General features: G+C 59.2%; 52 protein-coding genes and 1 pseudogene (2 of these 53 only partly in view). 17 read left to right on the forward strand and 36 right to left on the reverse strand.

The window, feature by feature from the left end:
* Positions 1 to 573 carry the 3' portion of a polyamine ABC transporter substrate-binding protein gene (locus ACF8O8_RS14185; protein ID WP_003253292.1) on the forward strand. The gene continues 531 nt to the left of window position 1, outside the view, so the window shows 573 of its 1,104 coding nt (coding positions 532-1,104); its start codon lies beyond the left edge, outside the window; its stop codon occupies positions 571 to 573.
* Positions 574 to 604: 31 nt separating this feature from the next.
* Here ACF8O8_RS14185 and ACF8O8_RS14190 read toward each other — a convergent pair whose 3' ends face one another.
* The gene (locus ACF8O8_RS14190; RefSeq protein ID WP_392509875.1) at positions 605 to 2,134 is read right to left on the reverse strand and encodes a PLP-dependent aminotransferase family protein; all 1,530 of its coding nucleotides are present in this window, start codon (positions 2,132 to 2,134) and stop codon (positions 605 to 607) included.
* An 89-nt stretch (positions 2,135 to 2,223) separates the two neighbouring features.
* Here ACF8O8_RS14190 and ACF8O8_RS14195 point away from each other — a divergent pair, with 89 nt between their 5' ends.
* Genes ACF8O8_RS14195 through ACF8O8_RS14205 form a run of 3 tightly spaced genes read left to right on the forward strand, consistent with a single transcriptional unit; the run spans position 2,224 to position 3,990 of the window.
* Positions 2,224 to 2,853: an FMN-binding negative transcriptional regulator gene (locus ACF8O8_RS14195; protein WP_392509876.1), complete on the forward strand. Its 630-nt coding sequence runs from the start codon at positions 2,224 to 2,226 to the stop codon at positions 2,851 to 2,853.
* 11 nt (positions 2,854 to 2,864) lie between these two features.
* A complete protein-coding gene (locus tag ACF8O8_RS14200) occupies positions 2,865 to 3,311 on the forward strand; it encodes a GNAT family N-acetyltransferase (protein ID WP_392509877.1) in 447 nt (148 codons plus the stop codon).
* Between the two features lie 7 nt (positions 3,312 to 3,318).
* Positions 3,319 to 3,990, forward strand: coding sequence for a GNAT family N-acetyltransferase (locus ACF8O8_RS14205; RefSeq protein ID WP_392509878.1), 672 nt, complete (start codon positions 3,319 to 3,321; stop codon positions 3,988 to 3,990).
* A 119-nt stretch (positions 3,991 to 4,109) separates the two neighbouring features.
* Here the strand turns inward: ACF8O8_RS14205 and oadA are convergent, their stop codons facing one another.
* Both oadA and ACF8O8_RS14215 read right to left on the reverse strand, forming a co-directional pair.
* Positions 4,110 to 5,918: a sodium-extruding oxaloacetate decarboxylase subunit alpha gene (gene oadA, locus ACF8O8_RS14210; protein ID WP_003253282.1), complete on the reverse strand. Its 1,809-nt coding sequence runs from the start codon at positions 5,916 to 5,918 to the stop codon at positions 4,110 to 4,112.
* 11 nt (positions 5,919 to 5,929) lie between these two features.
* A complete protein-coding gene (locus ACF8O8_RS14215; protein ID WP_003253279.1) occupies positions 5,930 to 7,345 on the reverse strand; it encodes an acetyl-CoA carboxylase biotin carboxylase subunit in 1,416 nt (471 codons plus the stop codon).
* Between the two features lie 189 nt (positions 7,346 to 7,534).
* Between ACF8O8_RS14215 and ACF8O8_RS14220 the strand changes: the two genes are divergently transcribed.
* Positions 7,535 to 8,497 (forward strand): LysR family transcriptional regulator, encoded by a 963-nt coding sequence (locus ACF8O8_RS14220; RefSeq protein WP_010955834.1) that lies wholly within the window; start codon positions 7,535 to 7,537, stop codon positions 8,495 to 8,497.
* Here the strand turns inward: ACF8O8_RS14220 and ACF8O8_RS14225 are convergent.
* On the reverse strand, positions 8,439 to 8,657 hold the full coding sequence (locus tag ACF8O8_RS14225; RefSeq protein WP_061405728.1) for a PA3496 family putative envelope integrity protein: 219 nt from the start codon (positions 8,655 to 8,657) through the stop codon (positions 8,439 to 8,441). The genes ACF8O8_RS14220 and ACF8O8_RS14225 overlap by 59 nt on opposite strands.
* A 212-nt stretch (positions 8,658 to 8,869) precedes the next feature.
* Complete coding sequence (hexR, locus tag ACF8O8_RS14230) at positions 8,870 to 9,736, reverse strand: transcriptional regulator HexR (protein WP_003253273.1); 867 nt, start codon at positions 9,734 to 9,736, stop codon at positions 8,870 to 8,872.
* A 103-nt stretch (positions 9,737 to 9,839) separates the two neighbouring features.
* On the opposite strand from hexR, the gene zwf reads away from it, so the two are divergent.
* The 4 genes from zwf (at position 9,840) to ACF8O8_RS14250 (ending at position 15,191) form a co-directional block, all read left to right on the forward strand.
* The gene (zwf, locus tag ACF8O8_RS14235; RefSeq protein ID WP_003253271.1) at positions 9,840 to 11,282 is read left to right on the forward strand and encodes a glucose-6-phosphate dehydrogenase; all 1,443 of its coding nucleotides are present in this window, start codon (positions 9,840 to 9,842) and stop codon (positions 11,280 to 11,282) included.
* A gap of 214 nt (positions 11,283 to 11,496) precedes the next feature.
* Positions 11,497 to 13,683, forward strand: coding sequence for a DNA helicase II (gene uvrD, locus ACF8O8_RS14240; protein WP_010955837.1), 2,187 nt, complete (start codon positions 11,497 to 11,499; stop codon positions 13,681 to 13,683).
* Between the two features lie 132 nt (positions 13,684 to 13,815).
* The gene (locus ACF8O8_RS14245; protein WP_010955838.1) at positions 13,816 to 14,670 is read left to right on the forward strand and encodes a Tim44 domain-containing protein; all 855 of its coding nucleotides are present in this window, start codon (positions 13,816 to 13,818) and stop codon (positions 14,668 to 14,670) included.
* Positions 14,671 to 14,783: 113 nt separating this feature from the next.
* Positions 14,784 to 15,191, forward strand: a complete 408-nt coding sequence (locus ACF8O8_RS14250; RefSeq protein WP_010955839.1) for an SMI1/KNR4 family protein — start codon at positions 14,784 to 14,786, stop codon at positions 15,189 to 15,191.
* A 154-nt stretch (positions 15,192 to 15,345) separates the two neighbouring features.
* On the opposite strand, the gene ACF8O8_RS14255 is transcribed toward ACF8O8_RS14250, so the two are convergent.
* Complete coding sequence (locus ACF8O8_RS14255) at positions 15,346 to 17,106, reverse strand: cation:proton antiporter (RefSeq protein WP_010955840.1); 1,761 nt, start codon at positions 17,104 to 17,106, stop codon at positions 15,346 to 15,348.
* Positions 17,107 to 17,445: 339 nt separating this feature from the next.
* On the opposite strand from ACF8O8_RS14255, the gene ACF8O8_RS14260 reads away from it, so the two are divergent.
* Positions 17,446 to 17,931, forward strand: a complete 486-nt coding sequence (locus ACF8O8_RS14260) for an acyl-CoA thioesterase (RefSeq protein ID WP_003253263.1) — start codon at positions 17,446 to 17,448, stop codon at positions 17,929 to 17,931.
* Here ACF8O8_RS14260 and pdxY read toward each other — a convergent pair.
* The gene (gene pdxY / locus ACF8O8_RS14265) at positions 17,928 to 18,800 is read right to left on the reverse strand and encodes a pyridoxal kinase PdxY (RefSeq protein WP_003253261.1); all 873 of its coding nucleotides are present in this window, start codon (positions 18,798 to 18,800) and stop codon (positions 17,928 to 17,930) included. The genes ACF8O8_RS14260 and pdxY overlap by 4 nt on opposite strands.
* Before the next feature lie 120 nt (positions 18,801 to 18,920).
* Here pdxY and ACF8O8_RS14270 point away from each other — a divergent pair, with 120 nt between their 5' ends.
* On the forward strand, positions 18,921 to 19,313 hold the full coding sequence (locus ACF8O8_RS14270) for a DUF3301 domain-containing protein (protein WP_003253259.1): 393 nt from the start codon (positions 18,921 to 18,923) through the stop codon (positions 19,311 to 19,313).
* On the opposite strand, the gene ACF8O8_RS14275 is transcribed toward ACF8O8_RS14270, so the two are convergent.
* Genes ACF8O8_RS14275 through zigA form a run of 3 tightly spaced genes read right to left on the reverse strand, consistent with a single transcriptional unit; the run spans position 19,314 to position 22,157 of the window.
* On the reverse strand, positions 19,314 to 20,285 hold the full coding sequence (locus ACF8O8_RS14275) for a GTP-binding protein (RefSeq protein WP_010955842.1): 972 nt from the start codon (positions 20,283 to 20,285) through the stop codon (positions 19,314 to 19,316).
* A gap of 40 nt (positions 20,286 to 20,325) precedes the next feature.
* Entirely contained in the window at positions 20,326 to 20,952 is a 627-nt protein-coding gene (locus ACF8O8_RS14280) for a DUF1826 domain-containing protein (protein ID WP_392509879.1), read from the reverse strand.
* Positions 20,949 to 22,157 (reverse strand): zinc metallochaperone GTPase ZigA, encoded by a 1,209-nt coding sequence (gene zigA, locus ACF8O8_RS14285; protein WP_392509880.1) that lies wholly within the window; start codon positions 22,155 to 22,157, stop codon positions 20,949 to 20,951. The genes ACF8O8_RS14280 and zigA overlap by 4 nt, the downstream gene beginning before the upstream one ends.
* A 114-nt stretch (positions 22,158 to 22,271) precedes the next feature.
* Here zigA and ACF8O8_RS14290 point away from each other — a divergent pair, with 114 nt between their 5' ends.
* Positions 22,272 to 22,652, forward strand: coding sequence for a hypothetical protein (locus ACF8O8_RS14290; RefSeq protein ID WP_010955845.1), 381 nt, complete (start codon positions 22,272 to 22,274; stop codon positions 22,650 to 22,652).
* 269 nt (positions 22,653 to 22,921) lie between these two features.
* Here the strand turns inward: ACF8O8_RS14290 and ACF8O8_RS14295 are convergent, their stop codons facing one another.
* A complete protein-coding gene (locus ACF8O8_RS14295; protein ID WP_003253248.1) occupies positions 22,922 to 23,449 on the reverse strand; it encodes a DUF3617 domain-containing protein in 528 nt (175 codons plus the stop codon).
* Positions 23,450 to 23,581: 132 nt separating this feature from the next.
* On the opposite strand from ACF8O8_RS14295, the gene cls reads away from it, so the two are divergent.
* A complete protein-coding gene (gene cls, locus ACF8O8_RS14300; RefSeq protein ID WP_392509881.1) occupies positions 23,582 to 25,021 on the forward strand; it encodes a cardiolipin synthase in 1,440 nt (479 codons plus the stop codon).
* Between the two features lie 83 nt (positions 25,022 to 25,104).
* Here the strand turns inward: cls and cfaB are convergent, their stop codons facing one another.
* Positions 25,105 to 26,289, reverse strand: coding sequence for a C17 cyclopropane fatty acid synthase CfaB (gene cfaB / locus ACF8O8_RS14305; RefSeq protein WP_049588386.1), 1,185 nt, complete (start codon positions 26,287 to 26,289; stop codon positions 25,105 to 25,107).
* Positions 26,290 to 26,496: 207 nt separating this feature from the next.
* On the opposite strand from cfaB, the gene lpdA reads away from it, so the two are divergent.
* On the forward strand, positions 26,497 to 27,897 hold the full coding sequence (gene lpdA / locus ACF8O8_RS14310) for a dihydrolipoyl dehydrogenase (RefSeq protein WP_010955849.1): 1,401 nt from the start codon (positions 26,497 to 26,499) through the stop codon (positions 27,895 to 27,897).
* A gap of 70 nt (positions 27,898 to 27,967) precedes the next feature.
* Here lpdA and ACF8O8_RS14315 read toward each other — a convergent pair whose 3' ends face one another.
* The 4 genes from ACF8O8_RS14315 to ACF8O8_RS14330 all read right to left on the reverse strand — a co-directional run bounded on the left by ACF8O8_RS14315 (position 27,968) and on the right by ACF8O8_RS14330 (position 31,957).
* Positions 27,968 to 28,975: a transketolase family protein gene (locus tag ACF8O8_RS14315; RefSeq protein WP_012054134.1), complete on the reverse strand. Its 1,008-nt coding sequence runs from the start codon at positions 28,973 to 28,975 to the stop codon at positions 27,968 to 27,970.
* Entirely contained in the window at positions 28,972 to 29,820 is an 849-nt protein-coding gene (locus tag ACF8O8_RS14320; RefSeq protein ID WP_392509882.1) for a transketolase, read from the reverse strand. The genes ACF8O8_RS14315 and ACF8O8_RS14320 overlap by 4 nt, the downstream gene beginning before the upstream one ends.
* A gap of 18 nt (positions 29,821 to 29,838) precedes the next feature.
* Positions 29,839 to 31,140: an MFS transporter gene (locus ACF8O8_RS14325; protein ID WP_392509883.1), complete on the reverse strand. Its 1,302-nt coding sequence runs from the start codon at positions 31,138 to 31,140 to the stop codon at positions 29,839 to 29,841.
* Positions 31,141 to 31,207: 67 nt separating this feature from the next.
* Complete coding sequence (locus tag ACF8O8_RS14330) at positions 31,208 to 31,957, reverse strand: SDR family NAD(P)-dependent oxidoreductase (protein WP_014754902.1); 750 nt, start codon at positions 31,955 to 31,957, stop codon at positions 31,208 to 31,210.
* Between the two features lie 195 nt (positions 31,958 to 32,152).
* On the opposite strand from ACF8O8_RS14330, the gene ACF8O8_RS14335 reads away from it, so the two are divergent.
* Complete coding sequence (locus ACF8O8_RS14335) at positions 32,153 to 33,070, forward strand: LysR substrate-binding domain-containing protein (protein ID WP_029380745.1); 918 nt, start codon at positions 32,153 to 32,155, stop codon at positions 33,068 to 33,070.
* Positions 33,071 to 33,316: 246 nt separating this feature from the next.
* A complete protein-coding gene (locus ACF8O8_RS14340; RefSeq protein ID WP_392509884.1) occupies positions 33,317 to 33,940 on the forward strand; it encodes a class I SAM-dependent methyltransferase in 624 nt (207 codons plus the stop codon).
* A gap of 935 nt (positions 33,941 to 34,875) precedes the next feature.
* Here ACF8O8_RS14340 and ACF8O8_RS14345 read toward each other — a convergent pair.
* Both ACF8O8_RS14345 and ACF8O8_RS14350 read right to left on the reverse strand, forming a co-directional pair.
* Positions 34,876 to 35,151 carry a DUF6966 domain-containing protein gene (locus ACF8O8_RS14345; RefSeq protein WP_392509885.1) on the reverse strand — a complete coding sequence of 92 codons (276 nt, stop codon included), beginning with the start codon at positions 35,149 to 35,151 and terminating at the stop codon, positions 34,876 to 34,878.
* Positions 35,148 to 36,503, reverse strand: a complete 1,356-nt coding sequence (locus ACF8O8_RS14350; protein WP_392509886.1) for a DUF6861 domain-containing protein — start codon at positions 36,501 to 36,503, stop codon at positions 35,148 to 35,150. Before ACF8O8_RS14350 ends, ACF8O8_RS14345 begins: the two co-directional genes overlap by 4 nt.
* A 297-nt stretch (positions 36,504 to 36,800) precedes the next feature.
* On the opposite strand from ACF8O8_RS14350, the pseudogene ACF8O8_RS14355 reads away from it, so the two are divergent.
* Positions 36,801 to 36,992, forward strand: a pseudogene (locus tag ACF8O8_RS14355) (transposase); the annotation flags it as partial.
* A 370-nt stretch (positions 36,993 to 37,362) separates the two neighbouring features.
* Here the strand turns inward: ACF8O8_RS14355 and glmS are convergent.
* From glmS to yidC, 18 genes are all read right to left on the reverse strand, one after another.
* Entirely contained in the window at positions 37,363 to 39,198 is a 1,836-nt protein-coding gene (gene glmS / locus ACF8O8_RS14360) for a glutamine--fructose-6-phosphate transaminase (isomerizing) (protein ID WP_010955884.1), read from the reverse strand.
* 3 nt (positions 39,199 to 39,201) lie between these two features.
* Positions 39,202 to 39,978: a DeoR/GlpR family DNA-binding transcription regulator gene (locus tag ACF8O8_RS14365; RefSeq protein WP_003253204.1), complete on the reverse strand. Its 777-nt coding sequence runs from the start codon at positions 39,976 to 39,978 to the stop codon at positions 39,202 to 39,204.
* A gap of 189 nt (positions 39,979 to 40,167) precedes the next feature.
* Positions 40,168 to 41,535, reverse strand: a complete 1,368-nt coding sequence (gene glmU / locus ACF8O8_RS14370) for a bifunctional UDP-N-acetylglucosamine diphosphorylase/glucosamine-1-phosphate N-acetyltransferase GlmU (protein WP_047603748.1) — start codon at positions 41,533 to 41,535, stop codon at positions 40,168 to 40,170.
* A 118-nt stretch (positions 41,536 to 41,653) separates the two neighbouring features.
* On the reverse strand, positions 41,654 to 42,073 hold the full coding sequence (locus ACF8O8_RS14375; protein WP_010955886.1) for a F0F1 ATP synthase subunit epsilon: 420 nt from the start codon (positions 42,071 to 42,073) through the stop codon (positions 41,654 to 41,656).
* 43 nt (positions 42,074 to 42,116) lie between these two features.
* A complete protein-coding gene (gene atpD / locus ACF8O8_RS14380) occupies positions 42,117 to 43,493 on the reverse strand; it encodes a F0F1 ATP synthase subunit beta (protein WP_003253197.1) in 1,377 nt (458 codons plus the stop codon).
* A gap of 27 nt (positions 43,494 to 43,520) precedes the next feature.
* Positions 43,521 to 44,381, reverse strand: a complete 861-nt coding sequence (gene atpG / locus ACF8O8_RS14385) for a F0F1 ATP synthase subunit gamma (RefSeq protein WP_003253195.1) — start codon at positions 44,379 to 44,381, stop codon at positions 43,521 to 43,523.
* 48 nt (positions 44,382 to 44,429) lie between these two features.
* A complete protein-coding gene (atpA, locus tag ACF8O8_RS14390) occupies positions 44,430 to 45,974 on the reverse strand; it encodes a F0F1 ATP synthase subunit alpha (RefSeq protein WP_010955887.1) in 1,545 nt (514 codons plus the stop codon).
* Between the two features lie 21 nt (positions 45,975 to 45,995).
* On the reverse strand, positions 45,996 to 46,532 hold the full coding sequence (locus ACF8O8_RS14395; RefSeq protein ID WP_003253191.1) for a F0F1 ATP synthase subunit delta: 537 nt from the start codon (positions 46,530 to 46,532) through the stop codon (positions 45,996 to 45,998).
* Between the two features lie 12 nt (positions 46,533 to 46,544).
* The gene (locus tag ACF8O8_RS14400; protein ID WP_010955888.1) at positions 46,545 to 47,015 is read right to left on the reverse strand and encodes a F0F1 ATP synthase subunit B; all 471 of its coding nucleotides are present in this window, start codon (positions 47,013 to 47,015) and stop codon (positions 46,545 to 46,547) included.
* 56 nt (positions 47,016 to 47,071) lie between these two features.
* Positions 47,072 to 47,329: a F0F1 ATP synthase subunit C gene (atpE, locus tag ACF8O8_RS14405; protein ID WP_003097235.1), complete on the reverse strand. Its 258-nt coding sequence runs from the start codon at positions 47,327 to 47,329 to the stop codon at positions 47,072 to 47,074.
* 144 nt (positions 47,330 to 47,473) lie between these two features.
* On the reverse strand, positions 47,474 to 48,343 hold the full coding sequence (atpB, locus tag ACF8O8_RS14410) for a F0F1 ATP synthase subunit A (protein WP_010955889.1): 870 nt from the start codon (positions 48,341 to 48,343) through the stop codon (positions 47,474 to 47,476).
* A 16-nt stretch (positions 48,344 to 48,359) separates the two neighbouring features.
* Positions 48,360 to 48,767, reverse strand: a complete 408-nt coding sequence (locus tag ACF8O8_RS14415; protein WP_010955890.1) for a F0F1 ATP synthase subunit I — start codon at positions 48,765 to 48,767, stop codon at positions 48,360 to 48,362.
* Between the two features lie 149 nt (positions 48,768 to 48,916).
* Positions 48,917 to 49,789, reverse strand: coding sequence for a ParB/RepB/Spo0J family partition protein (locus tag ACF8O8_RS14420; RefSeq protein WP_003253185.1), 873 nt, complete (start codon positions 49,787 to 49,789; stop codon positions 48,917 to 48,919).
* 9 nt (positions 49,790 to 49,798) lie between these two features.
* Positions 49,799 to 50,590, reverse strand: coding sequence for a ParA family protein (locus tag ACF8O8_RS14425; protein ID WP_003253182.1), 792 nt, complete (start codon positions 50,588 to 50,590; stop codon positions 49,799 to 49,801).
* An 18-nt stretch (positions 50,591 to 50,608) separates the two neighbouring features.
* On the reverse strand, positions 50,609 to 51,259 hold the full coding sequence (gene rsmG / locus ACF8O8_RS14430) for a 16S rRNA (guanine(527)-N(7))-methyltransferase RsmG (protein ID WP_020192710.1): 651 nt from the start codon (positions 51,257 to 51,259) through the stop codon (positions 50,609 to 50,611).
* Complete coding sequence (gene mnmG, locus ACF8O8_RS14435; RefSeq protein WP_014589199.1) at positions 51,256 to 53,148, reverse strand: tRNA uridine-5-carboxymethylaminomethyl(34) synthesis enzyme MnmG; 1,893 nt, start codon at positions 53,146 to 53,148, stop codon at positions 51,256 to 51,258. The genes rsmG and mnmG overlap by 4 nt, the downstream gene beginning before the upstream one ends.
* Before the next feature lie 635 nt (positions 53,149 to 53,783).
* Positions 53,784 to 55,154: a tRNA uridine-5-carboxymethylaminomethyl(34) synthesis GTPase MnmE gene (gene mnmE, locus ACF8O8_RS14440; protein WP_010951424.1), complete on the reverse strand. Its 1,371-nt coding sequence runs from the start codon at positions 55,152 to 55,154 to the stop codon at positions 53,784 to 53,786.
* A gap of 88 nt (positions 55,155 to 55,242) precedes the next feature.
* On the reverse strand, positions 55,243 to 56,242 hold the 3' portion of the coding sequence (yidC, locus tag ACF8O8_RS14445; protein ID WP_010951425.1) for a membrane protein insertase YidC. The gene runs 683 nt beyond the window's last position; only the last 1,000 of its 1,683 coding nucleotides appear in the window; the start codon falls outside the window, past its right edge; its stop codon occupies positions 55,243 to 55,245.

The following is a 56,242-nucleotide window of genomic DNA, read 5'->3' on the forward strand; positions in this document are numbered from 1 at the left end:
CTCGACTCGCCGTCGGAGATTCTACCGCTGGCCCTGCAGTACCTGGGCTTGCCGCCGAACAGCGACAAACCGGCTGACTATAAGAAGGCCGAGGAGCTGATGCTGAAGATTCGTCCGCATATCACCTACTTCCACTCCTCGAAGTACATGGCAGACATCGCCAATGGCGACATCTGTGTGGCAGTGGGCTACAGCGGCAGCTTCTCGCAGGCAGCCAACCGCGCACGTGAGGCGAACAACGGCGTGGTGGTGGACATGCGCCTGCCCAAGGAAGGCGCGCCGATCTGGTTCGACATGCTGGCGATTCCAAAGGGCGCAGCAAACCCGGAGGATGCGCATACGTTCATCAATTACCTGCTGCGGCCAGAGGTGATTGCGCCGATCAGCGACTTCGTGGGGTATCCGAACCCGAACAAGGATGCGACCGACAAGGTGAATCCGACGATTCGCAACAACCCCAACCTGTATCCAACGGCAGAGGCGATGGCCAAGCTGTATACCCTCAAGCCTTTGACGCGAGATGCCGAACGGGCCAGAACCCGCGCCTGGACGCGGATAAAGTCCGGTACCTGATGTTGAACCGGGGGCTGCTTTGCAGCCCCACTCATTTTTTCCAGACTTTGCGTAGTTTCATCAAGGCCTCGGCAATCTCGCCCTCTGGCACTGCCGCAAAGCCCAGCACCAGCCCTGCCCGCTTATCCACAGGCACCTCGCAGTCCGCCAACCAGTAATTGCTCAGTGGTGTCACTTCCACCCCCACCGCCTCAGCCTTGGCCACCAACTCCTGCTCCCGAGCAAAGTTATCCACATCGACCTTCACATGCAGCCCAGCCGCCACTTCCGGCATTGCGCCCAACCCCGGAATATCCACAGGCCAACCGGCCTTGAGCACATCGCGCCGCTTCAATGCCGCCTTGCGCATACGGCGGATATGCCGCTGAAAATGGCCACGGGCCATGAACTCGGCCATCACGCACTGGCTGCTGACCTCCGAATGGCGCACCGCCAACGCTTTGCCTTGGCTGAAAGCCTGCACCAGCTTCGACGGAAGCACCAGGTAGCCCAGGCGTAACGCCGGGAAGGCGATCTTGCCGAAGGTACCGACATACAGCACCCGCCCGTGCCGGTCGAGCGCTGCCAGCGGGGCCAGCGGTGCACCGCTGTAGCGATACTCGCCGTCGTAGTCGTCCTCGATGATCCAGCCGTCACTGCGTTCAGCCCAGGCCAGCAATGCCAGGCGACGTGCAAGGCTCATGGTCACCCCGGTCGGGTATTGGTGCGCAGGCGTGACATAGGCCAGTCGGCAATCCATCAACTGCTCCAGCCGGCTGCAGTCCAGCCCGTCTTCATCCACAGGCACGCCACACACCCGGCCGCCCGTGAGCGTGAAGGCATGAGCGGCCGCCCGATAGCCTGGGTTTTCCACAGCCACACCGTCGCCCGGTTGCAGCAGCAACTGTGCACAAAGGCTGATGGCCTGCTGCGCACCGCTTGTGATCACAATTTGTTCAGCCGTACAGCTCAGCCCCCGCGAGCGGCGTAGATAGGCCGCTATCAGATCGCGCAAAGCCGGCTCGCCAGCGGGGTCACCATAGCCCAGTTGTGCAGGCGATGGGTTGCGCCAGAAACCCGCCTGTAGCTTGGCCCAGACGTCAAACGGGAACAGGTCGAATGCTGGAATACCAACGCGAAAAGCACGCGGCGCACCGCTTCTGGGGGGTGGCAAATGATTGTTTTTCAGGCGCTGCAGAGGCGCGCTGATAAGCCTCCCGCTGGATAAATCCTCAGTATTTTCTTCACGAAATGTGGATAAACCTGTTGATAAGCCCAGGGATAACCCTGTGGATACTTTTGTGGACAGTTTTGGCAGCCGGCTGACGTAGGTGCCATCACCGACCCGGCTTTCGATGAAGCCCTCGGCATACAGTTGATCGTACGCGCGCACCACGCTATTGCGTGAAAGCGCCAACATGGCAGCCAGGTCGCGCGTAGCCGGCAGACGAGTACCACTGCTCAGGCGCCCATCCAGCACCCGCGCTCGCAACGCCTGATATAGCTGCTGGCTAAGCCCGCGACTGCGGTCGAGCGCGATCCCGGCAGGGTCGAAAGGCAAGATGAGGGACGACTCGCGCATGATATTGGACCTATGAAAACAGGCATTAATGGATCTTACCCAGAACCAATAGCCTGCCTAGGATGGAACCATTCGACAAGGATCCCGCCATGTACAACAGTAAGCCGCACCAGGAACACGACCTCACCCGCTTACACCAGCACATGCTAGACACCCGCCTGGCCGTTCTGGTCAGTCAGGGCGAACAGGGCCTTCTGGCCACGCACCTACCGGTGCTGGTCAATACCGCCGAGGGCGATTTCGGCACTGTGTATGCCCACCTGGCCCGGGCCAACCGCCAATGGCAAGACCTGCAGCACGGTGGCGAAGCACTGCTGGTATTCCCTGGCGCCGATGCCTATGTCAGCCCCGGCTATTACCCAAGCAAGGCCGAAAACCCCAAGGTGGTGCCGACCTGGAACTACCTGGCGGTGCACGCTTATGGCACGGCCGAAGTTATCCATGAGGCCGAGCCGCTACTGGCTATCGTAAGCCGCCTGACCGACCGCCACGAACAGGGTCGCAGCGAACCATGGAAAGTCACCGACGCCCCTGCCGACTACATCGAGGGCATGCTCCGCGCCATCGTCGGTATCCGTCTGCCCATCGCGCGCCTGCAAGGTGCGCGCAAGCTCAGCCAGAACCGCTCCGGGCAAGACATCGCTGGTGTGCGCGAAGGCCTGAGCGCCAGTCCCGATCAACTGGACAATCAACTCGCGGCGCACATGCGCCAACTCTGAAGGAATAGCCCATGCCCAACCTTACCCTGCGCCCTGTCACGGCCCAAGATCACGCAGCCTGGCTCGCCCTGTGGCAGGCCTACCTGCACTTCTACGAGACCGAGTTGGCCGATGCCGTCAGCCTGAGCACCTGGCAACGCCTGCTCGACCCCAGCGAGCCAACCCACTCGGCACTGGCCTGGGTCGACGGCAAGGCGGTGGGGATGGTCAACTTCATCTACCATCGTTCCAACTGGAGTATCGAGAATTCCTGCTACCTGCAGGACCTGTATGTGGACAGCACGCAACGTGGCCTGGGCATTGGTCGACAGTTGATCGAGCACGTCTACACCACTGCCAAGGCCGACAACTGCATCAAGGTGCACTGGCTGACCCACGAAACCAACGCCACCGCCATCAGCCTGTACCAGCAGGTTGCCGAGCGCTCGGGCTTCATCCAATTCCGTAAAGGCTTGTAGGCCGCACATGACAGACGCATTGAACTGGAAACCCGCCGCAACCCCCCAGGCCGAGCCCATTGAAGGCCGCTTCATCCGCCTGGAGAAGCTCGATCCAGGGCGCCATGGCGAAGATCTCTGGGAGGCACTGCAGGGTCCGGCCTCCGATCCGGTGCTGTGGGACTACCTGCCCTACGGCCCGTTCGCCGAACGCGTCGCCTTCGACCGCTGGCTGGAAGGCAACGCTGCTGGCGGCGACCCGCTTTTCTACACCGTCATAGACCGCGCCAGTGGCCAGGCCCAAGGCATCCTCAGCCTGATGTCGATCGTGCCTGAACACGGCCGGATCGAGATCGGCCACATTGCCTTCGGCGCCGCTATGCAGCGTACGCCCAAGGGTACCGAGGCGGTGTATCTGCTGGGCAAGCTGGGCTTCGCGCTGGGTAATCGACGGCTGGAGTGGAAGTGCAATAACGCCAATGCCCGCTCCAAACGTGCGGCAGAGCGATTCGGCTTCGTCTACGAAGGGGTGTTCCGCAAGCACCTGGTGGTGAAGGACCATAACCGCGATACGGCGTGGTATTCGATTACCGATGATGAATGGCCGGCGGTGGCTGCCGGGTTTGAGCGGTGGTTGAGTGAAGAGAACCAGCAGCCTGGTGGCCAGGTGGAAAGCCTTGAGATGTGCCGCAAAGGTTGAGCGGTGTGCTGAATCAGCTCCTACAAGGGATGCGCGTTGTGAGGTGCGGGTGAGTCCGGCACAAAAAAAGGGGAGCATCCGCTCCCCAGAGGTTAACCACTTGTAGATGAGGGCTTAAATCAGCCCTCGATCTCGATCAGGATCTCACCCGGCGTCACGCGATCACCCTTGGCCACATGGATGGCCACGACCTTACCGGCGATGGCCGCCTGCACTTCGGTTTCCATCTTCATGGCTTCGGTGATCAGGACCGCCTGGCCGGCCTTGACCATGTCACCTTCCTTGACCAGCACATCAACGATGTTCCCTGGCATGGTGGTGCTCACGTGGCCAGGGTCGGTCGCTTGCTTGCGCTTGCTGCCGCCACCGCTGACGAACTCGTTGAGTGGCTCGAATACCACTTCCTCCGGCATGCCGTCGATCGACAGATAGAAGTGACGCTTGCCTTCGGCCTTCACGCCCACACCGGTGATGTCGACGCGGTAGGTTTCGCCGTGTACGTCGATGACGAACTCGGTCGGCACGCCTTCACCGCCTGGGGCAGCCACGGCACCGGCTTCCGGAATCGGCAGCAGAACTTCAGGCGTCAAGGTGCCAGCTTCGCGTTCTTCGAGGAACTTGCGGCCAATGTCCGGGAACATGGCAAAGGTCAGCACGTCTTCTTCGCAACGGGCCAGGGCACCGATGTCGCTACGCAACTTGGCCATTTCCGGCTTCAGCAGGTCAGCCGGGCGCACATCGATCACTTCTTCGCTGCCGATAGCCTGGCGACGCAGTTGCTCGTTGACCACACCCGGGGCCTTGCCATAGCCACCTTGCAGGTACAGCTTCACCTCATTGGTGATGGTTTTGTAGCGCTCACCCGCCAGCACGTTGAAGAACGCCTGGGTGCCGACGATCTGCGAGGTCGGGGTGACCAGTGGCGGGAAGCCGAGGTCTTCACGCACACGCGGGATTTCGGCCAGCACTTCGTTCATGCGGTTGAGGGCGCCCTGCTCCTTGAGCTGGTTGGCCAGGTTGGAAATCATGCCGCCCGGTACCTGGTTGACCTGCACCCGGGTGTCTACCGCGGTGAACTCGCTTTCGAACTGGTGGTACTTCTTGCGCACGGCGTAGAAGTACAAGCCGATCTCCTGCAGAAGCTCCAGGTCCAGGCCGGTGTCGAACTCGCTGCCCTTGAGTGCAGCAACCATCGACTCGGTACCCGGATGGCTGGTGCCCCAGGCGAAGCTGGAGATGGCGGTGTCGATGTGGTCCGCGCCATTTTCCACGGCCTTCAGCTGGCACATGGCTGCCAGGCCGGCGGTATCGTGGGAGTGAATGAACACCGGCAGCGACTGTTCTGCCTTCAGCGCCTTGACCAGCTCGCCAGTGGCGAACGGGGTCAGCAGGCCGGCCATGTCCTTGATCGCCACCGAGTCGCAACCCATGGCTTCCATCTGCTTGGCCTGGTTCACGAAGGCTTCGATGGTGTGTACCGGGCTGGTGGTGTAAGCGATGGTGCCCTGGGCGTGCTTGCCGGCGGCCTTGACCGCTTCGATGGCCACGCGCAGGTTACGCACGTCGTTCATGGCGTCGAAAATGCGGAACACATCGATGCCGTTGACCGCCGCCTTGGCGACGAAGGCCTTGACCACGTCGTCGCTGTAATGACGGTAGCCCAACAGGTTCTGGCCGCGCAGCAGCATTTGCAGGCGGGTGTTTGGCAGCGCTGCGCGCAGCTTGCGCAGGCGCTCCCACGGGTCTTCCTTGAGGAAGCGCACGCAGGCGTCGAAGGTGGCACCACCCCAGACTTCCAGCGACCAGTAGCCAACCTTGTCGAGCTTGTCGCAGATCGGCAGCATGTCTTCGGTACGCATGCGGGTAGCCAGCAGGGACTGGTGAGCGTCGCGCAGGATCGTGTCGGTTACGTGAATTTTCTTGGACATTATAGGGTTCCTCACAGTCCTGCGTGGGCGGCGATGGCGGCGGCGATGGCCAGGGCCAGCTCTTCGGGTTTGCGCTTGATCGAGTAGTTGGTCAATTCAGGGTGGCTTTCGACAAAGCTGGTATTGAACTGGCCGCTACGGAATTCCGGATTGCGCAGGATTTCCTGGTAGTACGCGGCGGTGGTCTTCACCCCTTGCACGCGCATGTCGTCCAGGGCCCGCAGGCCGCGGTCCATGGCTTCTTCCCAGGTCAACGCCCACACCACCAGTTTCAGGCACATGGAGTCGTAGAACGGTGGAATGGTATAGCCGGTGTAGATCGCCGTGTCGGTGCGCACGCCCGGGCCGCCGGGGGCGTAGTAACGGGTGATCTTGCCGAAGCTGGGCAGGAAGTTGTTTTTCGGGTCTTCAGCATTGATACGGAACTGCAGGGCGTAGCCGCGGTGCTGAATGTCTTCCTGCTTGACCGACAGTGGCAGCCCCGAGGCGATGCGGATCTGCTCACGAACGATGTCGATACCGGTGATTTCTTCGGTAATGGTGTGTTCCACCTGCACCCGGGTGTTCATTTCCATGAAGTACACTTCGCCATCGGCGAGCAGGAACTCCACGGTACCGGCGTTCTCGTAATTCACCGCTTTGGCAGCACGCACCGCCAGGTCGCCGATGTAGGCGCGCTGCTCGGGAGTGAGCTGTGGGCTGGGGGCAATTTCGATGAGCTTCTGGTTACGGCGCTGGATAGAGCAGTCGCGCTCGAACAGGTGCACTACGTTACCGAAGCTGTCACCGAGAATTTGCGCCTCGATGTGCTTAGGGTTGACGATGCATTTCTCCAGGAACACTTCGGCCGAACCGAATGCCTTGGTCGCCTCGGAAATGACCCGTGGGAAGTTCTGTTCCAGTTCTTCGCGGCTATTGCAACGGCGAATACCACGGCCGCCACCACCGGAGGTGGCCTTGAGCATCACCGGATAACCGATGCGATCACCTTCGCTCAGGGCTTCATGAATATCGGCAACGTTGCCTTCGGTGCCCGGGGTTACCGGCACACCGGCGGCGATCATGGTGCGGCGCGCTTCGGTCTTGTCGCCCATACGGCGAATCACGTCGGCGGCCGGGCCGATGAACTTGATCCCGCGCTCGGCGCAAATTTCTGCCAGTTCAGCGTTTTCCGAAAGGAAACCGTAGCCTGGGTGCAGGGCATCACAGCCGGTTTCCACAGCCAGATTCACCAGCTTGCGCGGGTTGAGGTAACCGGCCAGCGGCTCGGCACCGATGCTGTGTGCTTCGTCAGCGCGCTTGACGTGCAAGGCATGCCGGTCGGCGTCGGAAAAGATCGCTACCGAGCGAATGCCCATCTCGGCGCAAGCACGCACGATCCGAACTGCGATTTCACCTCGGTTGGCGATCAGGATTTTTTTTATCACTGGAGTCTTCCCAAAGCCGTAGGAACAGTCGAGCCGGTTCTACCGGTCGGCGCGTGACCAGACGTTGCTGGCCAGTCGCGTATTCACCCTAGCGCTGTAGGTCGATAAACAAAAATCAATATTTGTTAGAGGCTGTATTAGCAAAAGCTTATAGTTGGGTAACAAGGTGTTGCCGAAGAGCTGATTAAAATGCGTAAGTCCTTGATGCGTATGACATTGCGTCAACTCCAGATCTTTAACGAGGTGTGCGATTTGCGGTCGTACAGCCGTGCTGCGGAGGAGATGGCGCTGACGCAACCCGCCGTTAGTCTACAGATCCGTCAGCTTGAAGAGCTGATTGGCCAGCCATTGTTCGAGTACGTGGGCAAGAAGCTCTACCTGACCGAGGCGGCCGAGGCCCTGCAGCGCGCCAGCCACGATATCTTCGGGCGCCTGGAGAGCCTGGACATGCAGCTGTCGGACATGCAGGGCTCACTGCAGGGTCAGTTGAAACTGGCGATCGAGTCCAGTGCCAAGTACTTCGTGCCACACCTGTTCGCCGCCTTTAAGCAGCGTCACCCGGAAGTCAACCTGACCCTGACGGTAGTCAATCGTGCCCAAGCCATCCGCCGTCTTTCCGATAACCGCGACGACCTGATCATCATGTCGATGGTGCCGCAAGACATGGGCCTGGAGTTTCTGCCGTTCCTCAACAACCCGATCGTTGCGGTTGCGCCGCCACAGCACCCGCTGTGCAAGCTGGAGCAGTTGCGCATGCAGGACCTGGAGCCTCATACCCTGCTGGTCCGCGAGCAAGGTTCGGGAACACGCAAGGCGTGCGAAGAGTACTTCAAGGACAAGCGCGTGCATTTCGCCCAGACGCTTGAAGTAGCCTCGGCCGATGCCCAGCGCGAATGCGTGATCGCCGGGCTGGGGATCGCCCTGTTGACCCGTCACGCCGTCAACCTGGAATTGGCTACCGGGATGCTGAAGGAATTACCGGTCGAGGAGCTACCGCTGTACCGTAGCTGGTGCGTGGTGCAGGCCAAGGCCAAGCGGCAGTCACCGGTGGCCTTGGCGTTTCTTGCATTCATACGCGGCGAACGCGCATTGATCAGCGCGCTTGTTGAACGTTTTTCGGGGAAGTTGCCGCCGACGACTGCCATACCGTGAGTGCTTGCAGCTCGGGGTAGTCCGCCAGGTCGCGGAGCAATTGACGTTGGTCGCAATAGCTCTCGATCGCGCGGCGGTATTCCATACGGCGCTGATCCTTTTCCTGCTGCTTGCGAGCCTTGGCGTTGGGTTGGTACGTACCGTCGAAGTCACGAGCCATTGCCTGTCTCCCAGATAGTATGCGGGAGTTTCAGACTGGCCTTGATGGTTTACCGTTTGGCGGTGGAATGGTGACAGAATCGTGAATTTTCACTGCCTGTACCGGCCTCTTCGCGGGCTTGCCCCGTTCACACAGGAATTGCACCGATTTATAGAAGTGCACAGTACCTGTGGGAGCGGGCAAGCCCGCGAACAGGCCAGTACAGGTTGAATTCAGTCGTCGGTAGCCTTGATCGACTTGGGCGACAGACGCAAGCTGCGCAAGCTGCGTTTCACGCTCTTCAGGTGGTTGACCAGGCTAGGCCCGCGCGCCATGGCAACGCCCATGGCCAGCACGTCGATCACCACCAGGTGGGCAATACGCGAGGTCAGTGGGGTGTAGATCTCGGTGTCTTCATGCACGTCGATCGCCAGGTTGACCGTCGATAGCTCGGCCAGCGGCGTCTGGCTGGGGCACAGGGTAATCAGGTTGGCGCCGCTCTCACGCACCAGGTTGGCAGTGATCAGCAGGTCCTTGGAACGGCCCGACTGGGAAATACACACCGCCACATCGCCCGGTTTCAGGGTAACGGCCGACATCGCTTGCATGTGGGGGTCGGAATACGCTGCCGCGCTGAGCAGCAGGCGGAAGAACTTGTGCTGGGCATCGGCCGCAACCGCACCGGACGCGCCAAAGCCATAGAACTCTACCCGCTGCGCCTGGGCCATGGCGCTCACGGCTTGTTGCAGCGCCTGCGGATCAAGGTGCTCGCGCACTTCCATCAGGGTGTGCAGGGTGGTGTCGAAGATCTTCAGGCTGTAGTCGGCGACCGAATCGTCTTCGTGGATGGCGAACTGACCGAAGCTGGCCCCGGCAGCCAGGCTTTGCGCCAGCTTCAGCTTAAGGTCCTGGAAGCCCGAGCAGCCAATGGCCCGGCAGAAACGCACGATGGTCGGCTCACTGATACCCACGCTGTGCGCCAAATCGGCCATGGAGCTGTGCATGACGGCAGCCGGGTCGAGCAGCACGTGGTCGGCCACTTTCAGTTCCGATTTGCGCAGCAAGTGGCGCGATTGGGCGATATGTTGCAACAGATTCACAGGCGGGACTCGGTTATGATCGGCTTGCCGGGTTGTAGCTTTCTTGTAGTTATACTACATGGACGCCAACCCGCCCAGTTAAACGAACGTGGAGAGTGGTGGTTTGACTATTCCTTGCGACATTCTGGTCTTCGGCGGCACCGGTGATCTGGCCCTGCACAAATTGCTTCCGGCGCTCTACCACCTGTTTCGCGAGGCCCGTCTGAACCCTGCCGTGCGGGTCATCGCACTGGCCAGGCGCAACCTGCCACGCATCGACTATCTGAAGCTCGCCGAACGCCATTGTCGGGCGCAGATTGCCCGCAGCGACTTCGACGAAGAGGTGTGGCAGCGGTTTTCCGCACGGGTCGACTACTTCCCGATGGATGCTTCACAGAGCGCCGACTTCGGCCGCCTGGCACGCTACCTGGGCGAACCCGGTGGGCTGACGCGCATCTTCTACCTGGCCACCGCTCCCAACCTGTTCGTGCCGATTGCCAACCACCTGCGCATTGCCGGACTGGCCGACACCGAAGCGCGCATCGTGCTGGAAAAACCGATCGGCCATTCGCTGGAATCGGCCACTGCCATCAATGAAGCGATTGGCACGGTGTTCGAAGAAAGACAGGTGTTCCGCATCGACCACTACCTGGGCAAGGAAACCGTGCAGAACCTGATGGCCCTGCGTTTTGCCAATGCCCTGCTGGAGCCGGTGTGGCGCAACAACCAGGTCGACCATGTCCAGATCAGCGTTTGCGAGACACTGGGCGTAGAAAACCGCGGTGCCTACTATGATCGCGCCGGGGCTATTCGCGACATGCTGCAGAACCACCTGCTGCAGCTGCTGTGCCTGGTGGCCATGGAGCCACCCGCGCAATTCGAGGCAGAGGCGGTACGCGACGAAAAGGTGAAAATCCTGCGCGCCCTCAAGCCGATCACCGGCCAGGATGTGCAGGACAAGACGGTACGCGGCCAATATGGGGCCGGGCGTATCGGCGGCCAGGAAGTGCCGGCCTACTACTTTGAAAAGGACGTCGACAACGACAGCGATACCGAAACTTTCGTGGCCATCGAGGCGCATATCGACAACTGGCGCTGGGCGGGCGTGCCTTTCTATCTGCGCACCGGCAAACGCATGGCGCGGCGCGCTTCGCAGATCGTCATCCAGTTCAAGCCAGTGCCTCACGAACTGTTCAGCGGCGGCCAGGTCAACCAGTTGCTGATACAGCTGCAACCGGACGAACGCATCAGCCTGCGCATGATGACCAAGAGCCCAGGCAAGGGCATGCGCCTGGAACCCGTGGACCTGGACCTTAATCTGGCCCAGGTGTTCAGCCAGACTCGCCGCTGGGAAGCCTACGAGCGTCTGCTGCTGGATGTGCTCGAAGGTGATTCGACACTGTTCATGCGCCGCGATGAAGTGGAAGCAGCCTGGGCTTGGGTAGATCCAATCATCAAGGGCTGTGAAGAGCACTTCCAGGCGCCCCGCCCCTACCCGGCTGGCAGTTTCGGGCCCGAACAAGCCAACAGCCTGCTCGCCAGGCATGGCAGGCACTGGCATGGCTGAATGGCCTGCGCGATGGCGCGATCTTTAATCTGATACAGCAGCAGATGAAGTGCGAAGGTGCGAAATCCATAAGGTGAAGGCCATCGCCTGACCATGCCTCAGCCAGCTTGCGCAAGCCGTGACCTGGCCCCGGACCGATGAGCGGGATGCCGCCAGGTGAATATTCATACAGTAGATATTTGCCCCTTACCCGGCATCGCCCTAGAATGGCCCGATGCGCACAGACGACCTCTCTCTCCTGCTGAATTCCCTCAACGATGCCCAACGCCAGGCCGTAGCGGCCACGCTCGGGCGTCAACTGGTGCTTGCCGGCGCCGGTTCCGGTAAAACCCGCGTGCTGGTACACCGCATCGCCTGGCTGATCCAGGTCGAGCAGGCGTCGCCGCACTCGATCCTGTCGGTGACCTTCACCAACAAGGCCGCAGCAGAAATGCGCCAGCGGATCGAGCAACTGCTGGGCATCAACCCGGCAGGCATGTGGGTAGGCACCTTCCACGGCCTGGCCCATCGCCTGTTGCGGGCCCACTGGCAGGAAGCGCGGCTGGTGCAGAACTTCCAGATCCTCGACAGCGACGACCAGCAGCGCCTGATCAAGCGGGTCATGCGCGAGTTGGGCCTGGACGAGCAGAAGTGGCCGGCACGCCAGGCCCAATGGTTCATCAACGGACAGAAAGACGAAGGCCTGCGCCCGCAGCATATCCAGGCGGGGGGCGACCTGTTCCTGGCGACCATGCGCGAGGTCTATACGGCCTACGAGCAGGCTTGCGAGCGCGCCGGTGTCATCGATTTCTCCGAGCTGCTGCTTCGCGCCCTGGACCTGTGGCGTGACCACCCGGGCCTGCTGGAGCACTATCAGCGACGCTTCCGCCACGTGCTGGTGGACGAGTTCCAGGATACCAACGCCGTGCAGTACGCCTGGTTGCGCCTGCTGGCACGCGGTGGCGACAGCCTGATGGCGGTAGGCGATGACGACCAGTCGATCTACGGCTGGCGCGGCGCCAAGATCGAGAACATTCACCAGTACACCGCCGACTTCCCCGACGCCGAAATGATCCGCCTGGAGCAGAACTACCGCTCCACCGGCGGCATCCTCAAGGCGGCCAACGCGCTGATCGCCAACAACAGCGGGCGCCTGGGCAAGGAACTGTGGACCGACATGGGCGAAGGCGAACCACTGACCCTGTACGCGGCCTACAACGAGCACGACGAAGCGCGCTATGTCGTGGAAACCATCGAGAGCCTGGTCAAGCAGGGCAATGCGCGCAACGAGATCGCCATCCTGTACCGTTCCAACGCCCAGTCGCGCGTGCTGGAAGAGGCCCTGCTGCGCGAGCGCATCCCCTACCGCATCTATGGCGGCCAGCGCTTCTTCGAGCGCGCCGAAATCAAGAATGCCATGGCTTACCTGCGCCTGATCGAAGGGCGTGGCAACGATGCCGCTCTGGAGCGGGTGATCAACGTGCCGCCGCGCGGTATTGGCGAAAAAACCGTCGAAGCCATCCGCGAGCACGCCCGCCACAGCCAGCTGTCCATGTGGGAGGCCATGTGCCAGCTGATCGCTGCCAAGGCCCTCAAAGGCCGCGCCGCCAGTGCCCTGGGGGCCTTTATCGAGCTGATCGAGGGGCTGGCTGCCAAGGTTGTGGACATGCCGCTGCATACCATGACCCAGACCACCATCGAACAGTCCGGCCTGATCACCTATCACCAGGAAGAAAAGGGTGAAAAGGGCCAGGCACGGGTAGAAAACCTTGAGGAACTGGTCAGTGCGGCGCGCAACTTCGAGTCCACCGACGAAGACGCCGACCTTTCCCCGCTCTCGGCCTTCCTTGGCCACGCCTCACTCGAAGCTGGCGATACTCAGGCTGACGAGCATGAAGACAGCATCCAGCTGATGACCCTGCACAGCGCCAAAGGCCTTGAGTTCCCATATGTGTTCCTGGTGGGCATGGAAGAAGGCTTGTTCCCGCACAAGATGAGCCTGGAAGAACCCGGCCGCCTGGAAGAGGAACGACGCCTGGCCTATGTAGGCATCACCCGCGCCATGCGCCAGCTGGTCATGACCTATGCCGAAACACGCCGCCTTTATGGCAGCGAGACTTACAACAAGGTGTCGCGTTTCGTACGTGAAATTCCGGCAGGCCTGGTTCAGGAAGTACGCCTGTCCAACAGCGTCAGCCGCCCGTTCGGCGGGGCCAAGACGGCCACCAACAGCAACCTGTTCGCCAATGCCAGCATTCCGCAGACCGCGTTCAACCTTGGCCAGCGTGTGCAGCATGCGGTATTCGGCGAAGGTGTGATCCTCAACTTCGAGGGTTCTGGCGCTCAGGCGCGGGTGCAGGTGAATTTTGCCGAAGGTAGCAAATGGCTGATGCTGGGGTATGCCAAGCTCGAGGCTGTCTAAAGCCCGCAAGGGTCGGGCCTGCCAACTTTGTAACATTCAAGCAAAAGCTCGAAACACTATGTCGCTGGTCATGTGCCCGGGAACCTGTGCACCATGACGCGCGTGCAATCCACAACAGGGGATATCCCACTTATGCAACGTTTTCTTAGCATCGCACTGGCGCTCTGCGTCGGCCTGACGCTGAGCCTGGACGCCAGCGCCAAGCGTTTCGGCGGCGGCAAGAGCTCGGGCTCCGCGCCTATCCACCAGACCCGCCAGGCTACGCCAACCACGCCTGCTGCCGCGCCGACCGTACCTGGCCGTGCACCGGCTGCCGCCAGCGGTGCTTCGCGCTGGTTGGGCCCACTGGCCGGCCTCGCCGCCGGTGGCCTGCTGGCTTCCATGTTCATGGGCGACGGTTTCGAAGGCTTCCAGATCATGGACTTCCTGATCGTGGCGCTCATCGCCTTCCTCGTGTTCCGCTTCATCGCCGCGCGCCGTCGCCAGCAGCAGCCGCAAATGGCCATGCCAGGCCATGCGCCGATGCAGCGTGAGGCTCACGCGCAGCCTGCGCAGCCGTCGATTTTCGGTGGTTCGGCCGCACCTGCTGCCACAGCCGCACCGGTGATCAACGCGCCGGCCTGGTTCAACGAGCAGAGCTTCCTGGCGGCAGCCCGTAACCACTTCCAGTCGCTGCAGCAGCACTGGGATGCCAATGAAATGGACAAGATCAGCGAGTTCGTTACCCCGCAAATGCTTGAGTTCCTCAAGCGTGAGCGTGCTGAGCTGGGTGATGGCTTCCAGTCTACCTACATCGATAACCTGGAAGTGCAACTGGACGGTGTCGATGACCGCGCCGACCGCACCGACGCTACCCTGACCTTCCGTGGCGTGTCGAAGAATTCGCGCTTCGACCAAGGCGAAGTGTTCAGCGAAAGCTGGCACATGGTTCGCGCCCAAGGCGAGAACCAGCCTTGGCTGGTAGCCGGTATCCGTCAAAACAGCTAATCGCTGCGTGCTAAACACAGAACCCCGGGCTTGCCCGGGGTTTTTGCTTTTGCCAAAGTGGGCTACTAGGGTATAAGGCGCAGCGTTGTCATCTAGGTCAGAGGAAGTGAACCGTGGAAGAAGTGATCGAACAACTCCGTGAAGCGAATGAGCCGGTACCGGTGCCCCTGGAGCTTCCCGACGAAGACCAGCTGGTAGAAATCGAAGAGCAGCTGTTCATCAATATTCCATTCGTGTTCAAAGAGTTTCTGCTGACCGTAAGTGATGTGGTTTACGGCTCCCTTGAGCCAGTTACCGTCACTGATCCGCACTCGCACACCTACCTGCCAGATGTGGCCTCCAACGCTTGGGATGCCGGCGTACCGCGCGACCTGATTCCGCTGTGCCAGGACGGCGACAATTACTATTGCGTGGAAGAAGACGGCACCGTGGTGCTGTGGGATGCCGAAGAGGAAGGTGTCGGCGAGGACAGTTGGGAATCGGTGTGGCACTGGGCGCGAGATGTTTGGCTGGAGAGCTGATCGCTAACGCCCTTATAGATGCGCGATTTGAGGCAGGAAAATGACGTCTTAGCGACTCAAGGTCGTTAAAATCGCCAGGCTTTTTGCGCCTGGCGACATCGCTATAGCCCCATCTCCTCGGGCGGGCGAGATACTTTGCCCGGGGCAGACCCCCTCAGTGCGAGTTCTCGCGACTGTTCTCCAGCGTCTCCAGCAACGCGATCTGCATGCGCGTGTGCACGCGGATGAGCCAGCGCCACAACAACGCCACCACCACCGCAGCTACCACGGCAATCACCAGCAGCAATTCGCTGGTGGGCAGAATGCTGGCGGACAATGCCGACAGCAGCAGGAAAATCACCAACAGCGACAACAGCGGGATCACTTCGGCGATCACACGGCGCACGCGCTGGGTATGTCGCCCGGCCATTTCCGGCTTCACGCCCATCTCTGCCAGCAGCATCGAGAGTGCTTTTAGCTTGCGGTACGCGGCGATCAGGAATGGCAGTGACAGCAACAACGCTGCCCCCCAAATGACGGCCTTCTGATGGCTGACATCGCTGACCCACTCGCTGAGCCAATTGCCGAGACGCCCTGCAAAATAACCGCCACTGAAGAAGATGGCGATCACCAGCGCCAGGTTCACCCCCACCTGCAACAGGATGCGCCGGATCATCGCCGCCAGCATGGCACTCTCGCCCTGCGGCTGGATGTTGCGCAACCACTCGCCATACAACGACAGCACGCGCGCGAGGCGGGCGGGCACCACATTGCCCAGTTTCTGCGACAACGGGTCAGCCGCGCGGATCAGGTAGGGTGTCAGCAACGTAGTGATTGCCGATACTGCGACCGCCACCGGGTATAGGAAGTCGCTGGTCACCTGCAGGGTCATGCCCAGCGCGGCGATGATGAAAGAGAACTCGCCAATCTGCGAAAGCCCCATGCCCACGCGTAAAGACGTACGCCCGTCATTGCCGGCTATAAACGCCCCCATGCCGCAAGACAGCATCTTGCCCAGTACCACCGCCAGGGTGATGACTACGATCGGCCAGGCATAGTCGATGAGCACCTCAGGATCAATCATCATACCGATGGCGACGAAGAATATGGCGCTGAACAGGTCGCGTACGGGCTCAATCAAGCGTTCAATCTTCAACAACTGGCGTGATTCGGCCATGATCGCGCCAATCAGGAAAGCGCCCAGAACCATACTGTATTCCAGCTTCACGACCAGCAGGCAGAAGCCGAAACACAGGCCCAGAACGGTGATCAGCAACATTTCGTTGCTTTCGAACCTTGCGACGTAGGCCAATAACCGCGGCACCAGCAAAATACCGATGACCAGAGCGACAACCATGAACAGCGACAGCTTGCCGACTGTGGAGAACACCTCGCCCGAGCTGACCGTGCCGCTGACCGCGATACCCGACAGCAGGGCAATGATACCGATGCCAAGAATGTCCTCGACGATCAGCACGCCGAAGATCAGCTGGGCAAAGCGCTCGTTCTTCATCTTCAAGTCGTTGAGCGCCTTGACGATGATGGTGGTGGAGGAAATGGCCAGGATGGCGCCCAGGAACAGTGAATCCATGGTGCTCCAGCCAAACCAGCGGCCAATCTCAAAACCGATCCAGATCATCAGCACGATTTCCAGGAACGCTGCGATGAACGCCGTGGCACCGACCTTGAACAGCTTGCGCAAGCTGAACTCGAGCCCCAGGCAGAACATCAGGAAGATCACCCCCAGTTCGGCGAGGGTCTTGATGGTGTCTTCGTCATGAATCAGGCCGAACGGCGGAGTGTGCGGGCCAATGATGAAGCCGGCGACAATGTAGCCCAGCACCACCGGCTGCTTGAAACGGTGAAAAAGAATGGTGACCACGCCAGCGACCAGCATGATGACTGCCAGGTCCTGGATGAAGCTGATGGCATGCATGGCGTGATACTCCTTTTCTCGTCTTGTGAATGCCTGGGCAGACCGCTCCTCTGCCGAGGCAAACCTGAGCGAGCAGCAAGTACATACTGTATTGAATCCGGGAACACCCATGTTGCATGGGCGTACTCAGGTTAACATCGCGCTCCGCCGCAAAAAGCCAGTGCAATATGCAGAAACAGATCGGCTGGAAAAGCGCCGCTGATGGCATGATCAGCGTGACGATGATGCGCCAGCCAACGTCCCGTATCAGCAAGGCACATTCAAAAGAGGGGAACAGCAGTGTCAGCAGATAACGCCCTCCATTCGCCCGATTCAGCGCAACCTCACCGTGAGCACACTATGGAACCTGGAAACGCCCAGCTGAGCATGACCGTCCTGATGACCCCGGACATGGCCAACTTTTCTGGCAACGTACATGGCGGCACCCTGCTCAAGTACCTCGACGAAGTGGCTTATGCATGCGCCAGCCGTTATGCCGGCAGTTATGTGGTAACCCTGTCGGTCGACCAGGTGATCTTCCGTGAACCCGTGCACGTGGGTGAACTGGTAACCTTCCTGGCGTCGGTCAACTACACCGGCAACACTTCGATGGAAGTTGGCATCAAAGTGGTGACCGAGAACATTCGCGAGCGCTCGGTGCGCCATTCCAACAGTTGCTTCTTCACCATGGTCGCGGTCGACGACAACCGCCGCCCGGTGCCGGTGCCACCACGCCAGCCGCACAGCAGCGAAGAAAAGCGCCGCTTCCTGCAAGGCCAGCAGCGCCGTCAGATCCGCCAGGAACTGGAAAAGCGCTATCAGGACTTGAAAACCGACGCCATTTAAAGCGCCAGTAACTGCGCTTCGAAGCGCACCCGTGGGTGCGCAATGCGGTCCTGGGCCCGCACCAGCTGCAATTCGTAGCTGGCGCAGGCCTGGGTTTCCAGCAGCACTTCATGCACTGCCGCAGCCGTGAATTCGAATGCCTGCACCCAGCTGTCGCCAAGCAGAACACGCGCCAGGAACAGGCCTGAGGTCAGGTCACCCACCCCCACCGGCTGACGCGGAAACGCCAACAGTGGGCGGCGCAAATGCCAGCTATGCTCGGCGGTCACCAGCAACATTTCGAACTGTTCTTCGGCCCGCCCGGGGTAAGCCAGATGCTTGACCAGTACAACCTGCGGCCCACGCTGCAGCAGGCTGCGCGCCATGTTCACGCAATCCTCCAGAGACTGGGCGCGGCGCCCACAGAAGCTGTCCAGCTCCAGCTGGTTGGGGCACAGGATGTCCGCCGTGGCTGCAGCCTCGTCAAGCAGGAACTCACTGACTTCGGGCGGCACGATGCAACCCTTTTCCGGGTGCCCCATGACCGGGTCGCACAGGTATAACGCTTTTGGGTTTACCGCCTTGATCCGCTCGACACCGGCCAGGATCGCTCGCCCTTGTTCGGCACTGCCCAGGTAGCCGGAAAGCACTGCATCACAATGGCCCAGCTCGCCGATGTTGGAAATGCCTTCGACCAATGCAGGAATTTGCGCTGGGGCAAGCACTTCCCCCGCCCACTGGCCATACTGTGTGTGATTGGAGAACTGCACGGTATTGAGGGGCCAGGCATTGACCCCGATACGCTGCATGGGAAATACCGCGGCGCTGTTGCCGGCGTGGCCGAACACCACGTGGGACTGAATGGCGAGCAGGTGCGGGGTACGTTTCATGCGGGAGGTTTCCAAAGCTGTTTCTAGGATTGTGCGCAGCGCAGTATGAACTTGATTGCTACCTGTACGACAGGCCAGGAACGCAGTTAAGCTGGATCTACCTGTTTGGAGCATATGCAAATGTTGACCCTGGAGAACCTCTTCGTCCTGATGCTGGTAGCCACGGCAGGCGCCTGGTTGTGGCACAACCATGGGTTGCGTGAAAAGGCCCTGGAACGGGTCAAACAGCATTGCGCCAAACTCGACCTGGAGTTGCTTGACGATGCCGTAGCGCTCAAGCGTATCGCCTTTGTCCGGGATGCCAATGGCCGCAAGCGCCTGGCACGCGTCTATGCCTTCGAATTCACCGTAACGGGTGAGCAACGTCACCCCGGCACCGCGACCCAGTTCGGCGCCCACAGCGTGCAGATCGAACTAGCGCCCTACCCGTTCGAAATCAAGACCCCACCACGCGCCGACAACGTCATAGAGATGCAGCAATGGCGCCAGGAGCATAACCGCTGGCGCAACTGATCAACTGACGCGACATTCATTCAACCCGGCTTGCAACGCGGGTTGCGGTTGCGGCTGATGGAAAATCAGCTCGATACGGCTGTCCCTGCGCCAGTCGCTGGGCTGCCAAGCGGGCATATCCCCATTCAGCCCATTGAATGACCACCAGCCCTCCATGCTGTGGATAACTCCCTTGGCCCGTCGCCATGGCAAAGCACACAAGAAAGCTTTCAGCCGCTGTGGATAAAACTGTTGTCCAGGGTGCCACCGCCAGCCAATACTCCAACCACCCTCTCCCTGCTGGACAAGGCAAATCGGTTGACTCGGGTCAGCCCACAATGCTGCTGGAGCGATTCCAAGATTGTCGACAATCCTGTTTTTCAAGAATGGGCTGTCAACAATCTGTGGAGATACCGTCGGGAGGCCGGACAAAGGCAGCTGCCCTTGCACGGTCCACATGATCTTCTTTTCTTGAAATTTATTACTTATCAACAACTTATGTATTTCATCCACAGCCTCTGACTTATTGAAAACCACGCTTTCAGAGGCGTTGAAAGCCTGCTGTTGAGCCTCTGGAAGAGGCTCGTTTCGAGCCATGGCCCGGGCATCCACAACCATCAGGAGTGGCTGAATTGTCAGCACTCCAACCCAAGGCGCTTGTTGCAGCTGAGCCAGCAGCTGCAAGGGATGGCCCAGGCCGGAAGGTTCGATAAACAGCCGGTCAGGCCGCGATTTGCGCAGCAGTCGTCCCAGGCCCACCTGGAACGGCATGCCGTTGACGCAGCACAGGCAGCCGCCTGCGACCTCGCCGATGGCGATGCCGTCTTCGTCACGGCTGAGTAAGGCTGCATCCAGGCCGACAAGGCCGAACTCGTTGATCAATACCGCCCAGCGCTCGTTGGCTGGGCGCTGAGCCAGCAAGTGACGGATCAGCGTGGTCTTGCCAGCACCAAGGGGGCCGGCAATTACATGGGTGGGAATGTTCTGCAGCATGGGGTGGCTTCAGGCGGCGGTGATGCCTCACTATGCGCCGTCAAGCCAGCCAGTCAAGGCTGAGCAGCAAACGCCCCCGCTGCGCCGAAGGTGACCGATGCACCAAGCCTGCCCCATCGTTACCCTGCCATTGTTCGCCTTTAAGTATCGCAACCTCGGCGGCTTGCAGGTGTTGGATGTTATCCACAGGTGGCTGAGCTGTGTGTAACTCTCCACGACAGCTATCCCGCTCTTGCAACCATTCACTACCTGGGCCGACGTAAGTGGTGAGCAAGCGCAACGGTACGTTATCCACATGGAAGCGTGGGCACATCGGAGCGTTCAACACGCGCAAGCGCAAACCGACCCGTCGTGCGCCAACCAGACAGGTATAAGCCGCCACCAACCACGTCACATCAGCTACGAAAGCTTCATACCCATGCAAATCCGCCGCTTCACGCAGCAGATCTGGCAATACCGGCTTCTGCTCCTCGTTCACATCAATCACCCGCTGATCAGCCAAGGGCTGGCCAAGGCTGATCACCAGTGCGGCAAAGTCCTCCAGTTGGGCCGGCAAGCGCCGCCGCCATACGGCCAGGTTCACGCCATCCTGCAGCACTTCGGCCAGCACCTGGGGCGACTCGCCAAACACCTGAAAGATATCCACAGGTCGGTGCGCCAGGTTCATGCTGCCGCCTCCTCATGCCATGGGCCAAATGGGTCAGGTAGGCGCAACCAGCCCATGTGGCCCAAGTCCATTTCTTGATCCGTCAACAGGCATGCATCGAGGGCTGTGGATAATTTTTCGAAGTCGATATTCTGCCCGATAAACACCAACTCCTGGCGGCAGTCACCGGTCTCAGCGGTCCAGTGTTTCAAGATCTCGCTGGTGTTATCCACATCCTGTGGCCACTGCTCGCGTGGCACGAAGCGCCACCAGCGGCCAGCCAGACCATGGCGCATCATGCCGCCCGCTTGCGACCAGCTGCCAGCTTCCTGATATTTGCTGGCCAACCAGAAAAAGCCTTTGGAACGCAGCAGCCTTCCGTTTTCCCAGTCCTTGTGGATAAAGTCGTAAAAGCGCTGTGGATGAAGCGGGCGTCGGGCTTGCCAGGTCATGGCCGCGATACCGTACTCTTCGGTTTCTGGTACATGTTCACCGCGCAGCTCCTGCAACCAGCCTGGTGCCTGGGCCGCCTGATCGAAGTCGAACAGCCTGGTGTTGAGGATACGTGCCAACGGCACTTGGCCCATGACCATGGGTACGATCTGCGCTCGGGCATTGAGACTGCGCAAAATAGCGATGAGTTCTTCGCGCTCATGTTGGCTGATCAGGTCGATCTTGCTCAGCAGCAGCACATCTGCGAACTCGACCTGCTCGATCAGCAAATCACTGATCGACCGCTCGTCTTCTTCGCCCAACGTTTCGCCCCGGCTGGCCAGGCTGTCTGCTGCTTGATAGTCGCGCAGGAAGTTCAAGCCATCGACCACGGTGACCATGGTGTCCAGTCGCGCCATATCGGACAGACTGCGACCCTGCTCGTCGCGGAAAGTGAAGGTCTCAGCCACTGGCAGTGGCTCAGAGATACCGGTGGACTCGATCAGCAAATAATCGAAACGCCCCTCTTCGGCCAGCCGCGCAACCTCCTCAAGCAGGTCTTCGCGCAACGTGCAGCAAATGCAGCCGTTGCTCATCTCGACCAGTTTCTCTTCAGCGCGGTTAAGGCTGACATTGCGCTGCACCTCACTGGCATCGATGTTGATTTCACTCATATCGTTGACGATTACCGCCACCCGCAAGTTGTCGCGGTTGCACAGCACATGGTTGAGCAGCGTGCTCTTGCCGGCGCCCAAAAAGCCGGACAGCACGGTGACGGGAAGACGATTGAACATGGCGAACCCCTTCAGGCAGACGCATTCGAAACGATGCATTGCATAATGTTATAAGGTAACAATACAATTTCGCCAAGGGGTTCTCGACGGACGAGTGCTCACAGAGGATGAAAAATGAATTTGCCACGCGTCATGGCATTGCTGTTACTCACCATGCCTGCCTCGCTCTTGGCCATGCCACAAAACAAAACATTGGCCCTTTGTACGCGAAGTGCGACGCTGCTCGCTTGCCAGGACGGCAAAGGCAGTTACTACAGTGTGCGTACTGAAGGCAGCACCTTCTACCTTCGCGGCTACGACTTCAGCAGCCGTCGGCTGTGGGCACAAACCAACAGCCGCTACGGCACATTGACTTTTTTTACCGGCCTGGCCAGCGATGGTGAGGCCTGGGTGGGTTACAGCCGCCGCGTAGGCTGGACCACCTTGAACCGCGTATCCAGTTCCAGCGGGGAGCGCTTCAAGCTGCATTGCAGCTTGATCGAGGGCTGCCGTTGATGCCTCCTTTTGTTTTGAAGGCTTTTCCTCTGCTGCCTATTTGCACATCAGCTTCGAGCGCTTGCTGAAAACGCCTTTCTTGATCAGCCGTTCTCAGGCCGAAAAGCTATGCCGTAACCGCGTCGAGGCAAGAGTTGAAAATGAAATGTTCCACGTGGAACTATTCGTTTCCCTACCGACATCTGGAACTGGGCATGCTCGGCTGCTCGAACGACAACTGAGGCTGCAGGCCCACGACGCGGTTGCCATCAGCCAGTGGCAATGGGATTTCAGCTGCGCGGTTTGACCGTACCGCAGTCATTGCCTAGCCACACCGCACGTGTGTTCATGCTGCCTTGCTGCTGCACACCCGAAGCGTTGAACGTGCCACTGACCTGGGTGGTGAATTCCCGATCACTGAGGAATGTAGCCTGGCCACTACCCTGTGCTTTCGGGCAGCTGAACTGGAATTTCCACACGTTACCGGTACGGTCGGTAATCTTCTGTGTGCAGCCCGATTTCGGGTCCTGCAGGGGAATGTCATTCGTTGCCACCTGTTCAGGCGTCAGGCACGAACGCACACCCTTACCACCTACACTGACCCCTTGTTTGGCCAACACCCCTTCCATCATTGCGCGTTGCTCTGGCGGCAGGTTCTTCAACTGACCGAGCATGAATTCCATGTCGGGTAGCGGCTTGCCATCGACCTGCATGTTGCTGGTGGTCAGCTCCCACAACCCCGGTTGCAGCATCTGGGCTTGTACCAGTGGACTGCTCATGCCTAGGGCCAACGCCAACAGTGGCAGACGAATCTTCATGGACGAACGCTCCTGGAAAAAAGCCGGTCAAACGGGCCGGACTGAGCCTTAGACGCCAAATCCGCCTGCGGGTTGCAGGCGGACCGGGAACGTGTTCTGTTACCTCAAGTGTACTCGGCAAGCAGGATGCATATGGATTACCACAGCCCCTACTTCTTTGGTTACCTACTCGGCCTGATCCATCTGCTGGGTATTGTCGCCGCACTGCATGCGCTGTTCACCGTGCGGACAGCCCAGGGCGCCATTGCTTGGGCGATGCCCTTGCTCTTCATCCCCTACCTCACCTTGATCCCCTACCTGATCTTCGGCGCCCGCTCGTTCTATGCCTACATCAAGGCTCGGCGCCAGGCCAACCAGGAAATGCACGTGGCCATGGCCAACCTCAACTGGCGGCCCTGGGTTGAAGAAGCCCTTACCGCCCGCGAGTCGGAAAGCTACACAGCCTTGCGCGCCATGCCCAAGCTGGGTCGCATGCCATGCCTGGCAAATAACCAGGTGAAATTGCTGATCAATGGCAAAGCCACCTTCGATGCCATCTTCGCAGCCATCGAAAAAGCACGCGATGTGGTACTGGTGCAGTTCTTCATCATTCATGACGACACCCTCGGCAAGGCACTGCAGCAACTCTTGCTACGCAAAGCCGCCGAAGGCGTGCAGGTGTTCGTGCTGTACGACCGTGTCGGTAGCCATGCCTTGCCGTCCAGCTACAGCCAGGTGCTGCGTGACGGCGGTGTGCAGATCCATGCATTCGCCACACGTCGCGGCTGGTTCAACCGCTTCCAGGTGAACTTCCGCAACCATCGCAAGATTGTAGTGGTGGATGGCTTGCTCGGCTTCATCGGCGGCCACAATGTGGGAGACGAGTACCTGGGTGAACATCCACAGCTTTCCCCTTGGCGTGACACCCACGTACAGATCAGCGGGCCGGTGCTGGCCTGCTTGCAAGAGTCGTTCGCCGAGGACTGGTACTGGGCCACGCGCCAGCTACCGCCGCTGATCCTGCCCGATACGTACCCGGATAACGGTGTGCTGTGTCAGGCCTTGGCCAGCGGCCCGGCAGACCCACAAGAAACCTGCTCGCTGTTCTTCCTTGAAGCGATTCATTCGGCCACCCGCAGGGTGTGGATCACCAGCCCCTACTTCATCCCTGACGAGGCCGTGTTCGCCGCCTTGCGGCTGGCGGTGCTACGGGGAGTCGATGTGCGGGTGCTGATCCCGTCACGGCCTGACCACCGCATCGTCTACGCCGCCTCCAGCCTGTTTGCCTTCGAAGCAGTGCGCGCGGGGGTACGTATGTTCCGTTACCAACCCGGGTTTCTGCATCAGAAAGTGGTGCTGGTGGATGATGACATCAGTGCGATTGGGAGTGCCAACCTGGACAACCGATCGTTCCGCCTGAACTTCGAGATTACCCTGCTGACAGTCGATCACGGCTTCGCCGACCAGGTCGAGCACATGCTCCAGGAAGACTTCGAACAAGCGCGGGAAATTACTGCTGAAGACACCCAAGATACCCATCGACTGCAGCAATTGGGGATGCGGATTGCGCGGCTGATATCGCCGATTCTTTAGGGTGAACACGCCCGTTGAAAGCGGCCTTTTCGCGCTAAAGGCCGCTCCTGCACAACCCTATCAGGGCTGCGACACTTACGATTTCAGCGGTACAAATCTTCCCGCGTCCAGGGCAGGTCATGATGCCCGTCGGCGTATGGCTTCACGGCCAATATCTGGTGCAGGTTGATCCAGCCCTTCTGAAAGGCGTAGGCACACCCGGCCAAGTACAAACGCCAGATCCGCAGGGTCTTCTCAGGCACCAGCGCTGCCGCCTTGTGCAACTGGTTCTCCAGGTTCTCGCTCCAGTGGTGCAAGGTTTTAGCGTAGTGCAGGCGCAGGCTCTCCACGTCCACCACCTCCAGCCCGGCTTCACAGATACTGGCGCTGATCATCGACAGGTGCGGCAGCTCGCCGTGGGGGAATACATAGCGATCGATGAACTCACCCGCCCCGCGCCCGACCGGTCGGCCATCGACGTGCTTGGCAGTGATGCCGTGGTTCATCACCAACCCCCCTTCCCTCACCGCCCCAAACAGCTTCTGGCAGTACAGCGCCAGGTTGGCATGCCCGACATGCTCGAACATACCCACGCTGACAACCTTGTCGAAGCGACCATCCTGGGGCAGATCGCGATAATCGAGAATCTGCAGGTCGACCTTGTCGGCAAGCCCTTCGGCTTGCACACGCTTGCGGCCGAGCTTCAATTGCTCCTTGCTCAGGGTAATGCCGAACACCTTGGCGCCATATTCACGGGCAGCGAACCGCGCCAGCCCGCCCCAGCCACAGCCAACATCGAGCAGGTAGTCACCGGCATCCAGGCGCAGCTTGCGGCACAGGTGGTCGAACTTGTCCTGCTGCGCCTGGTCGAGCGTATTGTCCGGCTCACGGAAGTAGGCGCAGGAATAGGCCATGTCCTGGTCCAGCCAAAGCTGGTAGAACGCGTTGGACACGTCATAGTGGTAGGAGATTGCCTTGGCGTCGGTGGTCTTGTCATGAGAAACACGTGGCGGCGGCGTTTCATCCTCATCCGCCAGCAGCGCTTCGCTCAGCTCGTCGCACACGCGGATGGCCTCACCGATATCGCCTTCCAGCTCCAGCTTGCCTTCGACGAATGCGGTGCCTAGCTGGTCCATGCTTGGGTGGGTCAACTGGCTGATCAGCTGTGGTTCCTTGACCAAAATCGTGACCTGAGGACTAGGCCCAAGATCAAAATGGTTGCCGTCCCACAGCTTCAGCCTCAGCGGCAGATGCAAGCTCTGCAATGCAGGTGGAAGTTGAGCAAGCATGAAACACCCCTCCTGTCCGTAATTGGCCACGACGCCTAATATTTCGAACGTCACCGGATCAGAGTAGTTCATCTGTAGGATGTTTCCTCTAAGCAAGACCATGGTCTAGAACCAACTGATCTTATCCACACAGCAGATTGTATACAATCACTGCATCTCAGCTTAACCTTGTGCCCTCTCGCGCTTCTACATCCTGGAGTTGAACCCATGAAATCCTATGACGTGGTGATCATCGGCGGTGGCCCTGGCGGCTACAACGCAGCCATCCGTGCTGGCCAGTTGGGCCTGAGCGTTGCCTGCGTGGAAGGCCGCTCGACCTTGGGCGGTACCTGCCTGAACGTCGGCTGCATGCCATCCAAGGCGCTGCTGCATGCTTCGGAGCTTTACGAAGCTGCCAGCGGTGACGAGTTCGCCCACCTCGGTATCGAAGTAAAGCCCACCCTCAACCTCGCCCAGATGATGAAACAGAAGGACGAGAGCGTGACAGGCCTGACCAAGGGCATCGAATACCTGTTTCGCAAGAACAAGGTCGAGTGGATCAAAGGCTGGGGCCGCCTGGATGGCATCGGCAAGGTCGTGGTCAAGGCCGAAGACGGTAGCGAAACCGCGTTGCAGGCCAAGGACATCGTCATTGCCACCGGCTCTGAGCCCACCCCTCTGCCAGGTGTGACCGTCGACAACCAGCGCATCATCGACTCGACCGGCGCGCTGTCGCTGCCGCAAGTGCCCAAGCACCTGGTTGTCATCGGTGCTGGCGTGATCGGTCTTGAGCTGGGTTCGGTCTGGCGCCGCCTGGGTAGCCAGGTCACTGTCATCGAATACCTGGACCGCATCTGCCCAGGCACTGACACGGAAACGGCCAAGACCCTGCAGAAGGCGCTCGCCAAGCAAGGCATGGTGTTCAAGCTGGGCAGTAAAGTGACTCAGGCTACCGCAGGTGCCGATGGCGTCAGCCTGACGCTGGAGCCTGCCGCCGGGGGTACCGCAGAATCGCTGCAAGCCGATTACGTGTTGGTGGCTATCGGCCGTCGCCCTTATACAAAAGGGCTAAACCTGGAAAGCGTGGGCCTGGAAGCCGACAAGCGCGGCATGCTCAACAACGAGCACCACCGTACCTCAGTGCCGGGTGTCTGGGTGATTGGCGACGTCACTTCGGGCCCAATGCTGGCGCACAAGGCCGAAGACGAAGCGGTGGCCTGTATCGAACGCATCGCCGGCAAGCCCCACGAGGTCAACTACAACCTCATCCCTGGCGTGATCTATACCCGCCCGGAGATGGCCACCGTGGGCAAGACTGAAGAGCAGCTCAAGGCCGAAGGACGTGCCTACAAGGTTGGCAAGTTCCCCTTCACCGCCAACAGCCGTGCCAAGATCAACCACGAGACCGAAGGCTTCGCCAAGGTCATCGCCGATGCCGAAACCGATGAAGTACTGGGTGTGCACCTGGTGGGCCCAAGCGTCAGCGAGATGATTGGTGAGTTCTGCGTGGCTATGGAGTTCTCGGCCTCGGCAGAAGATATCGCCCTCACCTGCCACCCGCACCCGACGCGCTCCGAGGCCCTGCGCCAGGCGGCGATGAATGTGGATGGCATGGCCATGCAAATCTGACGAGCCCCATTCGCTGCGTCGGGGATAGAGCCGCCTTTAATTCCGGCCGGCTCTATCTTCAGGTATCACGTCACAGCCAAGCCTTGATCTGCGCGCTCACCGCGTCGGTAGAGATACCGTAGCGGTCATGCAGCGTCGGCAAGGCGCCGGCATCGAGGAAGGCATCGGGCAAGGCGATCTGGCGGAATGTCGGCGTTACCCCGTTGCGCAGCAGCAGGCCCGCCACCGCCTCGCCGAGGCCGCCGATGATCGAATGGTTTTCGGCGGTGACCACCAGCCGTCCGGACTTGCGCGCCTCAGCCAGAATCGTCTGTTCGTCCAGTGGCTTGATGGTAGGTACGTGTAGTACTGCCACATCGACGCCATCCTTCTGCAACTGCGCTGCGGCCTCTAGCGAGCGCATGGTCATCAGACCGGTGGAAATGATCAGCACGTCCTTTCCGGTGCGCAGGGTCTTGGCCTTGCCGATCTCGAACTTGTAGCCATATTCGTCCAATACCAGCGGCACGTTGCCGCGCAGCAGGCGCATGTACACCGGTCCCTGATGGGCGGCGATGGCGGGCACCGCCTGCTCGATCTCCAGAGCGTCACATGGGTCGACGATCATCAGGTTCGGCATGGCGCGGAAGATTGCCAGATCATCCGTAGCCTGGTGGCTGGGGCCGTAACCGGTGGTCAAGCCCGGCAACCCGCAGACGATCTTGACGTTGAGGTTCTCCTCGGCGATGGCCATGCAGATAAAATCATAGGCCCTGCGCGAGGCGAATACCGCGTACGTGGTGGCGAACGGCACGCAGCCTTCGCGTGCCATGCCAGCGGCTGCACTCATCAGCAATTGCTCGGCCATGCCCATCTGATAGAAACGGTCCGGGTGCGCCTTCGCGAAAATGTGCAGGTCGGTGTACTTGGACAGGTCCGCCGACAGGCCGACGATGTCCGAACGCTGTTCGGCCAGTGCCGCCAACGCATGACCGAACGGCGCTGAGCGGGTGGCCTGGCCCTCGGCAGCGATCGAAGCGATCATGGCCGAGGTTGTCAGGCGCTTCTTACCGGTTTCGGTGGTGTTTACGCGGCTCATACAGTTCTCCCGACCTGAAGGTTTTGCAATGCCAGATCCCACTCGTTTTCATCGACGCGGATGAAGTGGGTTTTTTCACGTGACTCGAGAAAGTCCACACCCTTGCCCATCTTGGTATCGCAGATGATGACCCGCGGCTGTGCACCTTGATGGTTGCGTGCGGCGTCGAACGCGGCGACCAGGGCGCCGATGTCGTTGCCGTCCACGCGCTGGGTAAACCAGCCAAACGCCTGCCAACGGTCAACGATGGGCTCGAAGGCCAGCACTTCGCTGGAGTAGCCGTCGGCTTGCTGGTTGTTGACGTCGATGATTGCGATGAGGTTGTTCAGTTTCCAATGTGAGGCCGACATCGCGGCTTCCCAGGTTGATCCCTCGTTCAATTCGCCGTCCGAAAGCAGGTTGTAGACAAACGAATCCGATTTCTTGCGCTTCAGGCCCAGGCAGGCGCCGACCGCTATGCCCAAGCCGTGGCCGAGCGACCCCCCGGTTATTTCCATGCCCGGCGTGTAGGCGGCCATGCCCGACATCGGCAGGCGGCTATCGTCCGAACCATAGGTTTCCAGTTCCTCCAGGGGTATCACGCCGGCTTCGATCAGCGCTGCATACAGGGCGATGGCGTAGTGACCGATGGACAGGTAAAAGCGGTCGCGTTGCCCCCATTCGGGGTTGTGGGGCTGATAGCGCAGCGCATGGAAGTACGACACGGCCAGCAAGTCAGCGGCGCCGAGGGCCTGGCCGACATAACCCTGGCCCTGGACCTGCCCCATGCGCAGGGCATGGCGGCGAATGTTGTACGCGCGTTCGGCGAGCGCCGAGAGCGAAGTGTCGGGTGCGTTGACAGTCATGGTGACTACTCCAGCGAGTTAACGATTGACCGATGCGGCGGGAATGCGCAGGACCAGCGTGGCCCCCGCGAGCAGCACTGCGGTGATCAGGTACATGCCGATGGCACTGGAACCGGTGGAAGTGGTGATCCAACCGATCAGGTAAGGCGAGCAGAACCCGGCAAGGTTGGCGAAACTGTTGATACCGGCGATACCTGCTGCGGCTGATACGCCGCCGAGCAGCGTAGTGGGCAGCATCCAGAACAGTGAGGAAGCCGAGAGCACGCCAGCAGCTGCAAGGCACAGGCTGAGTACCGACAGCAGCAGGTTGCCGCCCAGCAGCGCCGCCAGCGTCAGGCCGATGGCACCTGCGATCATCGGGGCAACCAGGTGCCAGCGACGTTCGCGATGCTTGTCGCCACTACGGCCCATCAGCAGCATGGCGGCGATGGCGCACATGTAAGGCAGGCTGGTCAGCATGCCGATGTGCAGTGGGTCCGATACCCCGGCATTGCGGATCAGGGTCGGCAGCCAGAAGGTGATTGCGTACTGGCCCATTACGACACAGAAGTAGATGCAGGCCAGCAGCCATAGGCGGCGATCACGGATGAATTCCCGAGGTGAGGCATGAGTGACCTTGTGGGCGTTGTCCTCGGCGAGCTCCTTGGTAACCAGTTCCTTTTCTTCATCGGTCAGCCAGGTGGCCTGATGCACGCCATCTTTGAGATAGCTCAGTACCAACAAGCCGACGATGACGGTTGGAATTGCCTCGATGACGAACATCCATTGCCAGCCCGCCCAGCCATGAAAACCTGCGAACTGATTCATGATCCAGCCTGACAGTGGGCCGCCAATCATCCCCGACAATGGAATCGCGACGAACCACAGCACGGTCATCTTTGCGCGACGGTAGGACGGGAACCAGTAGGTCAGGTACAACAACAGGCCAGGAGCCAGACCCGCCTCAGCGATGCCAAGCAGAAAGCGCAGGGCATAAAACTGCCAGGCGGTTTCAACGAAGGCAAAGAGGCCGGAAATGATCCCCCAGGAAATCATGATCCGGGCGATCCAGCGGCGTGCGCCGACCCTGTGCAGGATCAGATTGCTGGGCACTTCGCAAAGAAAGTAGCCAATGAAGAACATGCCGGCGCCCAGGCCATAAACGGCCTCGCTTAGGGACAGGTCGCTCATCATCTGCAACTTGGCGAAGCCCACGTTCACCCGGTCCAGATAGGCACACAGGTAGCACAGCATCAGGAACGGCATCAGTCGCCAGGCAGTCTTGCGGTATGCGTTGGAGCGCACGGCCGAAACCGCGTCCAATGACAGGGTGGTAATCATGATGGTCTGATCTCTTGTTTTTATCGATTCAGAACAGCGTCAGCCGCGCGGGCTGACGCAATGTGCATCAGTGAATGAGCATGCCGCCGTTTACATCCAGGGTGATTCCGGTCAGGTAAGTCGACAGATCGCTGGCCAGGAACAAAGCGGCGTTAGCGACGTCTTGCGCCTCGCCCAGACGGCCCAGTGGAATTCCGTCGATGATTGCGTGGCGACGATCGTCCTGCATCAAACCGCCAGTGATGTCCGTGTGAATCAGACCCGGGGCGATGGCGTTCACGCGCACGTTATCCGGCCCCAGCTCTCGTGCCATGGCCTTGGCCAAGCCCAGTACCCCAGCTTTCGCTGCGCTGTAGTGTGGGCCACCGAAAATACCACCGCCACGCTGTGCCGATACCGAGGACATGCAGACAATGCTGCCCGAACGTTGCTCGCGCATCAGGGGAATGACGGCCTGAGACATCAGCAGAGTGCCGCGCAGGCTGACGTCGAGCACCTTGTCGTAGTCGCTGTGCTTGATGTCCAGGGTCTTGAGGGGTTGGGTGATGCCAGCGTTGTTGACCAGCACGTCGATGCGGCCAAAGTGCTCGATGATCTGCGCAACAGCCTGGTTTACCTGTGCCTGATCGGCGACGTTGGCGGCCAGGCCGAGATGACCTTCGCCAAGAGACGCTGCGGCATCGCGGGCAGCGGCTTCATCCAGATCGAGGATCACCACGCGGGCACCTTGAGCAGCGAATGTGGCCGCAGTGGCCCGGCCGATCCCGCGTGCCGATGCTGCGCCAGTGATGATTGCGACTTTGCCTTGAAGAAGCATGGGTGTGACCTCTGATTGTTTTTATAAGGTCGATTCAGCGGAATCGATGGGCCTACTTTGGTCTCGGCCCAGGCCCTGAGCAATAACGCAAAAATCATTGGGTGCTGAAAAAAATTCAGCACTCGTCACCCTGATTGCTAAATGATTGAATGAAGGCCCCCAATAAAAATATGCGCTGCGAGCGAAGTGACTGATATGCGATCTGTTGACGATACCGCGCCGGCCCTTCCACCCCTGAGAGCGATTCAGGCCTTTGAGCAAACCGCTCGCTTCGGTAATGTTGCCCGCGCGGCGGAAGTGCTGGACCTCACCCCTTCGGCTGTCAGTCATCAATTGGCCAAGCTCGAAGCAATGATTGGTCGACAACTGTTCTTTCGCGCGGCGCGTGGCGTCAGCCTCACCCCCGTTGGCGAGCAGTATCTGAAAGACGTTTCCGGCATTCTGCACAGTCTTTCCGTCGCCACGGAACGGGCCAGCAGCGATGTCAGCCTCGATTGCCTGCGTTTGCATTCGTCACCGAGTTTCGGCCTGCTGTGGCTAATGCCAAGGCTGGAAGCATTTCGGATGGCGCACCCGGATATCCAGATCAACTTGTCGTGCTCTTATGAATCTCTGCATTTCAGTCGCGACAAGATTGACGTAGACATTCGCCATGGCGAACCCAATTGGCCTAGCTACGAGGTGCGCACCTTAGGCAATGAGGCATTTGCCGTGCTGGCCTCACCGAAACTGCTGGCCCGGCATAGGATCGACGACGCGTCGGATCTACTGCGTCGGGACTTGATTCTCTCCGAGGCCACATTGTTGAAATGGCCGGCCTGGTTCGCTCGACACGGTCTCGCCCGCCCGGAAAAGCCCTACGCGTTGAGCTTCGATCGTTCCTACATGTCCCTGGAGGCCGCCAGTCACGGGCTGGGTTTTGCACTCGAAAGTACGTTGTTAGCGCAGAAGTACCTTGCGTCCGGCACACTGGTGGAAGTCGTGCCACACATCTTCAGCGCGCCTGTGGCGGCCCATCATCTGGTGTTTCCGAAAGCGCATTCCGGGTTCGAACGGGTCAGGCGTTTCTTGGCGTGGATGGAGAGAGAGCTCGGGCATGGCTTCGTGTTTTAGGCATGCTGATGATCGCGTACATGTTGCTGTGACCGGAGCTCGGAATGGCGGATCGTAAAGCCAATGGTAAGGCTCCAGCCAAGTCACCTTGCGTGAAGGATTCCGCCGAGCTCCTCGCGAGGAAATGTACGCTGTCGCAAGTCGAGAGCCTTTGGCCTGGCTGTCTTTTCAAGAGACTACACATCGGATCCATGCCAGCATACGGGGGCTTTTGGCAAGATTACGACCTCAGGGAAGGATACAAGAATGCAATGCAAAGACGCGTGCGGGTCTTTCAAGTGGACAACGTATTACGAGCACCACAGAGACCGCCCAGCATCATCGCTTCTTCACACAGCAATTGGACTTGCGAGCACTCAGACAAACTCTAGAAAAGCTGTGGATCTGGGCTGTGGCTCTGGCAACGAGACTCGCGCTTTACTTCAAGCTGGCTGGGATGTTCTAGCTATCGACCGAGAGCCGGCCGCAATCGAAATGGTACACGCCATAGGTCTGGATCACCCTGCTGCAAAGCTAGAAACAGCTACCCAATGGTTTGAGAGCATCGAGGCCTTGCCACCCTCGTCATTGATCCATGCAGGCATGGCCTTACCATTTTGTCATCCAGATCACTTTGAAAAATTCTGGTCAGTTGTCATGTCTGCACTTCTGCCGGGAGGAGTGTTCGTGGGCCAACTCTTCGGTGACAAGGATGATTGGGCATCCGACCCGGAGAGGACCTTTCACTCTGAGTCAGAAGCCCGTGTGCTATTCCAAGACCTTAGCTTGAAGGCGTTCGAAATCCATGAATATGACGGGCCCAGCATGCGAGGCACGAAGCATTGGCATCGCTTTGACGTCATTGCCCAAAAGCCAGCGTCGAACGAGTGAGGCAACTTTAAGGAGCAGGAACATTGCAGGCGGCGGCGGGGTGGACTCACCGCCTCCTGCGACAGTTTTAACTATCCTGCGTCCCGTTTTCCGCGGCATTCAGCCTCTTGCAGAAGACATGCAAAACTGTCGCAAGGCGCAGAAATGCAGCTTACGCGCCGAGCGCTAGAGAATTAAAGCTGTCGCAACCAACAACGACGCTTGCTCCCACGGTTTCGGCTGCAATTCTGGCCAGTTCCGCCCTGTTGTGACCGGCCGCTATATTGGTCGAAAGCAGTCGTTAGCGAGTGACCGTTATCGGCCCCTTTGCAGCCGCTCAAGGTGTTTAGGAAACCAAGGGCGATTCAATGCCTGTCAAAAGTTGTCATCACTGGCCCTGCCCTCTCTGATTCGTTTATCTCGCGTCGTCTCTACTTGCCCAAGCGACTGCGGTGAGCAAGTCTGCTCCTTGAAGCGATAAATGCCCTCTGCGGGTTGAGCGGTTTTGGGTCTGCATTGTGCCGGTCGATATAATCCAAAATTGAACGTTCGACATCAGCCACGCTGACATGGGCGCCTCGCCTGATCCATTGTCCGGCAATCTGACTGAAAAACGCTAGACCAAGTTCAGCCAGGACGCCGAGGTGAGAGTGAAATGCACGTGAAAAGGAGGCCGGGAACCAAACAAGTCGCGACCTTCACGATTTTATGAGTTCCGGAGTTATCCATGATTAGCTGGACGTCCAGATCCTTGGCAACCGAAGCCTTGATTGTATTGAGGAGCGCCAGAAACTCTTCGCTTCCATGGCGGCGCTTCAACTGGCGGATGACCTAGCCACTGGCCACATCCAGCGCTGCGTAAACGAGGTAGTGCCGTGACACTTATAGTCGTGGGTACGAGACATCGGCTTGTACTTGGCGCCTCCTGATCAAGTGCTGTCGTCAGGACCGTTGCCCTAAGCGCTCATGCACAGCTCGTACAATTTAGTTCGCAGTTCGGCCAGCTCATTATTCTCACTGATCAGCGGTTGACCGTTACGGTAGAGAACGATATCACTGAGGGACCCCATTCCACCGTAGAGCCTCAATATTTTTGAAAGGATATGGCTGCTATCGTTCGGTAGTTCCATTCGGTACTGATCAACACGTGTTGCCCATTCATCTTCGTTGCCAAGACGCAGCAGCTCCGAAATTCGGACCATGGTCTGGATAATCTGACTGATGTTTTTCATTTCAAAGGACTCGATCCCATCACTTCAACTCCGCTGATTCTCCATGGCTCAACGACCACAATCTGTGGGGTCCCACCGATGTAGAAACCTCCCTGTGTTCCGACTTCGCCGATGTAGACCTCCGTGCCAGCGGGGATCTTAACATCGAATGCCGTATCGATCGGAGACTTGCCTCCACCCGGCCATTCCGGAAGGACAGCTTTGTCGATGCGCGTTTGCAAAACTCCAGATGGAGCCTCTTCTGCAAAAAACTGCCCCAGCGGTCTATCCGAAACGCCCGCCCGCCGCAGTATCGTGTCCTGGTCCAACTTTACAGCGGTATATCTTCCGCCAGCGAAGGTGCCGGCGAGATCCGAGCTGAGCGGACCTGGCTCAATGGCCGAGTAAGTTCCGGTAATTTCCCCCAGTCTGTGGCGCGGCAATGACTCGACTTTGTGAGCGACGGATTGTTTATTGAGAGGTTCGGGCTGAGGTTCTACGACTTTTTGCAAGCGGACGGGTTCGCGTACCTGCAGTTCAGGCTGTGCCAGAATCTTCTGCTCGTTCCTCGCCAGCCAGTTGGCAAACTGCTTGTTTGAAATCTCTGCCTGAAGCTTGGCGCTGCGGGAGGCGATGCTTGCCATGCTGCTGATAGCTCCAGCTTTCATCTGACCACGCATCAGGTAAGTCACGATGGCGGTCAGCAGCAGCAACACCAGTTGCTCCTGTCCTCGAGCCAACTGCCGTGCAGCACGTTCGGTTCGCTCCTGAACTTGCGCGGTAGAACCACCACTAGGATCGAGCCCTGGTGATTTCAGACCGTCCTCAGCACACCATGCCGTGGCGAGTCCTTGCTGCAAGGTGGACAGGCAGGCAGGTAAGCCCTTGTAAAAATACTCGGCGATCGCAGACAACCCCAAGGCCAATAGAATCAGATTACCGATCTGAAGACCTATACCAGCGCCCGCTACAGCTCCAGGCGCAGCTCCCGCTCCAAACGCAAACGCTCCTGCTGCACCACCAGCGATGGTGCCCATCGCCACGCTACCGCCGAGGATCATCGACACTTCTTTAACCAGTTGCAGAAGCACTGGGAGGATCTGTTCGATCTCGATGGCGGCCCATTTACGGCACAGATCCATCTGTATTATCGGATAGGACATCGCCATGGCCTGGCGTACGTAGTCGATTCGGTGCCCACCCATGAGACCGTAGGCTCGACTTGCACCATCGCTGACGCGACGGGTGAAACCATCCCAGCCATCGTGGGCACTTTTCAGGCCAAGGCGGACGCTCTGGTTCACGTCATTGAATGTTTGATCCAAATTACGTTCGATGTCATCCCAACTGGGTACGTTGGCTAAAAGATCCATTTATAAAACACCGTCCTTTGTGATTAGTGCGCATCCATTAACGGCTAGACGACACTCCCTATGCTGATCATGAAGAGCAACAGAGATCCTTATCCACAGCCGAGCAACCGTGGGGGAATCAATTTACTCAATAGGGCATAGTTTTCTCATTCTTCATCGTGGCGGCAGTGATGCCAACTCAACATTACCTCTGAGCGAATTCCGGACTCGCATCAATGTAACACGCAGCACCCCATGAATCGCCCCTGGTTTCGTAGACACCTCTAAGCCTCATAATGAGCCCAAACAGGAGGTGCCATGAGTCGTCAGCGTTACCCTGAAGAATCAAGATCGAAGCGGTCAAGCAAGGGACCAGAAAGGCAAGCCTGGCGCCGATATTGCCCAGCGTCTGGGCATGTCCGTGCACAGCCTCTAGCCTGGATCAAGCTCCACAGCAAACCCCAAGAGCATCGTCAGCAAGATGATGACCAACTAGCCGAACTGCGCAAGCCGAGTGCCTGGGCAAGCTTCATCCCAGTTACTTTTCATGATGTGAAACGCCGCATTCAGTGAGTGATTTTGAACATGTCGATTGAAACCATAGCACTCAGGCCAGCCGATAGCTGCAGCGAGCCTCCTGACTTCGGATGTCTTTATTACATGGCGGGTACGCAGGTCTTCGAAGATATCTGCCTTGGACTCGGCCCAATAGAGCAGCAGGTTCCTTCTCACATATGACGGAAGAGTTTCATCAGGCTGAATCGGGAGGGGTGACGCGGGGAGGCTGGTGAAGCCGCCCGATGAAGGGAAGCGAGAGCCTCCCCTCCACCGGCGACAGTTTTAATTCAACAAAACCAGGTGATCAACACCTGACTACCCGTTACTCGACAGTCACCGACTTGGCCAGATTACGCGGCTGGTCAACGTCGGTCCCCTTTAGCACGGCCACGTAATAAGACAGCAACTGCAGCGGAATGGTGTACAGGATTGGCGCCAGGGCATCGGCAATGTGCGGCACCTTGATCACGTGGGTGCCTTCGCCATTGGTCATGCCAGCGTGCTCGTCGGCGAACACGACCAGCTCGCCACCACGGGCACGCACTTCCTGCAGGTTGGACTTCAGCTTCTCCAGCAGTTCGTTGTTCGGTGCAACGGTAACCACCGGCATGTCGTTGTCCACCAGAGCCAGCGGGCCGTGCTTCAGCTCGCCTGCTGGGTATGCTTCGGCGTGGATGTAGGAGATTTCTTTAAGCTTGAGAGCACCTTCCATCGCCACCGGGTACTGCGCGCCGCGGCCGAGGAACAGGGTATGGTGCTTGTCGGCGAACAGCTCGGCAATTTTCTCGACGGTGGCATCCATGGCCAGGGCTTCGCCCAGGCGGGTAGGTAGTCGACGCAGCTCTTCAACCAGCTCAGCTTCGACACCGGCTTCCAGCGTACCGCGCACCTGACCAAGGGCCAGGGTCAGCAGCATCAGCGAAACCAGCTGAGTGGTGAACGCTTTGGTCGAAGCCACGCCGATTTCAGGGCCGGCCAAGGTCAGCAGGGTCAAGTCCGACTCGCGTACCAGCGAGCTGATACCCACGTTGCAGATCGCCAGGCTGCCAAGGAAACCCAACTCCTTGGCGTTGCGCAGTGCGGCCAAGGTATCGGCGGTTTCGCCGGACTGCGAGATGGAGACGAACAGAGTGTCCGGCTGCACCACCACCTTGCGGTAACGGAACTCGCTGGCCACTTCTACCTGGCAAGGGATGCCGGCCAGGCTTTCCAGCCAGTAGCGCGCAACCATACCGGCGTGGTAGCTGGTGCCACAGGCAACGATCTGCACGTTGCGCACCTTGGCAAACAGGTCGGCAGCTTGCGGGCCAAAGGCCTGGACCAGCACGTTGTCCTTGCCCAGGCGGCCTTCAAGCGTGCGCTGAACAACGCTTGGCTGCTCGTGAATTTCCTTGAGCATGAAGTGACGGTAAGCGCCCTTGTCGGCAGCCTCGGCACCTTCGTGGTACTGCACGGTTTCGCGCTGGACCTTGTTGCCCTGCTGGTCCCAGATAGAGACCTGATCACGGCGGATTTCAGCGATGTCGCCTTCTTCCAGGTACATGAAGCGGTCAGTAACCTGACGCAGCGCCAGCTGGTCGGACGCCAGGAAGTTCTCGCCAAGGCCCAGGCCGATAACCAGCGGGCTACCACTGCGTGCTGCCACCAGGCGGTCCGGCTGCTTGGCACTGATCAGCGCCAGGCCGTAAGCGCCGTGCAGGCGCTTCACCGCCGCCTTAAGGGCGTCGGTCAGGTCTGGAATGCTCTTCAGGGTGTGGTGGATCAGGTGGACGATGACTTCGGTATCGGTCTGCGAAGTGAAGACATAGCCCAGGCCCTTCAGCTCTTCGCGCAGCTCCTCATGGTTCTCGATGATGCCGTTGTGCACCACGGCCACATCATTGCCCGAGAAGTGCGGGTGGGCGTTGCCTTCAGTCGGCGCGCCGTGAGTAGCCCAGCGGGTGTGGGCAATACCCAGCTGGCCTGCCAATGGGTCATCAGCAACAGCAACCTCCAGCTCGCTGACCTTGCCGATGCGGCGGCGGCGCTGCAGTTCACCGTTCTGGGTGAGTACAGCCAAACCGGCGCTGTCGTAACCGCGGTATTCAAGACGCTTAAGGCCTTCGATCAGGATGGCTGTGATATTACGCTCGGCGACAGCACCAACGATTCCACACATGTTTTATTGCTCCTGGCTGATCGCGGCGCAGATCAGGTTGATGCCGCGGGCTTGAATTTGTTCGCGCGCTGCTGCTGGCAGGCGTTCATCTGTAATAAGGGTGTGCACACTGCCCCAGGGCAGCTCGAGGTTAGGGATCTTGCGCCCCACCTTGTCCGACTCGACCATCACGATCACTTCACGGGCAACTTCCGCCATGACCCGGCTCAGCCCAAGCAACTCGTTGAAGGTAGTGGTACCCCGGCCCAGGTCGATGCCGTCGGCGCCGATGAATAATTGGTCGAAATCGTAGGAGCGCAGTACCTGCTCCGCGACCTGGCCCTGGAACGATTCGGAATGCGGGTCCCAGGTGCCACCGGTCATCAGCAGCACCGGCTCGTGTTCGAGGTCGCAGATTGCACGGGCCACATTGAGCGAATTGGTCATCACCACCAGGCCTGGCTGGCGCCCCAGTTCGGGGATCATTGCCGCCGTGGTGCTGCCGCTGTCGATGATAATGCGCGCATGTTCGCGGATACGCCCCACGGCGGCACGCGCAATGGCCTTTTTATAGGAAGAGACGGGTTGTGCCGGTTCACCGAGCAACTCTTGCGGTACCGGCACAGCACCACCGTAGCGGCGTAACAACAAGCCGTTGGTTTCCAAGGCGGCGAGGTCTTTGCGAATGGTCACTTCCGAGGTGGCGAAACGCTTGGCCAACGCGTCCACACTTACCTCACCCTGCTCGCTGAGCAAAGCCAGAATATTGTGTCGCCGTTGTGGTGTGTTTCGTTTCGACATGTGCGTTTAAGTTTCGATTCGAAAGTTAATGGTTGCAATCAAAACCTAAGACGCGCGATTCGTCAAGCTGTCGCTGACCTGTGGATTGTTTGCTTCTGCTTTGAGGCGGTCCTATAGGCGCAGCCGCGCCAATAAAAAAGCCGACTTATTCACATAAGTCGGCTTTCGATGGAAAGGGCTGTGAATAACTCAGCTCTTCTTGATCTTCTCCGGGCGCTTCCAGCCCGAAATGTTGCGCTGGCGCGCACGGGCTACAGCCAGGTCACCCGCTTCTACAGCCTGGGTGATGGTCGAGCCGGCTGCGGTGGTCGCGCCGGCCTTGATTTCCACAGGCGCCACCAGCGAGTTGTTCGAACCGATGAACACGTCTTCACCCATCACGGTCTTGAACTTGTTGGCGCCATCGTAGTTGCAGGTGATGGTGCCGGCGCCGATATTGGTGCGCGCACCGATTTCGGCATCCCCCAGGTAGGTCAGGTGACCAGCCTTGGCCCCTTCACCCAGGTGGGCGTTTTTCAGTTCAACGAAGTTACCCACATGGGCCTTGGCGTCCAGTACGCTGCCCGGGCGCAGGCGGGCGAACGGGCCAGCATCGCTGCCTTCGCCCATCACGGCGCCTTCGAGGTGGCTGTTGGCCTTGACCACCGCGCCTTTGCGCAGGGTCGTGTTCTTGATCACGCAGTTAGGGCCGATCTGCACATCGTCTTCGATGACCACCTTGCCTTCGAGAATCACGTTGATGTCGATCAGCACGTCACGACCAACGCTTACTTCACCACGAACATCGAAGCGTGCCGGATCACGCAGGGTAACCCCCTGAGCCATCAGACGGCGGCCTTCCCGCAACTGGTAGTGACGCTCCAGCTCGGAGAGCTGGCGGCGGTCGTTGGCGCCCTGCACTTCCATAGCATCGTGTGGCTGTTCAGTTGCCACCACCAAGCCATCGGCAACTGCCATGGCAATTACGTCGGTCAGGTAATACTCGCCCTGGGCGTTGTTGTTCGACAGGCGGCCCATCCAGTCGGCGAGGCGCGCGGCCGGCAAGGCCAGAATGCCGGTGTTGCCTTCCTTGATCGCTTTTTGCGCGTCGTTGGCGTCCTTGTGCTCAACGATGGCAGTTACCTGGCCCTGCTCGTCACGCACGATCCGGCCATAGCCGGTCGGATCATCGAGGGTGACTGTCAGCAGTCCCAGCTGCTGATCGTTGGCTTTGGCCAACAGACGCTGCAGGGTCTCCACTTCGATCAACGGCACGTCGCCGTACAACACCAGCACGGTGTCAGCGGTCAGCGCTGGCAGTGCCTGGGCAACAGCATGACCGGTACCCAGCTGTTTATCCTGCATGACGAAATTCAGGTCGTCAGCAGCCAGCCGCTCGCGAACCAGCTCGGCACCATGGCCAATGACCACGTGAATACCTTGCGGCTGAAGTTGACGCGCGCTGTGGATAACATGGCCGAGCATGGAATTGCCTGCTACCGGGTGCAACACTTTGGGCAGCGCCGAGCGCATGCGGGTGCCTTGGCCGGCGGCGAGAATAACGATATCGAGTGACATTACTGGCTACCAATCCTGGGCGGTCAGTGAAAGACCGGGGGAGAAAACAGAAAAAGAAAAAGGGTAGCCGAGGCTACCCTTTTACTCAATCGCAACAGAAGTTATCAGCCGGGGCCGATTACTTGCCTTTGCGCATTTGCTGGACGGTACGCAGCTGGGCTGCGGCCTCGGCCAGACGTGCGGCGGCGGCGCCGTAGTCGAAGTCCGCGCCTTTCAGATTCAGGGCGTTCTCGGCAGCCTTGAGGGCCTCCTGAGCCTGAGCTTCATCCAGGTCTGCAGCACGTTGCACGGTATCGGCAAGCACCTTGACCATGTTCGGCTGAACCTCGAGGAAACCACCAGAGATGTAGAACACCTCGTGTGCGCCACCCTGCTTGGTCAGCGTGATCGGACCAGGCTTGAGATTGGTGATCAGCGGCGCATGGCCTGGAGCGATACCAAGATCACCCAGGTTACCGTGCGCAACCACCATCTCGACCAGGCCGGAGAAGATCTCTCCTTCCGCGCTGACGATATCGCAATGGACTGTCATAGCCATCTGCTTGCCTCAACCTGATAGCGCCCCTTGCGGGGCGCAGGAATTACAGTTTCTTGGCTTTCTCGATCGCTTCGTCGATGCTGCCGACCATGTAGAACGCTTGTTCTGGCAGGTGGTCGTAGTCACCTTTGAGGATGCCGCTGAAGCCAGCGATGGTGTCTTTCAGGGAAACGTACTTGCCTGGCGAACCGGTGAAGACTTCTGCCACGAAGAACGGCTGCGACAGGAAGCGCTGGATCTTACGAGCGCGGGCTACCAGTTGCTTGTCGGCTTCGGACAGTTCGTCCATACCCAGGATCGCAATGATGTCCTTCAGCTCTTTATAGCGCTGCAGAACATACTGAACGCCACGAGCGGTCTCGTAGTGCTCGTTGCCGATCACGTTCGGGTCCAGCTGGCGCGAAGTCGAGTCCAGTGGGTCGACCGCTGGGTAGATACCCAGGGAGGCGATGTCACGGGACAGAACGACGGTGGCGTCCAAGTGGGCGAAGGTGGTCGCTGGCGACGGGTCGGTCAAGTCGTCCGCAGGTACGTATACGGCCTGTACGGAGGTGATCGAACCTTCCTTGGTGGAGGTGATGCGCTCTTGCAGAACGCCCATCTCTTCAGCCAGGGTCGGCTGGTAACCTACTGCCGAAGGCATACGGCCCAGCAGTGCGGATACTTCGGTACCGGCCAGGGTGTAACGATAGATGTTGTCGACGAACAGCAGAACGTCGTTACCTTCGTCACGGAACTTCTCGGCCATGGTCAGGCCGGTCAGCGCTACACGCAGACGGTTTCCTGGTGGCTCGTTCATCTGACCGTAGACCAGCGCTACTTTGTCGAGAACGTTGGAGTCCTTCATCTCGTGGTAGAAGTCGTTACCCTCACGAGTACGCTCACCCACACCAGCGAACACGGAGTAACCGCTGTGTTCCATGGCGATGTTACGGATCAGTTCCATCATGTTTACGGTCTTGCCGACACCGGCACCACCGAACAGACCAACCTTACCACCCTTGGCGAACGGGCAAACCAGGTCGATAACCTTGATGCCGGTTTCCAGCAGGTCGTTGCCGCCTGCCTGGTCAGCGAACGAAGGCGCTGGCTGGTGGATACCGCGACGCTCTTCTTCGCCGATCGGGCCGGCTTCGTCGATCGGGTTGCCCAGTACGTCCATGATACGGCCCAGGGTGGCCTTACCAACTGGAACGGAAATGGCAGCGCCGGTGTCGACGACATCCAGACCGCGCTTCAGGCCTTCGGTCGAGCCCATCGCAATGGTACGAACCACGCCGTCGCCCAGCTGCTGCTGAACTTCCAGGGTGGTTTCCGCGCCTTGTACTTTAAGCGCGTTGTATACACTCGGCACGACGTCACGTGGGAATTCCACGTCGATGACGGCGCCGATGATTTGAACGATACGTCCGCTACTCATAGCTGGATCCTCTGAATATGTGAACCGTTAAACCGCGGCAGCGCCGCCGACGATTTCCGAGATCTCCTGGGTGATCGCAGCCTGACGCGCCTTGTTGTAGATCAACTGAAGCTCTTTGATCAAATCACCGGCGTTGTCTGTGGCGTTCTTCATGGCGATCATCCGGGCCGCTTGTTCAGCAGCGTTGTTCTCGACCACCGCCTGGTAAACCTGCGACTCCACGTAGCGCACCATCAAGCCGTCCAGCAGCTCTTTTGCGTCGGGTTCGTACAGGTAGTCCCAGTGATGCTTGAGATCCTGATCCGGGGTTGCCACCAACGGTACCAATTGCTCGACCGTCGGCTTCTGGGTCATGGTATTGATGAACTTGTTCGAAACCACCGAGAGGCGATCGATACGGCCGTCCAGGTAGGCGTCCAGCATCACTTTGACGGAGCCGATCAGATCGTTGATCGATGGCTCTTCGCCCAAGTGGCTGATCGCTGCTACGACGTTGCCGCCAAAGATGCGGAAGAAAGTCGCACCCTTGCTGCCGATCACGCACAGGTCGATTTCCACGCCCTGTTCGCGGTTTGCGCTCATGTCCTTGACCAGGGCCTTGAACAGGTTGGTGTTCAAGCCACCGCACAGACCACGGTCACTGCTCACCACGATATAACCAGCGCGCTTTACAGGGCGCTCGATCATGAACGGGTGGCGGTATTCCGGGTTGGCGTTGGCCAGATGACCGATCACCTGGCGGATACGTTCCGCGTAAGGACGGCTAGCAGCCATGCGCATTTGTGCCTTGCGCATCTTGCTGACCGCCACTTTCTCCATGGCGCTGGTAATTTTTTGCGTGCTTTTGATGCTCGCAATCTTACTGCGAATCTCTTTTGCGCCTGCCATGTATCACCTATCAGGTTAGCAAGCGGGGGCCTGAGCCCCCGCTGCGGCTTACCAGGTCTGGGTGGCCTTGAACTTCTCGATACCGGCTTTCAGGCCTGCGTCGATTTCGTCGTTGAAGTCACCCTTCACGTTGATCTTCGCCATCAGTTCAGCGTGATCACGGTTGAAGAAGGCGATCAGAGCTTGCTCGAAGCTGCCGATCTTGGAGACTTCTACGTCGATCAGGAAGCCACGCTCAGCGGCGTACAGCGACAGAGCCATGTCCGCGATGGACATCGGCGCGTACTGCTTCTGCTTCATCAGCTCGGTAACGCGCTGACCATGCTCCAGCTGCTTGCGGGTCGCTTCGTCCAGATCGGACGCGAACTGGGCGAATGCAGCCAGTTCACGGTACTGAGCCAGAGCGGTACGAATACCACCGGACAGCTTCTTGATGATCTTGGTCTGAGCGGCACCACCTACGCGGGATACCGAAACACCGGCGTTAACTGCAGGGCGGATGCCCGAGTTGAACATGGCCGATTCCAGGAAGATCTGACCGTCGGTGATGGAAATCACGTTGGTCGGAACGAACGCAGAAACGTCGCCAGCCTGGGTTTCGATGATCGGCAGAGCGGTCAGGGAACCGGTTTTGCCAGTAACAGCACCGTTGGTGAACTTCTCGACGTACTCTTCCGAAACGCGCGATGCACGCTCCAGCAGACGGGAGTGGAGATAGAACACGTCGCCTGGGTATGCTTCGCGTCCTGGTGGACGGCGCAGCAGCAGGGAGATCTGACGGTAGGCAACGGCCTGCTTGGACAGGTCATCGTAAACGATCAGTGCGTCTTCACCGCGGTCGCGGAAGAACTCGCCCATGGTGCAACCGGCGTATGGCGCCAGGAATTGCAGTGCGGCGGATTCCGAAGCACTGGCAACAACCACGATGGTGTTGGCCAGGGCGCCGGTTTCTTCCAGCTTGCGAACGATGTTGGCAACGGTGGAACGCTTCTGGCCGACTGCAACATAAACACAGAAAATACCGGAGTCTTTCTGGTTGATGATGGCGTCGATGGCCATGGCGGTCTTGCCGATCTGACGGTCGCCAATGATCAGCTCACGCTGGCCACGGCCGACAGGGATCATGGCGTCGACGGATTTGTAACCAGTCTGTACAGGCTGGTCTACCGACTTACGCCAGATCACGCCTGGAGCCACTTTCTCGACTGCGTCGGTCTGGGTGTTGCCCAGAGGACCTTTGCCGTCGATCGGGTTACCCAGTGCGTCAACGACGCGACCCAGCAGTTCCTTACCAACCGGAACTTCCAGGATGCGGCCGGTGCACTTGGCGCTCATGCCTTCGGCGAGGGTGTCATAGGCACCCAGGATCACTGCACCTACGGAGTCTTGCTCCAGGTTCAAGGCCATGCCGTAGACGCTGCCAGGGAACTCGATCATTTCGCCGTACATGACGTCGGCCAGACCGTGGATCCGCACGATACCGTCGGATACCGAAACGACGGTACCTTCGTTACGGGCTTGGGAGCTCACATCGAGGTTATCGATGCGGCCCTTGATGATTTCACTAATTTCGGAAGGATTGAGTTGCTGCATTGCTCTGCTGCCCCTTCAAACTCAAGATTTCAATGCTTCGGCCAGTTTCGCGATTTTGCCGCGAACAGAGCCATCGATTACCAGGTCACCGGCGCGGATGACGACGCCGCCAATCAGGCTGGCATCCTCCGACGCGTGCAGGCGCACTTCCTGGCCTAACCGTGCACTGAGAACCTTGGCGAGTTTGTCTTGCTGTTCTTGGTTCAACGCGAAGGCACTGGTGACTTCCACGTCCACGGATTTCTCTTGCTCGGCCTTGTACAGGTCGAACAGAGCGGCAATCTCCGGCAGAAGCAGGAGACGGTCGTTTTCCGCGGCAACATGAATGAAATTCTGTGCCTGTGCATTGAACTTGTCACCGCACACGTCAATGAACGTGGCGGCCTTTTCTGCGCTCGTCAGTCGCGGGGCCTTGAGCAGGCGCTGCATGGTGTCGTCTTGCGACACCGCAGCAGCCAGGCCGAGCATGGCTGACCAATTGGCCAGTTGCTGATGGGCCTGGGCATGCTCAAAGGCAGCCTTAGCGTAAGGTCGGGCCAACGTGGTCAGTTCTGCCATGATCGCCCTCGCTTAAATTTCAGCGGCCAGTTTGTTAACCAGCTCCGCATGCGCGTTTTGATCGATTGTGGCGCCAAGGATCTTTTCAGCACCACCAACGGCCAGAGCACCCACTTGGGCACGCAGGGCGTCTTTAGCGCTGTTCAGTTCCTGTTCGATCTCGGCCAGAGCCTGAGCCTTCACACGGTCAGCTTCGACGCGAGCCTGTTCACGGGCTTCGTCGACAAGCTGAGCAGCGCGTTTCTTGCTTTGCTCGATGATTTCGGCTGCCTGTGCTTTAGCTTCACGCAGTTGCTGACCCGCTTTCTCTTGGGCCAGCTCCAGGTCGCGAGCTGCGCGGTTGGCAGCGTCCAAGCCGTCGGCAATCTTCTTTTGGCGCTCTTGCAGAGCAGTGATGACCGGAGGCCATACATACTTCATGCAGAAGAGTACAAAAATCAGGAAAGCAACGGATTGGCCAATCAGGGTTGCATTAATGTTCACGCCAACACCTCGCTCGGTCTTAATTCATACAGCCATCAACTCGTGGTGACGAGTGATTAGCCGGCGATCTGACCAACGAACGGATTCGCGAAGGTGAAGAACAGAGCGATACCAACACCGATCATGGTTACGGCGTCGAGCAGACCGGCAACGATGAACATTTTGACCTGCAGCATCGGAACCATTTCTGGCTGACGAGCAGCGCCTTCCAGGAATTTGCCACCCAGCAGGCCGAAACCAATGGCGGTACCCAGAGCACCCAGGCCGATCAGCAGAGCAACAGCGATAGCGGTCAGACCAACTACAGTTTCCATCTTTCCTCCCGACTTTTACGTCGTATTGGTTAGGTTTTTAGTTTGAAGCGGTAAAACAAATCGTTTGGTACAGCATGCCCTTGCGGACTTTTTAAGCCCTCCCCCCGTACAGGCAGGGAAGGCTATCAGACACGCCAGGCGGTCTTAATGGTTATCTTCGTGAGCCATCGACAGGTAGACGATGGTCAGCATCATGAAGATGAAAGCTTGCAGGGTGATGATCAGGATGTGGAACACAGCCCACGCCCATTGCAGCACCACACCCAGGCCGCTGAGCCACAGCAGGCCGGAGCCGAACATTACAGCGATCAGGATGAACACCAGCTCGCCAGCATACATGTTGCCGAACAGACGCAGTGCCAGCGAGATCGGCTTGGCGATCAGGGTGACGAATTCCAGCAGGAAGTTGACCGGAATCAGCAGGATCTGCACGAAGATATTCTTGCTGCCAAACGGGTGCAGGGTCAGCTCACCGATGAAGCCGCCCAGTCCCTTGACCTTGATGCTGTAGAAGATGATCAGGGCGAAGACGCAGAAGGCCATGGCCAGGGTCGCGTTCGGGTCGGTGGTCGACACGGCGCGGAACGGAATGTGCGGGTCACCGGAAATCAGGATGGCCAGCTGAGGAATCCAGTCGACCGGTATCAGGTCGACGGCGTTCATCAGGAATACCCAGACGAAAATGGTCAGCGCCAGTGGTGCGATTACCGGGCTACGGCCGTGGAAGGAGTCCTTCACGCTGCCGTTGACGAAGTCGACCATCACCTCAACGAAGTTCTGCAGACCGCCAGGTTGGCCGGAAGTCGCCTTCTTGGCCGCCATGCGGAAGATCAACAGGAAGATCAGACCCAGCGCGACGGACCAACCCAGGGTGTCCAGGTGGAACGCCCAGAAGCCCATTGCCTTGGCTTCTGCAGCCGAATGGGCGAAGCCCCAGCTGCCGTCTGGTAGTTGACCGTAGGTCAGGTTCTGCAAGTGGTGCTGGATATAGCCCGAAGCGGTTTCTGCTGCCATGGTTGCCTCAAACGCCCTAAGGTCTCGAAAGTCTTTTATTCATCAGCAGGGGCGCGAACCAGCTGACCAAAAGGGTCAACACGAAGACGCCGAATACTGCTAGCGGCGCCAGTGGCTTCACTCCTGCAAAGGTCAGTGCAAAAAGCACTGCCGTCAAAATCATCTTGCCTGCCTCGCCAGCGTAAAACGACTTGACGATAGCTTGTGCCGCCCGAGCCCCGCTGAAGCGAAAAGCCTTCCAGGCGAAATACACATTGGGCAGCCAGGCAATCAAACCTCCGCAAAGGCCTGAATATCCACTGACCGACCCTTTCCACTGCCACAACACCAAGGTTGCCAGCAGCAGTACGACAAATTGAGCCAGCAGTACCGGAAAAACCGCCCAGCGATGGAAAGGCAGGCGGTTTGGCGTGCGTATTTCCATCACAACTGCTCCTCGGAAGTCGACCAACAAGTCAGCTATGACTTGGCATAATTTGTGCCGACAAAATGCGCGCAGAGTATAGGGGTGGATTAACCCCTATTCAACTCTTCGGTAGTGATTTCCGACTTCACGCTACAACAGGAATTGTTTCAGCGGATGTGAGCGAGCACGCCTTGCAACTCGTCAAGCGAGTTGTAGCGAATAACCAACTGGCCTTTGCCCTTGTTGCCATGACGGATCTGCACGGCCGAGCCCAGGCGCTCTGCGAGCCGCTGTTCAAGGCGTGCGATATCCGGATCAGGTTTGCTCGGTTCGACCGGATCAGGCTTGTCGCTGAGCCACTGACGGACCAGTGCCTCGGTTTGGCGCACGGTGAGGCCACGTGCGACAACATGACGCGCCCCCTCCTCCTGACGATTTTCGTCCAGGCCCAGCAATGCACGGGCGTGCCCCATCTCCAGATCACCGTGGGCGAGCATGGTCTTGATCGCATCGGGCAAGGTGATGAGGCGCAGCAGGTTGGCCACAGTCACCCGCGACTTGCCCACAGCGTCAGCCACCTGCTGCTGGGTGAGTTCGAATTCCTGTTGCAGGCGCTGCAGGGCCATGGCCTCTTCCAGTGGGTTGAGGTCTTCGCGCTGGATGTTCTCGATCAATGCCATGGCGATGGCGGCTTCGTCGGGCACTTCGCGGACCATGGCCGGGATCGTGTCCAGGCCGGCCTGCTGGGTAGCGCGCCAACGGCGCTCACCGGCGATGATCTCGTATCGGTTGTCACCAATCGGGCGTACCACGATCGGTTGCATCACACCATGGTTGCGAATCGAGTGCGCAAGCTCTTCCAGCGCCTCCGGGTCCATGTCCCGGCGAGGCTGATACTTGCCGCGCTGGACCAGCTCGACCGGCAGGTGTTGCAGTTCTTTCTGGTCGATCTTCACAGCCTGCTCTTCGAGCGCGCTGACGGAAGGACCACTGAGCAGTGCATCCAACCCACGTCCGAGACCCCGTTTCTTGACGGCCATACGGATTCCTTAAGTTGTTTGTGCAGTGCGTGATGGACGGCGTTGACGGCGTACCAGTTCCCCAGCCAGGGCCAGGTACGCCAGCGCGCCCCGCGATTGCTTGTCGTAAGCAAGGGCTGGCATGCCGAAGCTGGGGGCCTCGGCCAAGCGAATGTTGCGCGGAATGACCGTGTCGTACAGCTGAGGGCCAAAGTGCTCCTTCAACTGTGCCGAAACATCGTTGTTCAGGCTCAGACGCGGATCGTACATGGTCCGCAGCAGGCCCTCGATCTTCAACTCAGGGTTCAACCGGGCGGCGATACGCTTGATGTTATCCACAAGGTCGCTGAGACCTTCCAGTGCGTAGTACTCACACTGCATGGGGATAATCACGCCATCGGAAGCGACCAGAGCATTCAGCGTGAGCATCGACAGCGACGGCGGGCAGTCGATGAGGATGTAATCGTAGTTATCGCGAATAGGCGCCAGGGCGTTGCGCAGACGGCTTTCCTTGACCTGCATTTCCAGCAGCACCACCTCAGCGGCGGTCAGGTCACGGTTGGCCGGCAGCAACTGGAAGCCTCCGTGCTCGGAGTAGTGCATAGCCTGGGCCAAGTCGCACTCCCCGATGAGCAGGTCGTAGACCGAATGCTCGAGCTCGTGCTTGTCCACACCGCTGCCCATGGTGGCGTTGCCCTGCGGATCGAGGTCGATCAGCAGGACACGACGCTTGGTCGCAGCCAGCGAGGCGGCGAGATTGATACAGGTGGTTGTCTTGCCCACACCACCTTTCTGGTTCGCGATTGCGAATACCTTAGCCATTGTTGCGAGTGTTCCCAGTCATGCCTTGCGGCGCAGTATCAGCAGATGGCGCTGGCCCTGGCAACCCGGAACGGTCAGGGCCTGTTCGCTTTCCACTGTGAAGTCTGCGGGCAATGCTACCAGTTCATCGGCAGGATGCAGCCCCTTCATTGCAAGCCATTGCGTCCCGGTGTCGCCCAAGTGGCGGGTCCAGTTGGTGAAGTTCTCCATGCTGCTGAAGGCGCGGGAGATGATTCCGTCGAACGGTTGTGCCGGCTGGAAGGCCTCGACCCGGCTGTGGATAACCGTGAGGTTGTCCAGCCGGAGTTCCATTTTCACCTGTGTCAGGAAACGGGTTTTCTTGCCATTGGCGTCCAGCACGGTGACGCGCTTGTGTGGATGCAGAATAGCCAACGGGATGCCGGGCATGCCACCGCCGCTGCCAACATCCAGCCAGTTATCACGGTCGTTGTGGATAAAAGACATGACGCTAAGGCTGTCGAGCAGGTGGCGCGAAACCATCTCGTCCGGGTCGCGCACAGCAGTCAGGTTGTAGGCTTTGTTCCATTTGATCAACAGAGCCAGGTAGCCAAGCAGCTTCTCGTGCTGCTCGGCAGTCAGCTCGACACCAAGCTGGCGCGCACCTGTGGACAACTCTTCAGCGTGTTGAGGGGTGACCAGGGAACTCAAGCGCTTTGCTCCAATTCGCGGCCAGCGCCGCGTTTTTTCAAGTGAATCAGCAACAGGGAAATCGCCGCCGGGGTCACACCCGGGATACGCGAAGCCTGACCCAGCGTCTCCGGACGGGTCTGGCTCAGCTTGCCCTGTATCTCCTTGGACAGGCCGGAAATCGTCGTGTAGTCGATATCCACAGGCAGGCGTGTGTCTTCGCTGGCGCGCAGTCGGGCAATTTCATCCTGCTGACGGTCGATGTAGCCGGCGTACTTGGTGCGGATCTCGACCTGCTCGGCAACCTGTGGATCGATTGCTTCACCGCCAGTCGCTTCGATCAGGCCGGCGTAGTCGATTTCGGGGCGCGCCAGCAGGTTGAGCAGGCTGTACTCGTGGCTCAGCGGAGTGCCGAATTTATCCACAATGGCCTGGCCTTGCTCGGTATTGGGCCGAACCCAGGTCGATTTCAGGCGCTGTTCCTCACGCTCGATACCGTCGCGCTTGGCGCAGAACGCGGCCCAGCGCTGGTCATCGATCAGGCCCAGTTCACGGCCCTTTTCGGTCAGGCGCAGGTCGGCGTTGTCTTCGCGCAGTATCAGCCGGTACTCGGCACGCGAGGTAAACATGCGGTACGGCTCCTGAGTACCCAAGGTAATCAGGTCGTCCACCAGTACGCCGATGTATGCCTCGTCGCGGCGCGGGCACCAGCTGTCACGGCCCTGCGCCCGAAGTGCGGCGTTAGTCCCGGCCAGCAGGCCCTGGGCGCCGGCTTCTTCGTACCCGGTGGTGCCGTTGATCTGCCCGGCGAAGAACAGGCCGCCGATGACTTTCGTCTCGAGGCTGTACTTGAGGTCGCGGGGATCGAAGTAGTCGTATTCGATGGCGTAGCCGGGGCGCACGATGTGGGCGTTTTCCATGCCACGGATGGAACGTACGAGCTCCAACTGCACGTCGAACGGCAGCGAAGTGGAAATACCGTTGGGATACAACTCATGGGTGTTCAAGCCTTCCGGCTCGATGAACACCTGGTGGCTTTCCTTGTCGGCAAAGCGGTGGATCTTGTCTTCGATAGACGGACAGTAGCGCGGACCGACACCTTCGATCACGCCCGAGTACATCGGTGAACGGTCGAGGTTCGAGGCAATGATCTCGTGGGTGCGCGCATTGGTGTGGGTAATCCAGCAGCTCACCTGTCGCGGGTGCATTTCGGCATTGCCCATGAACGACATCACCGGGATCGGCGTATCGCCTGGCTGTTCGGTCATTACCGAGAAGTCCACCGAGCGGCCGTCAATGCGTGGCGGGGTACCGGTTTTCAGGCGGCCGACGCGCAACGGCAGTTCACGCATGCGGTGGGCCAGGGCAATCGAAGGTGGATCACCGGCGCGACCACCGGAATGGTTTTGCAGACCAATGTGGATAAGGCCGCCGAGGAAGGTACCGGTAGTCAGCACCACCGATTCGGCAAAGAAACGCAGGCCCATCTGGGTCACCACGCCTTTGACCTGGTCCTGCTCGACGATCAGGTCGTCGCAGGACTGCTGGAATATCCACAGGTTTGGCTGGTTTTCCAGGATTTCACGTACCACTGCCTTGTAGATGGCGCGGTCGGCTTGCGCACGGGTGGCACGTACGGCCGGGCCCTTGCGGTTGTTCAGAACGCGGAACTGGATGCCGCTCTTGTCGGTGGCCAGCGCCATGGCGCCGCCGAGCGCATCGATCTCTTTGACCAGATGGCTTTTGCCAATACCGCCGATGGCGGGGTTGCAGCTCATGTGACCGAGGGTTTCCACGTTATGGGTCAGCAGCAGGGTTTTCACACCCATGCGTGCAGACGCAAGCGCAGCCTCGGTACCGGCATGGCCGCCGCCGATGACGATCACGTCAAAACGGGAAGGGAAATCCACCACGCACCTCGTGCCTGTTTTTGCGAATGAAGAGAAGGTAAGCGGACAAGTATAGGGACTTCCCCCCCAGTAAAGAAACCGTCTGAGCAAATTTTGACCAGTCTGTGGATGAGTGGCAAACAACAGAAATCAGAGAGAAGAAATTTAAAAAGCTTTGTTTTTATGTTTATTCTTATACACAGCGACTTCTGTGGATAAAGTCCTGCATCCCAATAATGGCGCTATGTAGAGAGAAATTAAACCCTGTGCCTGGAGTGCCATGAGGGCTCTGGATAACGTCATTTAGCCTGTGGATTAAATGGCTGTTTACCCACAGGCGGGTTTTTCCTCAGAAAAAAAGCCCGCTTATCAACTGAGCTGAAGGCGACTTTTCCACAGGGCTCCTGAGCACCGTTTTCAAGCCGAGCAGGGAAAATTCATCGCGCTGGCGGCTAGGCATGGTCAGGTTGGAGCGGTCGAGCCCGCGAAAGGATGGGTACATCCACAGAGATCTGGTGCTTGTAAGAGCTTCATCACGGGTCCACCCGCTCCCACAGGTGCTTGGGTCAGCGGCCTGCATTCATCTTCTGCAACGAATTTCAGGCAAAAAAAAGCCGCTCCCTAAGGAGCGGCGCTTGGCCTTGCGTGGCTGTGGATTACTTGCCGATGCAGAAGCTGGAGAAAATCCGCCCAAGCAGGTCATCCGAGCTGAATGCTCCTGTGATCTCCCCCAGCGCATGCTGTGCCTGGCGTAAGTCCTCAGCCAGAAGCTCTCCCGCGCCCGCCAAGGTCAATTGAGCACGGCCGTGCTCCAGGTGCTCGCTGGCCTGGCGCAAGGCATCCAGATGGCGCCGGCGGGCGCTGAAGCCACTCTCTGCAGTCTGCTCATAACCCATACAGCCTTTCAGATGGTCGCGGAGCAGTTGCAGCCCTGTGTCGTCGCCCTTGGCGCTCAGGGTAATGGTCACATGGCCGTCATCGCACTGTTCCAGCGCTACCCGCTCACCACTCAGGTCGGCCTTGTTGCGAATCAGCGTGACCTTGGCCGGGTCAGGCCGCTGAGCCAGAAACTCAGGCCACAAAGCGAACGGGTCGCTGGCCTCGGGCGCAGTAGAGTCGACTACCAGCAGAACGCGGTCTGCCTCGCCAATGGCCTTCAGGGCGCGTTCCACGCCGATCTTTTCCACATGGTCATCGGTATCGCGCAAACCGGCAGTATCGACAACGTGCAGCGGCATGCCGTCGATGTGGATATGTTCGCGCAGGATATCCCGCGTAGTGCCGGCGATGTCAGTGACGATGGCAGCTTCCCGACCAGCCAGCTGGTTCAGCAAGCTCGATTTACCGGCATTCGGCCGGCCGGCAATGACTACCGTCATGCCGTCACGCAGCAAGGCGCCCTGCCCGGCCTCGCGCTGCACAGTGGATAACTCGCTGCGCACGGCATCAAGCATCGACAGCACGTGGCCATCGGCGAGGAAGTCGATCTCTTCTTCAGGAAAATCGATCGCCGCCTCGACGTAAATACGCAAGGCAATCAACGCCTCGGTGAGGCTGTGCACACGCCTGGAGAATTCCCCTTGCAGCGAGCGCAGGGCGTTGCGCGCTGCCTGGCTGGAACTGGCCTCGATCAGGTCGGCGATGGCTTCAGCCTGCGCCAGGTCGAGCTTGTCGTTGAGGAAGGCGCGCTCGCTGAACTCGCCCGGGCGGGCCAGACGACAGCCGACTTGTACACAGCGCTGCAGCAGCATGTCCAAGACCACAGGGCCACCGTGTCCCTGCAGTTCAAGCACGTCCTCGCCAGTGAACGAATTAGGCCCTGGAAAGAACAGAGCAATCCCTTCGTCCAGCACCAGCCCTTCATCGTCGCGGAATGGACCGTAATGGGCATGCCGCGGGGTCAGGGTGCGGCCGGTGATCAACAGGCCGGCCTTGGCAGCCAGAGGGCCGGACAACCTGACAATTCCCACACCGCCCCGGCCCTGGGCCGTGGCGATGGCGGCGATGGTTTCACGCACAGTGTTCATGCTCGAAAGCCTCTACGACAAAAACGACAGATAGCAAAAACGCCCCACTAGGGGGCGTTTTTTATTCACAGGCTAGCGTATTAGCCCGTCAAGCAGCAGCTTTTTTGGTAGCTGCTTCGATACGGCGAGTGATGTACCACTGCTGCGAAATCGACAGGCAGTTGTTCACAACCCAGTACAGCACCAGACCGGCAGGGAACCACAGGAAGAAGAAGGTGAAGATGATTGGCATCATTTTCATCACCTTGGCCTGCATCGGATCCGGCGGAGTCGGGTTCAGGCGCTGCTGGATGAACATGGTGGCGCCCATGATGATCGGCAGGATGAAGAACGGATCCTTGATCGACAGGTCGGTAATCCACAGGATCCACGGGGCCTGGCGCATTTCCACGCTTTCCAGCAATACCCAGTACAGGGCCAGGAATACCGGCATCTGCACCAGGATCGGCAGGCAGCCGCCCAGTGGGTTGATCTTCTCTTTCTTGTAAAGCTCCATCATCGCCTGGGACATCTTCTGGCGATCGTCACCGAAGCGTTCCTTGAGTGCGGCGAGCTTAGGTGCAACGGCACGCATACGCGCCATGGAGCGGTAGCTGGCAGCCGACAGCGGGAAGAACAGGCCTTTGATCAACATGGTCAGCACGATGATCGACCAGCCCCAGTTACCCAGCAGGCTGTGGATATGTTGCAGCAGCCAGAAGATCGGCTGGGCGATGAACCACAGGAAGCCGTAGTCGACGGTCAATTCCAGGCCTGGGGACAACTCTTTCAGCTTGGACTGGATCTTCGGGCCGGCGTACAGCAGGGCACTGGTTTCGACCTTGCCGCCAGCCGGTACGCTGATAACCGGGCCGGTGTAGCCGATGATGTAGTTGCCCTGGCTATCCTTGCGGGTCTGGACTACGTTGTTGTCCGACTTGGCCGGAATCCAGGCGGTCACGAAGTAGTGCTGCAGCCAGGCAACCCAGCCGCCGGACACATTTTCTTTCAAACTACCTTTGTCGATGTCCTTCATCGAGACCTTTTTGTAAGGCTCAGAAGCTGTCCACAGGGCAGCACCCAGGTAGGTCGCGGTGCCGGTGGCAGTA

Source organism: Pseudomonas sp. TYF_14 (genome assembly GCF_043105275.1).
GTDB classification, from domain to species: Bacteria; Pseudomonadota; Gammaproteobacteria; order Pseudomonadales; family Pseudomonadaceae; genus Aquipseudomonas; species Aquipseudomonas alloputida.

What these genes read in the sequence shown, in the direction of transcription:
- ACF8O8_RS14275 (WP_010955842.1), bottom strand. Translation starts at nt 20,285, where the DNA reads ATGCTGCAGAACATTCCCACCCATGTAATTGCCGGCCCCCTTGGTGCT.
- ACF8O8_RS14395 (WP_003253191.1), bottom strand. Translation starts at nt 46,532, where the DNA reads ATGGCAGAACTGACCACGTTGGCCCGACCTTACGCTAAGGCTGCCTTT.
- cfaB (WP_049588386.1), bottom strand. Translation starts at nt 26,289, where the DNA reads ATGCTTGCTCAACTTCCACCTGCATTGCAGAGCTTGCATCTGCCGCTG.
- cls (WP_392509881.1), top strand. Translation starts at nt 23,582, where the DNA reads ATGGATTACCACAGCCCCTACTTCTTTGGTTACCTACTCGGCCTGATC.
- uvrD (WP_010955837.1), top strand. Translation starts at nt 11,497, where the DNA reads ATGCGCACAGACGACCTCTCTCTCCTGCTGAATTCCCTCAACGATGCC.
- atpD (WP_003253197.1), bottom strand. Translation starts at nt 43,493, where the DNA reads ATGAGTAGCGGACGTATCGTTCAAATCATCGGCGCCGTCATCGACGTG.
- atpA (WP_010955887.1), bottom strand. Translation starts at nt 45,974, where the DNA reads ATGCAGCAACTCAATCCTTCCGAAATTAGTGAAATCATCAAGGGCCGC.
- ACF8O8_RS14245 (WP_010955838.1), top strand. Translation starts at nt 13,816, where the DNA reads ATGCAACGTTTTCTTAGCATCGCACTGGCGCTCTGCGTCGGCCTGACG.
- ACF8O8_RS14195 (WP_392509876.1), top strand. Translation starts at nt 2,224, where the DNA reads ATGTACAACAGTAAGCCGCACCAGGAACACGACCTCACCCGCTTACAC.
- ACF8O8_RS14350 (WP_392509886.1), bottom strand. Translation starts at nt 36,503, where the DNA reads ATGGATCTTTTAGCCAACGTACCCAGTTGGGATGACATCGAACGTAAT.
- ACF8O8_RS14415 (WP_010955890.1), bottom strand. Translation starts at nt 48,767, where the DNA reads ATGGAAATACGCACGCCAAACCGCCTGCCTTTCCATCGCTGGGCGGTT.
- lpdA (WP_010955849.1), top strand. Translation starts at nt 26,497, where the DNA reads ATGAAATCCTATGACGTGGTGATCATCGGCGGTGGCCCTGGCGGCTAC.
- oadA (WP_003253282.1), bottom strand. Translation starts at nt 5,918, where the DNA reads ATGTCCAAGAAAATTCACGTAACCGACACGATCCTGCGCGACGCTCAC.
- atpG (WP_003253195.1), bottom strand. Translation starts at nt 44,381, where the DNA reads ATGGCAGGCGCAAAAGAGATTCGCAGTAAGATTGCGAGCATCAAAAGC.
- ACF8O8_RS14340 (WP_392509884.1), top strand. Translation starts at nt 33,317, where the DNA reads ATGCAATGCAAAGACGCGTGCGGGTCTTTCAAGTGGACAACGTATTAC.
- zigA (WP_392509880.1), bottom strand. Translation starts at nt 22,157, where the DNA reads ATGTTCAATCGTCTTCCCGTCACCGTGCTGTCCGGCTTTTTGGGCGCC.
- atpB (WP_010955889.1), bottom strand. Translation starts at nt 48,343, where the DNA reads ATGGCAGCAGAAACCGCTTCGGGCTATATCCAGCACCACTTGCAGAAC.
- ACF8O8_RS14330 (WP_014754902.1), bottom strand. Translation starts at nt 31,957, where the DNA reads ATGCTTCTTCAAGGCAAAGTCGCAATCATCACTGGCGCAGCATCGGCA.
- ACF8O8_RS14425 (WP_003253182.1), bottom strand. Translation starts at nt 50,590, where the DNA reads ATGGCTAAGGTATTCGCAATCGCGAACCAGAAAGGTGGTGTGGGCAAG.
- ACF8O8_RS14295 (WP_003253248.1), bottom strand. Translation starts at nt 23,449, where the DNA reads ATGAAGATTCGTCTGCCACTGTTGGCGTTGGCCCTAGGCATGAGCAGT.
- atpE (WP_003097235.1), bottom strand. Translation starts at nt 47,329, where the DNA reads ATGGAAACTGTAGTTGGTCTGACCGCTATCGCTGTTGCTCTGCTGATC.
- mnmE (WP_010951424.1), bottom strand. Translation starts at nt 55,154, where the DNA reads ATGAACACTGTGCGTGAAACCATCGCCGCCATCGCCACGGCCCAGGGC.
- ACF8O8_RS14280 (WP_392509879.1), bottom strand. Translation starts at nt 20,952, where the DNA reads ATGAACCTGGCGCACCGACCTGTGGATATCTTTCAGGTGTTTGGCGAG.
- ACF8O8_RS14365 (WP_003253204.1), bottom strand. Translation starts at nt 39,978, where the DNA reads ATGTCGAAACGAAACACACCACAACGGCGACACAATATTCTGGCTTTG.
- glmS (WP_010955884.1), bottom strand. Translation starts at nt 39,198, where the DNA reads ATGTGTGGAATCGTTGGTGCTGTCGCCGAGCGTAATATCACAGCCATC.
- pdxY (WP_003253261.1), bottom strand. Translation starts at nt 18,800, where the DNA reads ATGAAACGTACCCCGCACCTGCTCGCCATTCAGTCCCACGTGGTGTTC.
- ACF8O8_RS14200 (WP_392509877.1), top strand. Translation starts at nt 2,865, where the DNA reads ATGCCCAACCTTACCCTGCGCCCTGTCACGGCCCAAGATCACGCAGCC.
- ACF8O8_RS14335 (WP_029380745.1), top strand. Translation starts at nt 32,153, where the DNA reads ATGCGATCTGTTGACGATACCGCGCCGGCCCTTCCACCCCTGAGAGCG.
- ACF8O8_RS14260 (WP_003253263.1), top strand. Translation starts at nt 17,446, where the DNA reads ATGGAACCTGGAAACGCCCAGCTGAGCATGACCGTCCTGATGACCCCG.
- ACF8O8_RS14320 (WP_392509882.1), bottom strand. Translation starts at nt 29,820, where the DNA reads ATGACTGTCAACGCACCCGACACTTCGCTCTCGGCGCTCGCCGAACGC.
- ACF8O8_RS14220 (WP_010955834.1), top strand. Translation starts at nt 7,535, where the DNA reads ATGCGTAAGTCCTTGATGCGTATGACATTGCGTCAACTCCAGATCTTT.
- ACF8O8_RS14315 (WP_012054134.1), bottom strand. Translation starts at nt 28,975, where the DNA reads ATGAGCCGCGTAAACACCACCGAAACCGGTAAGAAGCGCCTGACAACC.
- ACF8O8_RS14420 (WP_003253185.1), bottom strand. Translation starts at nt 49,789, where the DNA reads ATGGCCGTCAAGAAACGGGGTCTCGGACGTGGGTTGGATGCACTGCTC.
- ACF8O8_RS14290 (WP_010955845.1), top strand. Translation starts at nt 22,272, where the DNA reads ATGAATTTGCCACGCGTCATGGCATTGCTGTTACTCACCATGCCTGCC.
- ACF8O8_RS14325 (WP_392509883.1), bottom strand. Translation starts at nt 31,140, where the DNA reads ATGATTACCACCCTGTCATTGGACGCGGTTTCGGCCGTGCGCTCCAAC.
- ACF8O8_RS14205 (WP_392509878.1), top strand. Translation starts at nt 3,319, where the DNA reads ATGACAGACGCATTGAACTGGAAACCCGCCGCAACCCCCCAGGCCGAG.
- ACF8O8_RS14190 (WP_392509875.1), bottom strand. Translation starts at nt 2,134, where the DNA reads ATGCGCGAGTCGTCCCTCATCTTGCCTTTCGACCCTGCCGGGATCGCG.
- ACF8O8_RS14375 (WP_010955886.1), bottom strand. Translation starts at nt 42,073, where the DNA reads ATGGCTATGACAGTCCATTGCGATATCGTCAGCGCGGAAGGAGAGATC.
- ACF8O8_RS14225 (WP_061405728.1), bottom strand. Translation starts at nt 8,657, where the DNA reads ATGGCTCGTGACTTCGACGGTACGTACCAACCCAACGCCAAGGCTCGC.
- glmU (WP_047603748.1), bottom strand. Translation starts at nt 41,535, where the DNA reads ATGTCACTCGATATCGTTATTCTCGCCGCCGGCCAAGGCACCCGCATG.
- ACF8O8_RS14270 (WP_003253259.1), top strand. Translation starts at nt 18,921, where the DNA reads ATGTTGACCCTGGAGAACCTCTTCGTCCTGATGCTGGTAGCCACGGCA.
- ACF8O8_RS14345 (WP_392509885.1), bottom strand. Translation starts at nt 35,151, where the DNA reads ATGAAAAACATCAGTCAGATTATCCAGACCATGGTCCGAATTTCGGAG.
- ACF8O8_RS14255 (WP_010955840.1), bottom strand. Translation starts at nt 17,106, where the DNA reads ATGCATGCCATCAGCTTCATCCAGGACCTGGCAGTCATCATGCTGGTC.